This is a genomic window from Halorubrum sp. SD683 (assembly GCF_002135045.1).
Lineage (GTDB): Archaea > Halobacteriota > Halobacteria > Halobacteriales > Haloferacaceae > Halorubrum > Halorubrum ezzemoulense.
The window spans coordinates 108733-164491 of the sequence record NZ_NEWJ01000001.1 but is presented as its reverse complement, the minus strand read 5'-3'; the positions used below and the strand labels follow the sequence as shown (position 1 = coordinate 164491).

Genomic DNA, 55759 nt, shown 5'->3' with positions numbered 1-55759 from the left:
GACCCTCCTCGACGGCGCGGCGGTAGAGCACCGCCGCCGTCTCACGGGGTGGATCGGCGAGTCCGAGCGCCGAGGACATCCGCTCGATCTCGCCCAGCGCCTGCTTGAGGTTGCGTTCCTGTGAGGATTTCGTGCGGAACCGTTCGTCCCACGTCCGGAGTCGGTGGATACGCTCGCGCTTCTTCGAGGAGAGCGTATTCCCGTAGGCGTCCTTGTCCCGCCACCCGATGGTCGTGCTCAACCCCTTGTCGTGAAGCAGTTCCGTCACGGGTGCGCCGATGCGACGCCGGTCGGTCTCATCGTCGGAAAACGATCGCCAGTCGGGGCCGTAGTCGATCGATTCTTCCTTGAGGACGAGTCCGCAGTCTTCACAGAGGCGTTCACCGCGGTCCTCTTGCGTGGTGATCCGGCCGTTGCACTCCGGGCAGTCAGTGGCTTCCTCACTCGGGGCCGCGGTGTGCTCGCGGTCGCGCTCCTGCTCGTCAGCCGTGACGGTGAGTGGTGGGGTCATTGATGCGGTGGGGCGCTGTAGTGTCAGTTGCGCCCTTTCACCAAGGTAGGCCGTGTCACATCTATGAGTTCGTGGCGGATTCCCACATATCGGGAATCCGCTTCATCCGTCGATTATCTAGAGTCGTCGACGGCGTCGGTGAGCAGTTCCAGACGCGGCACGTCGACGACCGACTGGGCCGGCACGAGACCACCGTCCCTCGACGAACTGTTCGCGACGAGCGCATCACCCAGCTCACGCAGTCGTCCTCGACGTCGGCGGAGCGGTCAGGTGAAGAAGCAGCCAGCGAGCCAGACACCTTCGTCGTGAAGCTAGTTCGAGAGCTCCAGACGCCGTAGCGACTAGACTTAACCAACATCCCCGACCGATACCGACACAGTGTTGGTTAACGCTGCGGCTAGATCCACTTCCTCGCCCCCACCCACCGCCCGACTCCTCGAGTGAGTGAATCCTGGCGGCCGAGCGATCCGAGGAGATACTGAATCCGTACGTCACGGGCTTGTTTATCGGCGCCGGGAGCCGTGCAGCGCGCGACCATGAGTGCTGCGTGACCCAATATGGTTGGTCCCGATCCGCACGACGACACGAGTCGCGACTACGAACAGTTCGAGAAAGAACTGCTCGCCCAGGACCGCGACGCCACCAGCGTCGACACGGCGGATGTCGACGACACGACGGCCCAACGCCTGGTCAACGACCTCGTCGACGCGGACGTCATCACTCCGGTTCCTGAAGACCAAGTTCTGGTTCACGAGCCGAGCGGCACCACGTTCGACTCATCGACGCAGCTGGCCGTCTTCCATCGCGGCTGGACGGCCGGCCGTGACGCCGACGCGGAGGGCGAGTGATGCAGCAGACCCTCGTTGGCTGTGCGTTCTGTGATGCCCCGCCCGGTACCGAGACTGGCGAGGCCCACACCTGGGGACAGGACGAGCGGGTCACCCACCCGATCTGTGTCGACTGCGCGATTCAGACGGAGCCGGATCCCGAGGCGCGCGATCACGTCGCCTGTGACGGCTGTGGGCTGGTCGTCGACACGCTCGCGGCGCTCACGCGATTCCGGGTCGAACTGGGGCATCTGGAAGGCCCGTTGCAGCTGTGCGCCCGTTGTAGTCCGGGCGGACTCGCGACGTACTGGACGCGCGACCTCAAGGAGCATCTGGTCGCGACGCCGGCAAAGTGACCCCGCCCCAATCCCTCGCTTGCGGCGTTCTTACCCCCTACCTATTCGCTCCCGAGTGCGTACACGTCGCCGGCGTTTGTCGCGACGAGGACGGCGCCGTTCGCGACCGTCGGCGCGGCGTCGATCCCGCCCAGAACGACGTCAGTGTAGTTCCGGTCGCGCGTTTCGAAGGACCACTGCTCCGTTCCGTCGATCGCTGCCACCGCTCGAACGGTCCGCCCGTCACCGAGGAGGACTGTCCCGTCGACGAGAGCCGGTTCGGTCGCACCCCCGATCTCGTCTGCGACCCACTGCTTCGTCCCAGTCGCGTCGACGGCGACGAGGCCTCGCTCCGCCGGGACGAACACGCGACCGTCCGCAACGGCAGCGGACTGGCGTACTTCCCCGGGGAGGTCGACGGTCCACTGTTCGGTGCCCTCCACGAGGTCGACTGCGTATAGAGTGTGCTTCCGAGTCCCGATGTACACGTTGCCGCCGGAAATAGTCGGGGGCGCGGTCGTTTCACCATCGGTGTCGGCCGTCCACAGCTGGTCACCGGTGTCGGCATCGTAGGCGACGATGCTGTCGGCGCCGCTCCCGTACACGGCAATCCCCTCGGCGACGGCCGGCGTCGACGCGTAGGTGCTCAGTTCGTGTTGCCAGCGTTCGGTCCCGTCGTGATCGTACGCTGCAACAGTGGCTGTCTCGAAGCCACCGCCGACGAACACGCCGTCAGCTGTTGCAGTCGGCGAGGTCGTGATGTCCGCCTGGATCTGTCCGCGCCACGTGATGTCGCCACTGGCCGTATCAACAGCGGCAAGCCCTCGAAGGACGTCCTCACCACCGTTCCAGACGGTCACGTAGGCCGTGCCATCGTACACGGCTGGCGTCGACGCGCCGGCGTGGCCGACATCCGTTTGCCACTGTTCCTCCCCCGTCGAGAGCGCCAGCCGAACGAGGCGGCCGGCGAAGGAGACATACACGCCGTCGTCGACGACGACCGGCTGGGAGTGTTCGTAGCGGTAGGGCGTCCGTCGCCAGTACGTGGTCACGCCATCGGTGGGGACCGTTTCGTCGAGTCGGCCCGTGTGTGCCGGCCCGCCTTGGAGCTGCGGTATCGACGGGCCAATGGCGCCATCAACGGGAACCTCCTCGTTCACGGTTGGTTCCGGTTCTGTGTTCGGACCACTATCGCCGAGACAACCTGCGACGCCGAGGAGGGCACTGCTTGCGAGGGTACCGAGTACAGTTCGGCGCTTCACACTGTATACCGTCTCGGTCTTTGTAAGTGTCTTCTGGGGGAGGGAATTACTACACCTCTACGCACGCCGTTCTCACTGTGCTAGCCAATTCCGGGGCGTGTGGTAGTCGTAACGCCAGCAGAGTAACCCAAACACTCTTTACTGTTTCGCTGTAATCTGTAATCAAGAACACCCGTGTCACGTACCTCAAACCGCACCGACGGCGACATCGTCCAGGACTTCCTCTCGGTCGCGGACCTCCTCGAAGAGCCACAGCTGGCTCAGCTGTACGCGTATCTCGCTCGGGAGGGGGAAGCGACCGTCCAGGACGTGATGGAGGACCTCGAGCTTGCTCAGGGAACCGCCTACAGCTACGTCAACCGGCTCGTCGACGCCGGCGTCGTCGACGTCACCGACGACGAACAACCACGCCGGTACGCTGCCCGGGAGATCGACCTGACCGTGACGACCGCTGCCGGCGACCGCGAGTACACGATCACGCCGGCGCTGATCGACGCCGTCGGCCGCCGCGAGACGGACGCCGACATCGACACCTACATCGACCGCCACGGCGTCGCTGGCCTCGCAACGGCGCTCACCTACGCCGTCGCTCGGGAGCGTGGGGAAGTAACCCACCGGCTGATGGCAGAAGACCTCGACATCTCGCCGCTGGCCGCGGAGATGATCCTCCAGGCGCTCCGGCCCGTCGTCCACGAGCACTACGACATCGAGGAGTCAGGGGCGGGACTCGACGAGTTGGCCATCGACGGTGACGGCACTGACGACGCGTGAGTCGGCTCCACATCGCCGACACCGGCCTGTTCGTCGCGATGGGACAGCCGTCGAACAGCCGGTACAAGGCTGTTCGGCGATTCGCTCGCCGGAACGACGTCACCTTCGTCCTCCCGGAACGGGTGTACGAGGAGCTGACTGTCGACGATCCGGATGTTGAGGAAGTGCCGATTGACACCGCGATCGACGAGGGGTGGGCGACGGTTGCGGCACCGCTGGAGTTCTCCGAGCCGGTTGTCTCGCGGATGATGGACGGCGTCCAGCGGTACATCGCGAACGCCGACGACCGGCCTGCCGACGAGGTCGAGCGGGCCGACGCCGCTCTCGCCGCCCAGCATCTCAGTGCGGGGTCGGCGGCCGAGGTGTACATCTACACGACGGATATCGCCGCCGGCGAAGGGGCCGAAACCGTCCTCGCGAGCGAGGGCTACGGTGACTCGGTGACGTACGTGAACGGGTTCCGGTTCATCGAGGACCTGGTCACCGGTGACAGCTGACTGATTGCTAGTCTGATTCGGGTGGAGAGGACCATCGAAAGCCCTCGGCCGCTCGACGTCCCGCGACCGCCGCTGCGCGCCTCGTGCCTGCGGTGCTTGCGGGGTCGGGGGACGATCGAGACGGCCTCGCCCTTTCTGAGTCCACCAGGACGGTGAATGACTCACCGAGCGATGTGGCCGGCTGGACAGGTGTGTACGTATCGGCCCGCCCCGCTCGCCGCTGCCGCCCTCCGCGTCGCTCGCGACCGACCATTCCGGGCGGGCTTCCGCTCCAGTAGGTGCGGGTCCTGCCGGGCTAAAGTGAATGTGCCCTCGACGCCAGCGCTTCACCCGTTCGGGTCCTGCGGACCTCGGCAGAGCCGACCGCGACGGACGTGGTTGCGTCGCGGCGAACGGGGAATGCGCTGGCCGCTCGCTCCGGGCGGGTCGGCGCGCGGTGCTGGTTGGGGCCACCTCATGCAGGCGCGCTCTCGCTCGCGCCCGGTAGGGCGCTCGCGAAGGCGCGAGCGAGAGCGCGCAGATGGTTCTGTCGGTCGTTGTCGTCGGAAAACCGCGATGTAGGAGCATCGCGGTGTCGGCGCGTGAGCGCCTTCAGTGGTACCTTGGAGAGATACCAATGTCTAGTAACAACGCTAGCGGAAAGGTCGTTTCGGTCGATGAACAGGCATTCGAGAAAGCGGGCGGTCAGGCGGTCGATGAAGACGGCTTCCCGGTCGTCGACGAGACGCCGGAGTTCGAGGCCGCGGTCGAGCAGGAGACGCAGGCGAAGGTCGATGCGAACCACCCGGACGGGATCGCGGACACGAGCGAGGACCGGATTCACGGTGTCACCCTCGAACAGGAAGAGCGCATTCGGGCGCGGGAAGCCGAACTGGAGCGCATCAGTGCCCAGGCCGAGCTGGGAACGCAGGAGGGTCGCGAGCAGCGCACGCGAGCGGTCGCCGCTGAAGGGAGCAAGCAGCGCCGGCGGGAGTTCCAGAAGCGTGCCGCGAGCGTGGACCCGATGGCCGATCCCGAACGAGATGATCCTCGCACGGAACTTTCCCAGGATGAACTGGCGACGGTGAACACCGAGGCAGACCGACTCGCGACGCGGTTGGATGGCTGGTCGCGTGCGGCGATCAGTCGACGCCTGGCCGAAGCGGTCGTCGACGGCACGGACATGACGAGTGCGGTCGTACGGGTGTTCGAGGAGTTGCAGACGGCCCCGGGGGGCACCGTGCCCATCGACGCTCTCGAGGATGTCGATCGCGGCACCGTCACGATCGAAGGCCGTGTGAAGACCCTCTGGGACAGTGATTCACCGGCCATCCAGCAAGTCGGGCTGATCGCGGACGAGAGCGGGCAAACGAAGGTGACGATCTGGAAGGCATCGGACGCGCCGTGGATCGAGGAAGGCGAGACGGTGCGCATCCACGAAGCGGCCACGAACTGGTACGAGGGCCGGATCTCGGTGGCCGTGACGGGGTGGAGCATCATCCACTTCCCGGAGCGCGGCCAGTGGTGGGAAGCATAGCCAGTCGGAGCAGCCTTCTTTTTTGCTGTGTGCCGGACCGACCCTGACCCCGCCGCCCCACCCTCCGCTCCGTGCTCGCTCCTACCGTCGCTGCGCGCGCAGCCACGACCTTACGCACCGGTCCAACATTTATCCGGGAAACCGCGGGAAGGGATGCGCGACCCGAGCGGGTTTATCGAGCCCCAGAAGGGTGCGGGCGCGACAACATCGCGCTCTTGAATCAACCATGTCCAATGATCCGCATGAGTACGTCTGTGAATTCTGTGGGGAAGACTTCGAAACAGGCAGCAAGAAAGCAGGTCACATCTCGTGGTATCACCGCGATGATCGCCAAGAAGAGGACTTGATAACCGAACTCCAACGGCTTGCCACCGAGAAAGGGCACCCGCCAGAGATGAGCGAAATGGACACCGAGGGCGAGTACTCGCGAAGTACGTATCTGAGCCACTTTGGAACGTGGAATGACGCGCTACGGGCAGCAGATCTCGAAGTCAAACGCCCCACAAACGTCCCGAAAGACCGGATCATCGAAGCCATTCAGGCGCTTGCTAATCAACTCGGCCATCCACCAACGGTCGACGAGATGAACAACCACGGAAAGTACTCACGGAAAACCGCAAGCAAGCGGTTTGGCAGCTGGAACGACGCCCTACGGAGTGCCGGGTTTGAACCGCATAATGAGGAAATCCCACGAGAAGACCTTCTTGCAGAGATTCATCGACTCACTGAGGAACTCGGTCACGTCCCAGCCATTGCTGATTTAGACGAACACGGCCAATACTCGATCAAGGGCTATCTTCGGGAGTTCGGTGGGTGGGATGCAGCAATCACGACGGCAGGCTACGAGCCACATACCCCGTTTCGTGGCTCTGACCATCCGCGGTGGGTCGGTGGCAAAGAACGAGACCGTCTGTGGTATGGGCCGAAATGGAGTCAGCAGCGTGAACGAGCGGTACAACGAGATGGGTTCGAGTGCCAACGACCGAACTGCGACCACACACGGACGAGCCATCGAAACCAGTACGGACGCGACCTCCACGTACACCACATTGTCCCGCTGCGGTCATTCAGAAACGAAACCGGTGAGATTGACTACGAGCAAGCGAATGCACTCGATAATCTCGTCACGCTCTGCATCGAGCACCACGCTCGGTGGGAGCAGATTTCACCACTACAACCCGATGTTCGCCATTCATAGCCGGCTAATCACGTCAGCACTTTCCTTACCCACGAACCCACCGCCAACGGTTGATTAGGACGAATTCGTAGTCCGTGGTGTTTGTCCTGCCCTCAGAGGGGTGGAGGGCGATGCAATTCGTTCTCTCGGACCCAGCTATGAGTGATCAGCAGACAACGACAAGTCGTGAGCGACTGCGAATGCATCTCGTGCAAGCACTGACTCGTACAGACTCAAACGACGTCCAGCAGCATCTGAAGGCTGCGCTGGAGGAATGGGAAAACTTGCCGGCGACACCGCTGCAAGAGTGTCCTCTCTGTGGAAAGGTCGGACTGCCAGAACGAATTCAACAGCATGAATGCGCGCCAAGGTAGGAACTCGAATCGACAACTCACAAGGTTTGCCAGACCTCCATAAGAAGTATTAGAGCTGTTCGAACGGTGAATATCACCATCTTCGTTTCTGAGTCACCCTTATGATACAGAGGTGACGATATACGATATGGACCGCAATTGGCTCCGGCAGAGTGTCCTCCCGTTCTTACTGCTCGCGTATCCACTCACGTTCCTGTTCTTCCAGGGCGGCCAATACTGCCAGCCGTTGTGCTTCGAGCCGACCGCAGTGGGCGTAGCCACGTTGCTCGGTGGCCTTCTCACGGTAATGCTGGTCGCGGGTGGCCTTGGAACGTACTTTAAAGTCGATGAGCGAGGCGAAACGCACCGAATCGCCCGCTGGCTCGGATCTCCCTCACTTCTCGCTGGCGGGATACTCATGGGAGTGTTCGTCGGGTTTGTTGGCTTCGTAGCGCTCGATACGCTCTCGCTCTACGAAGCGGTCTGGAAGCCAATCATCCTGCCCCTCAGTTTCCTGCTGTTTCTCCCGGTGTGGGTACTATATATGGCGTCGTTCCCACTAGCGGTCCTGTTCTCGGTAGCTGGCATCGAATCGTCGCCCCTCGTGACAACAGTATTCCGCGGCATCGTAGTAGTCATCGGGTTCCCGCTCTCCGCCGTGGTTCAGACGCTGGTAGTCTCAGCAATGGTCGAGAGGCTTCAATCTGAAGCGATCGACTAGCACGTCTGAGTCCACCAAAGCAGACCACTATATCGCTCCCGTTCCGCGACGTGTTTATTTACCCCTGAATGGGTGAGGGGCGCGCCGAACTGGCGGGTTCCCTGAACACGGTGAGAACGATGGCAACCAGAGACATCTACGAGAGCGGATTCGACGAAGACGTCCAGACGGACTCGAACACCAACCAGTGTCCCGAGTGCGACGGCCGAGTCACGACGAACGCGGTCGAAACGGTCTGCGAGGACTGTGGGCTGGTCATCGACGAACAGCGTATCGATCACGGGCCGGAGTGGCGGGTGTACGACGACGAGGAGTGTGAACGAACGGGCGCTCCACTCACTGCCGCTCGCCACGATCGCGGCCTGTCGACGGAAATCGGTCGCGGCACCGACGCGAAGGGGAACCAGATCTCTGGGCAGAAGCGACGGCGACTCGCGCGGATGCGCCGTGAGCAGACTCGGGGTCGCTGGCGGTCGAAAGCGGAACGGAATCTCGCACACGGGCTGGGTGAAGTGCGCCGTCTGGCCAGCGCGCTCGACCTCTCCGATTCGGTCCGTGACCAGGCGTGTCAGCTCTTCCGGAGCGCCCAGAACGAGGATCTACTTCGTGGCAGATCCATCGAGGCCATCGCCGCGGCCAGCGTCTACGGAGCCTGCCGGTGCAACGGCCTCTCGCGGTTAGTGGACGACGTCAGCGAGATGGCCCGCGTCGCGGAGTCACGAGTCACGAACGCGTACAAAACGCTGAACGAAGAGCTGGGCCTCCCCGCTGAGCCCGTCTCCCCCAGTATGTTCGTGCCGCGCCTCGCGTCGGACCTCGAGTGTCCGGACGAAATCCGACAGCGGGCCCGAGCCCTCGCGGAACAGGCCGAGGAGCACGGCCTCACGACGGGCGTCCATCCTGCCGGGTTCGCAGCGGCCTGTCTCTACAAGGCCGGTCGCGAAGAGGGCCGATGGCTGACGCAATCCGAGGCCGCGGACGTGGCGAACGCCTCGAAGGCGACTGTCCGGGCACACCGGGATACGTTGGAGGAACAGGTCGCCTGACGCAGCCTACTGTTTCTCCGTCTGTATTGCATATCGTTCGATCCACGCTACGATTTAAACACGAAGACGAGCCATATTCTCTGTAGACTACTCTATGAACGGTCGTTACTCCGACTTTGAGGAACTGCGGCCGACCGGCGAGGCGTCCCACATTCCGGACACGAGGCTGGACGACGGCTGTGAGGGTGCCCCCCGGCGGCAACGCGTCGCGACGAGCGCTGGTGGCTACCCTGATGCGCCGACGGCCGCCGACGGCGAGTGCCGGTCCTGTGGGGCGTCAGTCCCAGACGGCCAGACGAAATGCCGGTTCTGTCTCTCTAACCATCTCGGGAGTGACGCCACTAGCACGAACGAGGCAGCGTCGACGACGTTCCTCGGCATCGTCCACCTGGTCGTCGAGTCGACCACGTTCTACGGCGCCGTCGCGAAGGGCGGCGCCGCGGCGAACCTCCTCTCCGCTAACGAGGCGGAGCCGGCCGTCGACGACTACACGCTCATCTACGATCTCGACGAGGCGCCGGCGCGCCAGCTGGCCGAGCAATGGCCCTCACTCCCCGACGCGGTACAGGTGTCGTCAGAGGAGGGAGAGCGGCTTCTCAGTGCCGCCCGTGACCGGACTGGGTGGCACGGGCAGGGAGCGTCGGAACGTCCGGAGCAGGCCCCGACGCGCCTCTACGACCAGCGTGGGGACGGCATCCGCGACGCGTCGCGTCTCGACGCGGTCCTCGACGACGCCGACGATGCGGTGTGGCTGGTTCCAGCGATGACACTGACCGAATCTACTGGTGAAGATGCGGCTGATCGCCAGGTGTCGTCGGTGCCGACGACGCAGGAACTTGAGTGTCAAACCTGTGGACGGGCGACCGACCATCAATTCAAGACCCACGAGTCGGTCCCGGATGAGGCGTGGACGGGACAACCGATCTGGGAGTGCCGGGTGTGTGGCTCGGCGCGCTACGGCCCCAGCAAAGCGGGTCAGGACTCGTCTTAACCAACATAGCGACACAGAAACACACCAATGTTGGTTAACGAGCAGGCCCAGTCCGACAGCTACCCGCAGCCGGAGAGGTTTCTCTGCGCCGTGAATCGGCGAGGCGCTTCACATGGACCCACGCAACACACCCGGATACCGACTGCATCGCTCACTCACCAATCTCAAACGCATCGAGACGGCCGGACTCGACGACGCAGATCAGGAGCGGATCGAGGCAGCGAGAGATCTCCTGCAAGACGTGAGTCTGCTCTCCCAGCCGGAACACAGCGGGGACGCCGGAACACAGGTCGAGTCCTGAGCGGCGTGGCAACGGGGAATTTGGCTGGATCGCGTCGGAGAGTGTTTATCGCCCCCAAGAAGGGTGCCGGGCAGACCAGTCACCGTTGGTCTCCGTGGGACAAACCACATGCAGGCGAGTTCGACAGCGCGCTGGTGGGCCCTCCAAGACGACCAGTCAGTACCAAAAGGTGATGAGTCGTGACTGAACTCACAAAAACGCTGGAACTGAAGCTGGTAGACCCGAACGCACACAAGCGGGAGAAGCTCCGAGAGACGCGGGCAGCCTACCAGCAGGCGCTCAAAGAGGCCTTCGACGCCAGGTGCACCACTCTGGGGGAAGCGAACGACATCGTGGGTGACTATCAGCTGAGCGGTTACGCAAAGAACGCCCTGAAGCGGTATGTCCCGCAGCTAACGACGACCTATGGTGCAAATGAACTCAGTGACGATCACCCTGTCCGCTTCACAAACGAGGGGGTGAAGATCGACCACAAGCCCGAAAACACGATCGAGTGGTACGTCAAAATCCCTCACCACGAGGATTACCACCTCTGGGTGCCAGCAAAGCCGAACCCTGAGCAACGGGACTGGCTTGAAGCAGTGATCGCTGGTGACGCAGACGTTGGAGAGGGTCGTTTGCTCAAGCGGGATGGAACGTGGTATTTCCATCTCATCGCGACCCGTGACATCCCGCTCAACTCCGAGGTTCCTCCCGAACAATGTACACCCATCGGCGTCGATATCGGGGAGGCAAGTCTCGTCACGGTGTGTCACCGAGACGAGAATGGGTCCCCGACAAACCCTGAGCTCTGGACGGATGAAGGGAAGACCGTTCGTCGACTCCGCAAGCGCTACTTCACCACGATGCGGCGACTCCAAAGTCGCGAGAGCGAACGGATCGCCGACGACTTTGGGGACGAGCTGTGGGCGCAAATCGACGATATCCTCCACACCGTCACTAGGGAAGTGGTGGAGTACGCCGAGTCAGTCGAGACGCCGGTTCTCGTGCTCGAGGATCTCACCTACATTCAAGAGTCGATGGACTACGGAGACTACATGAATCGCCGGCTTCACGGCTGGGGATTCGCCAAACTCCACGCACAGATCACGTACAAAGCCGCTGAAAGAGGGATCCCCGTTGCAACAGTCGATCCCCGGAATACCTCCCAAGAGTGCCATGCGTGCGGTGAGGGAGGAACCCGACCCCAACAGGCGACGTTCAAGTGCTCCAACGACGCCTGTTGGATCGAAGAATATCAGGCAGACATCAACGCCGCACTCAACATCGCAGATCGCTACCTCAGCGGAGAGAGTCGTTCCAGAGAACACGAGAACGACGATGACTCGGCTGAGGATGGGGCCTCGTTGACCGGGCCACAAGACAGCCAAGCCGATGCTGAAACCCAGCAGTCGACGCTTGGAACGTATGCGTCTTGAAACTGGAGAGCTGAGCAACCGCTCAGCTTGAAATCCCGTGGCGGGATTTCCACACCAAACTGATGTGGGCGGAGGTCAAGGGACATCGCGCACTCTTTTCGAGATATATACTGTGAGGTACTGTCCAGTGGATGCCGAGGTTTCGTGAGATACTAGAAGCGGTGAAACATTAGCTCGATACACATGCGAGCTGATTGCTGGAGAAGCTATCAGTTCCAGTGGGTATTTTGAAGCCCGTGCTGTATACACAGCGCGTCTGTGTCAAGACCAGTATGCGTCTCTTACATGTCTCAATATTCGTCTGGCTTCCTGCGTTAACATATCTGTCACCAGCACACGACTGCACTGGTGGGAAGATATCGGCGGAGAATGACTGAGCAGTTCACAGGGTGGTCGGCCGTGAGAGTTGCAGGACCGTGGGACCGACCGCGCGAGAGTATCAGTAGGAATACATATTGCCGTGATACTACGTCGTACACTCCGCATCTACTCCAGCAGGTCACCCGCCCGACTGCTTGCCCCTGAATTCTTTCTTCAGGTGCATCCACGCGAGCGCCGGCGCGTACTTGAGGAAATCCCAGACAGCCCGCGGCCCCGCATCTCTGAGCACTCGGATGACGCCCTTCTTACGAGTGAAAAACAGCGGCTTCCCCCGGTAGATGTCGCGCTCGTAGATCCTGTCCGGGTCCCTGGTCTCCAGGACCTCCTCGACTTTCGCGAGGTTATTCCAGTCGCCCCGCATCACGACGACGCCGTCAGGGTTGATGACGTGGACGGAGTTGGGCATCCCGCCGTACTGTCTGTGGGCCGACCCCTCGACGTCGTCGACAAGGACGGTCCGCTCAACGTCGTATTCGTCTGCGAACTCTCTGGCCCGGTCGAGTTTCTCTTGGAATGAGGTGTGGGCGTCGTAGTGTTCCCCGGGGTGGGCCTCCCTGGTGTACAACAGCACGAACGCCACGTCGTCGAACTTCCGCTGGAGTTTGTCCATCGCGTGGACCTTCGAGTCCGTGATTGGACAGGTCATGCTGCCGGTTTCGAGGACGACCCACTGGTCGATGAAATCCGAGAGCTGGACCGGCTCCCCATCCAGCGTCGTCGCCTCGAAGTTGGGTGCCGTCTCGCCGGGCCGGGGGCCGTCGAATTCCTTGAAGTCGTAGTACTTCGGCCCGAAGTGACGGTAGTTGTAAGTCGTGTCCGCGTCCGCCGTCTCAGTCCGGTCGCTCGCTGCAATCGTCATGGTTCTACCTGTGCATACGACGCGGAGCGGGGTACAGTAGATGCCTAGTAATATCGGCAATTTATATGTGGCGGGCGGCAGAGTACGAACCGATGGACCCAGCGAGAATCGGCCGGGAGGTACCTCACAGATGAGAGCGGTCACGTTCACCCTCGACAGGCTGGACAGCCCCCATATCGCCTATCGATTGTTCGAGACCGACCCCGTGGTCGAACGGGAGGAAATCTACCACCTGAACGTCCTCGCGGACGAGTCGGTCGTCTTGCTCGCCAGAGTCAGCGGTGACGTAGAGAGCGCGACACGGTTGCTGGGGGAGCGGCCGGAGATACTCGGCTACAGTCTCTCCAGCGGCGAGGACCACGGCGGACTGCTGTACGTGCACGCGCGACCACCACCCGAGATCAAGCAGTTCCTGACGCTGCCACGGACACACGAGGTGTTCTTCGATTTCCCGCTGGAGAGTACCAACGACGGGCGGCTCAGGGTGGTGATGCTCGGCGAGACCAACGAGATACTGCAGGACGCGCTTGCGGAAATCCCGGCGGAACTCGACGCGACCGTCGAGCGCATCGGCCCGTACCTGGACGCGGACGAGACCATCACGAGCGTGCTTACAGAGCGCCAGCAGGAGGTACTCGAGGTGGCGCTCGAACTCGGATACTACGACGTGCCACGGCAGGCGACCCACCACGACATCGCCGAGCGGCTGGACCTCTCGGTCGGGACCGTGGGGGAACACCTCCAGAAAATCGAGGCGCGGGTGTTCAATACCCTCCGCTGACGAACCGCTAGGCACGCACCTGGCCAGGACCTCCCGCTGTAGACCGGTCGCGGTCCGCTGTAACGATCACAGTATATGAACAACCGACAATTCTCGGCAGGTAGCCGATGTTCGTTCCGTTCCATCCTCCACATATGTACTCGAGTGTCTTGCGACCCCGGGGCAATGCGCGCGCCGGCTACGTCCACAGCGGCCGTTCACAGACGAACAACGTGACCCACCACAGCCATGTTTGAAAACGTCAAGCGAACCCTCCGGCGTAGTATCGCACGTGAGAGTCTTGACTTCGGTGATCCGGAGTTTCTGGTCCAGGCAGAACTGGAAGCATTGCGAGACGACGAGCGGACCATTGGACCTGCTGGGGACGCCCGCACGAAGGGTGAATTCAGGGGCAACGTCTTCGCCGGACTCTCACTCAGAGAACAACTGTCGTTGCTCCCACTCATCGTTGGAAACTTCCGGGAGATGAAACGGAGTTACCGGGGGCTCGACCACACACCGACACGAGACACCATCGAGGAGGACGAACTCGAGACGCTCGAAGCGCGAGCAGACGAACTCGGCGTTGACTCCATCGGGTACACCGTCGTCGATCGCGAGGACATTCTTGAAGACGACGTGACGGACCGGTCTGTCTTGTACCAGCATGCGATCGTCTTCTCGTGTCCGATGGATCCGGAGGCCGTCGGCGAGGCACCGGGATACGACACGCTAGAGACGGTCAACGAGACGTATCTCGACACTGGCGTCGTGGCAAACAAACTCGCCGACTTCCTGAAGGAACGAGGGTTCGGTGCTCAGGCAGACCCGGGCCTCGGCGGGAAGACGAACTTCCCGACGCTTGCGGACCGTGCCGGTATCGGTGAGTACGGCCGCCACGGGATGATCATGACGTCAGAGAACGGCATCACGCAGCGGCTCGGGGCCGTCTACACTAACATCGAGAACCTCCCGACCGACTCGGGGGAGCGCGACGACTGGGTCTGGGAGTTCTGCCAACAGTGTGGAAAATGTATCCGGGACTGTCCGGCAGATGCAATTCGCGTCGAACCGGAACGAACCGAGGGCGACAACCTCTCCTTCTACGACAGGGATGCCTGTTCGGAGTACTTCGGGGCCAACAACGGCTGTGCGGTCTGTATGTCAGCCTGTCCGTTCAACCGCGTGGGCTACGAGGCCCTTGAACGGAACATCTCTTCGCGATCGTCCGACGCGAGGGAGACCGTGTCACAGACCCCCAGAGATGACTCCGGCGACGCGAGTATGCGACAGGTAGCAGACCTTTCCAGCGACCTCCGAACGACGACCGACCGAGAAGAGATAGCGGCAATTCTCGAGGACCTCGGCAGGAAGCCCGACAACTGGGCGGAGTTCGGGACTGCCTTCGTGGCCTCCGACGTGTGGGGGTACTCGGAGGTACACATCGCGAGAGGTGACGACCCCGAACCGCACGCACCGGTGGTCACCCTCGTCAGATAGCGGCCGAACTGTCGGAGTTTCCGCCTGAAGAAGATGCGCTTTACAACTGGTAACCCGACTCGGTAATTGGCTTGGTTGGCGGTGCCAAACAAAACCAGTCTGCTACACGTAGCCTCTATATTCAGCAGGCAGTTCTTGGCACATTTCAGATGGAAGAATAGTCGCTTCGCTAACCGCTTCCCCTGTACTTACCGATCGAGGGGGAATCCAGCGTAGCAAGAGGAGTTTAGTAGACCCGAGGAACAGTACACGCTCCACTACTCTCATTGGGGTCCAGCGAATCTCAAGCTCAAGCACCGAATCGCGGCAGAGTCGCCGTTCGGTGGCGATGACACCGACTCCAAGTGGGCGAAACAGCTCCTTGCAGAGCTTGCCGATGGCCTCGAGGCAGATGCGGTCGACGGCTACCTCGCTGGCGAGGATCGACCGTCGACGGTCGTCGAGCCGAAACCCCGCGCCACCGGGCTCACCCTCGACGAGATCGTCGCTGACCATCTCGACTACCTCCACCACGAGGCGTTGTTCGTGGTGTCGACGACGTTCGAGGTGACCGCCTATCGAACGCTGTGGTTCGGGCTACAGTACGATTCGGAGACAGTCGAGCAGGGAGAGACGGTCGGGAACGGGGCGCTTGCGACGGTGCGTTGGTACGACGGCGAGCCGGTCGGCGACGGCCACCTCCAGGGACAGTTCGCGGCCCTCAAAGACGTCGTCGGCGATATGCTCGACAAGGGCGTCTTCACGCCGTCGACGGCGAGACAGTACCTGAAACGGAAGCTGGCCGAGCGAGTCGGAGACCGACAGGAGCTGCTCATTCCAACCGGAGAGTCACCCTTCGAGAAGGCGAGTCTCAGCAAGCCGTAACACCAATCCCTTAGTGGATATCGGGGGACGCCTAAGTATGGCAAATCAGTCTGAAGATGACGTTCGTGTTTGGCTTGTCGAACGGACGTACTCCGATGACGAGCAGAACCTGATCATCCTCACCTACGCAACACCCGATGGGAAACAGTACTATCGGAAGGAACGAGCACTAACCTCATTTACTGACGTCCGAGACACGACAGCAGCAGTCGATGCTGAACCCGGCAATCTTGGCATAGTCGATGACCCCGACCTCCAAGAGCAATACGCGGCCGAAGCACAGCGAATGCAGGAAGTCCACGACCCTGACGACGTAATCTGAGGTCCACTAGTCGACAACGCTGCAGGCCATGGGTTATGTCGTAGCAGGCCTTAGTCGGGGTATGCGCGAACTCGTCTTCGCTCTCGAATACGAGCCCGGCTGCAACCGGGTGGCGGACGCCCTCGCAGACCACTCCGACGCTCGCGTTCGTTCACTCTCGCTGCACGCCACTGCCGACCAGCTCTGGCGAGTCGACCATGCCACCGGCACTCCGGACGCACTCGACGCCATCGAGGACGCGTTTCGCAACAGCGACTACTACGCCGACTGTCTCGCCACCGAGGACTGCGGCGCAACCCAGACTACCCGTGTCCTCGACCGCACGGACGACACGCTCATCCTTTACTCCGACTGGGAGCGCACTCCGACCTGCGCCTCAGTTCCCCACATCGCTCGCGATCACCTCGGCGACGGCGTCTTATTCGAGACCCGTCACGAGGGGCGCCACTACACGTGGCGGCTCATTCACGCCGGCGAGGGCGATGTGGCGGCGTTCTTCGATTCCCTCGGGGTTGCCGTCGGGGAATGCGCCCAGATGGAGATGCTCCGCACAGCGGACACGACGACAGGAGCTGGGGGACGCGACGGGAAACCGAGCGGCCTCCCGCCAGCCCAGGAGGCCGCACTCCAGGCCGCGGTCGAACACGGCTACTACGAGTCACCCCGCGAGGTCGACGTCGGCGAGCTCGCCGAGCATCTCGACGTGCCACGGTCAACACTCACCTACCGACTCCGTCGGGCGGAAGAACATTTGGCGAAGCAACATGTTGCCGGCGAACAGGTAGCGGAAGAACGGCTGGCATCGCACTGACGCCCTCGATTGGAATATTCCAACAAAGGCATATCGAACTCCCGCTCCTACCGTGACGTGATGACAGAGAATCCGGACGCAGCCGGGGGAACGAGCGGCGGCGGACAGCGACGTGAGCTGACCGCCCGCCTCGCCGTCCCCGAAATGGACTGTCCCTCTTGCGCCCAAAAGGTGGACAAGAGCCTCCAGCGTGTCGACGGCATTACTGACGCCACGCTCCAGCCGACCACCGGCACGGCCAACGTCACGTACGACCCTGATCGGACCAGCGAAGCCGACGTAGTCAAGGCGATTGAAGGCGCCGGCTACGAGGTCGTCGGGGGCTCGGACGCCGAGAGCGATGATGAGGACAACCAGGCGACCGATGGCGTCGACATCGCGCCCCCATCGGAGGTCTGGACGAGTCCTCGCGCGAAGAAGACGTGGCTCGGTGCGGCGTTCGTCACGCTCGGCCTCCTCTTCGAGTTCCTCCTCACCGGGCAGAACATCACGGTGGCAAGCGTCCTCGAGTACCCGCTCCACATCGCGGATGTCCTGTTCCTCGGCGCCGTCGCGGCCAGTGGCATCCCGGTCGTCCGTAGCGGATACTACTCCGCGAAGAACCGAAGCCTGGACATCGACCTCCTGATGGGGACGGCGATCATCGCGGCGACCGGTATCGGCTACTTCGTCGAGGCCGCCACGCTGGCCGTCCTGTTCAGCATCGCCGAACTGCTCGAGGACTACGCGATGGACAGGGCACGGGACTCCCTGCGCGAGCTGATGGAACTCTCGCCCGACGAGGCGACCGTCCTTCGGGATGGTGAGGAAGTGACCGTTCCCGCCGAGGAGGTCGACGTTGGCGAGACCTTCGTCGTCCGCCCCGGCGACAAGATTCCGCTCGACGGGACGGTCATCGACGGCGAGAGTGCAGTCGACCAGTCGCCGATCACGGGCGAGAGCGTCCCCGTCGACAAGACCGCCGGCGACGAGGTCTACGCCGGCGCGATCAACGAAGAGGGGTACCTCGAGGTAGAGGTCACCTCGACCGCTGGCGATTCGACGCTCTCGCGCATCATCGAGATGGTACAGGGCGCACAGGCGAAGAAGACCGAGTCTGAACAGTTCGTCGACCGCTTCTCCGGCTACTACACACCCCTCGTCGTCGTGCTGGCGATCCTGACCGCCGCTATCCCGCCGCTGGTTATCGCTGATCCGGTGTCGGTGGACCTAGCCGGATACGGGTTCACCTTCGCGAGCGACTGGCAGACGTGGTTCATCCGGGGGCTCACCCTGCTGGTGATCGCCTGCCCGTGTGCATTCGTCATCTCCACACCCGTCTCGGTGGTGTCGGGCATCACCAGCGCCGCGAAGAACGGCGTCCTGATCAAGGGCGGCAACTATCTGGAAGCGATGGGTGGGGTCGACGCAGTCGCCGTCGACAAGACCGGGACGCTCACCAAGGGCGAACTCGCCGTCACCGACGTCGTTCCGGTCGGTAACACCACGGCGGACGATCTGCTCCGTCGCGCCGCCGGACTGGAGCGTCGGAGCGAACACCCCATCGCAGCAGCTATTCTCGCCCGCGCTGAGGAGGCGGGCGTGGATGACTTGCCCGACCCGACGGGTTTCGAGAGCCTCACCGGGAAGGGTATCCGCGGCGAGATCGACGGCGAGACGTACTATGCGGGCAAGCCCGCGCTCTTCGAGGAACTGGGCTTCGATCTCTCACGGGCACGCCGCGAGACGGACGGCGGCGTCATGGCGGAAGAGGCAGCCGAGTCCGACGACGGGGCGTTCGCCGAGAATGCACTCACCGCGCTGGAGCAGGAGGGCAAGACGGTCGTTATCGTCGGGACGGAGTCGGAACTGCTGGGTGCGATCGCCATCGCCGACGAGGTGCGCCCGGCCTCGAAGCGGGCCGTCGAACGCCTCCACGAGTTGGGCGTCGAGCGCGTGGTGATGCTGACCGGCGACAACGAGGGCACCGCCCGCGCTATCGCCGAGCAGGTCGGTGTCGATGAGTATCGCGCCGAACTTTTGCCTGACGAGAAGGTCGACGCAGTCGAGGAGTTACAGGCAGAGTACGGGGAGGTCGCGATGGTCGGCGACGGCATCAACGACGCGCCCGCGCTCGCCACCGCGGAGGTCGGCATCGCGATGGGTGCGGCCGGCACCGACACCGCACTCGAGACGGCCGATATTGCGTTGATGGGCGACGACGTCGGCAAACTCCCGTACCTGTACGATCTGTCGCACACGGCCAACGGCGTGATCCGGCAGAACATCTGGGCGAGTCTCGGCGTGAAGTTCCTGCTCGCGCTGGGCGTGCCACTGGGGCTGGTCAGCGTTGCGTTGGCGGTCGTTGTCGGTGATATGGGGATGAGCCTCGGCGTCACCGGAAACGCGATGCGGTTGTCACGAATCGAGCCCGACCGGTTCTCCGACACCTAACTCTGCGGCGGGAAGTGCGGGCAGGACGCTCCTCTTTCGCGACTTTCCTTCGCTATATCGAGACAATTTGCAGTTTGTCTGGGGCAGTAGAGACTGAGCCCCACCGTAGGCTCGTGATTGGATGCCCGAGAATCTAGACGACGACCCGTTTCACGACTGCGAGTTGGATCCCGAGGCGATCCTCGGGACACACACCTTCGAAGACGTCCTGTTCACCGACGAGACGGAAACCCCGGTGAACGTGCTCACCGGCGAGACACCGGCACATTCGCAAGCAACCGTCGAGGAAGCGAAGGAGTTCGCTGCGAGTATCGACACGGAGACGCCCCAGATCGCGCTCCCCGCATCCGTCGAGTCGCAGGTCGCAACGCAGAGCAAGCCCTACACGGCGGCCGCATTCTTCCACTTCAAGGCGACTGGCTCGCTCGAACACCACCGCGCCTACCACGCCGCCTACGAGGCGGATGCGTTCGCGGTCGACTTCGAGGCCGATTACGAATCGGGCGACCTGACCATCACTGTCGAACGAGTGGACGAACCCTGAGAATCCGCGGTCACGAGCAGGTTTTTCGAGCGCCGGCGATGGGTGCCGGCGCAGCTGGAGCGAGCAACGATTCCCGGTGCGTCGGCGTTTCGAGGTGTTCGAGATGCATATGGTGATTTACGCACTGGTAGAGGTATCGACGCACGACGACGCGCTGGCCACCGGAAAGACGGTGTTCGACCGACTGGTCGGCGCGGACCCACACGCCGGCGCCGTCTTCGATTACTACGTCACGTTCGATGAGGAGGAAACGTCCGTTGCGGGGAAGGCACGATGGGGGGAGTTGCCGACTGCCGCCCCCGTCGACTCCGATGACGGCGAAGACCTGCTCGAGCGTGGCTGGGAGGCGACGAAGGAGGAATTCGAGCGTAATCTCGACCGGGTGAAGGAGGCCATCGACGAGCTCTCCGACGAGGAGATCATGCGCGACGAGGACCTCGCCCGGCACGCCTTCCACCAGGTCGGTGCGTACGACGGCCCGACGATCTTCCTGTACACCGAACACGGAACCGGCATTCGCCACCGTGGACAGTTGGACCGACTCCTCGAGGAGAGTGAAGAGCTCTGGATCGTACCCGCTGACGTCCACTTCTAACCAATGCCTCGCATCACCAACTGGCGACGCGAGAGCCGCTCGCCGACACTCGCGTATCGGAACACCGAGACCGGTGCGCGAGCCGTCCTGCACCGAGCCCCGGACTCCTACCGGTACAAGTGGCGTGGAGCAATCATCGCCGACGGCTACCCGGTCTGGTCGCGGGGGTACGAGACGAAGGACGCGAAGTCATTCCGTGACGAGCTCCGGGAGCGGCCCGCTCCGGTCCTCAGCTGTCCGGAGTGTCCGAACGATGACGTTCGCGTCGGCGAGAAGGCAGCAGACGGGGCGAAAATCCAGCGATGGTACGACTGCCCCGACTGTGGGTACGAAGCCCCCTCACGCATCGTCTACGGCGCCGAACGGTGAGTGAGTGAGCGGTGGGCGCTCTTTTTCGGCCGGGCACGAGGTGGTGACCCGGTACGACCGGGTGAGTCAACCAATGAGTCTCGAAGTACTTGACCGACACAGCAAGGCACTGTTCGAGTTCCTCTGGTGTCCCGTCTGCGGGCAGGAGGTCTTCACCCACATCCCGTTCGAGGGGGTGTTCTGCAAGAACTGCAACACCCAGGTCGAACTCCAGGAATCCCGAGAGACGCGCGGCTACGAGGAGGCCGTGCTCGCCTGCTTCGATTCAACCACGACCTGGAACCTCCACGTCGACGAGAAACTGCGGCGCGACCTGCCTGATGGGTCGGCCCGCGTGAAAATCTTCGGCGCACCGGGCGCCTACAAGGTCGACTGGTGGAGTCCAGAGCCGGGGGAGGACTGGGAACCTGTCGAGCGCGGCGAGTTCGACGACGTCGAGGAACCATCAGAGGTGTCGCATCTGGCGTAGAGCACACGTTAGGGCGGTGAATTTACGCCCGACACACGTCGCAGTCTCCGCACCCACGAGGGGTTCGCTCGTCGAAGTAGAGACGGCGCCATCGAGCAAACTGATCCGCATACGTGTCCTTGCTGTACGGGAATTGGTACAGATTGACCCCGTCCGGCAGGTCTGTGATTTCGGGCGCGTCTACGCCGGGGAATCCGTTACGAAACACGAGATCTTCTGTTTTGGACACCAGCTCAGGAGCAACTGTGGATGGGTCCGAGGCCTTCAAGAAGTAGAGTGATGGGATGAACTCTTTCGGGTCGAAGAATCCGTTGGCGTGCAGAATCCACCCACAGAGCCACAGATACGCCTTCTCACTGGAGAAGAAGACTCCGTAGTGGTTGTCCGATTGCCGGCGTTTATACACGAATACGGGGAGGCCATAGCTGAAGCCGACCCGCGTTGGTTCTGCGTGGATATAGCAGTCCTCACGGTCGATGTAGTGGACCAGCGGAGCTTGACACAGCTTGCCTGGGTGCTCACCAGTACCGATCTGCTCCCACAGCTCCGAGACGGAGGCCACGTCAGCGCTCTCGTCCTCGAGAGTCGTATCATCGATTGCACGATGGACGGGCGCAGCAGACTGAATCTCCTCAGGGAGATCGTTGCTGGACAGCTTCGCCGTCTCTCGGTCAGGGAGTGTCCGATAGAAGTGTTTATAGAAGCCCTCACGACGCCGCTTATCGGCGAGCGCTTCGCACCGGGCGCAGTCCTCGATGAACATCGCTGGGACCACCCGGTCTGGATTCTCGGCGGCCTCTTCGTACAGACTACGCTGCCGTTCGGCCCGCCTGGCAATTTCATCTGGATCGGGGAGTGGTGAGCCCCTCTCAGACTCCGATGACATACGCATACCTTTGGGCTGGAACAGCATCAGTTTCCGAGCAAGGACCCCGCCCGACTGCCCTCTTGCGAATTTCGGAATCCATTTTTAACCGGGTTTAAGTTGTCCAGTGACAGCCATTCGGCGAGATTCCAGCGACTCCACTCGATTCAGGAGAAGTTGTTTCTGCGCCGACGATGGGTGCCGGCGCACACGCGCCGGCGGTGATCGATGTCGACACGAAGTCAACTCCGATTCATTCAACGGAGCGAGACTGCAGACGAACAGTCCGAAACCGACCGCATCGCACAAATCTACCGACACTCGGACGGCTATCCCGACAGCGTCCTCCGTGACCTTGTCCAGCTGAAGGAGTTGCTCGACGAGACACGAACAGAGCGCGGGCCTGCGTACGCCGCTGCCCAGTTCCTGTTCCTCGACACGCTCTCGACGATGACCCTCTACGTGGACGAAGGGCGTGATCGGAGCATCCACGCTGACCAACCCTCGGATCTCCTTGAGCCGGACAATATGGAGCACCTCGACCAGCCGATGTTCCTGCTCGGACACGGCGTCGAGAACCCAGCCGACGGCATTCACGGCGACGAGGAGTACCTCTACGTCGTCGAACTCCCGACCCGGAACCCGTTCGAGGAGCCGTCCGAGTGGACAGTCAAAGTGAGCGGTCACTCCGCCTTCCCGCGCTGGGATGGTCCGACCGAGGAAGCCTTCGATCGGGCTAGCTGGCAGTTTGAAGGACCGCTCTCGGCCGCCGTCGACGAACTACTAGCTCAACCAAGCTAATCGTTAATTGGACACTCCCAAGGTTCGAGTGCTGAAGAGAAGGAGCACCCAGTATAGGATTCTTCGGAACGAATGATTTGCAGATTGCTACTGAGAGTTGCGAATCCGCCGTCGGGCTCGAGAATCCAATACCTGCTGTGCATAGAGTGAATCCTCTCGGTCGCTTTCCGCGACCCATTCAAACGCTTGACGAGAAATTTGTTTCATCAGGAGCTCACCGTTTTCGACTTTCCAGCCAAACGGTTCTTTAGGGTCTAATCCCCGCTCTCGAAGTATTTCGTCGTCCACACGCAGAGCCATTACGAGGTCGTCCCCGTATTCAGCTGCTTGTTCCGGGTTCAGCACCAAGTTATCGAGGAATTCATCGCTGTTCGGCTTGGGCGTCAACCACTCGACGCTCCACTCATCTCCGACCTGATTGGAAGGCATACCTGTAGAATAGTCGTTGCTCGATAAAATTGACAGGGGGAACGAAGGGTCGTATCAGAACGAGGTGTTTGCGCTCAGAACAGACCAAGGCCAGGACATCAGAGAACGATACCCGTTTTAATCGATAAGTCCGATTGGTCCAGTATGGATTACGTGGATGAGCCGCCGGAAACGGAGAATCCTGTGATGGTGATTCGGGTAACAGCGAAATGCACCCTCTGCGAAACCGCTGAACGGTGTGACTCATCCGGCGAAGCAAAAGAGTGGGCGAGAGATCATCAACATCCTCGAGACTTTATTGAATACCGTCGGACCTGGGCCGAGCGGTAACCAATTCGACAACTCGATACTCAGATTACACCTCCAAGTGCGAGGATGCCAAGCAGTAGTAGAACTGCCGTAACTACTACCCCACCAGCAGTGAGGAGCTTATTCTCCATCACCTTCTCGTGGATCGGCATCATGGCGTACTCCTCGCGGAAGGCCTCGAGATTCTCCTCGTCGTAGAAGTACTTCGTCTTCAATGCGAACCGTTCCGTCACCGCGCAGACCGTACAGACCGGTTCGCCTTCCAGCCGCTCCGTTTTGGTGTGGCTGGAGCAGGCGATGGCCCCGCAGTTCGGACAGTAGGTGTACGTCTCGGTTACGCCACTCGTGTCACAGTGGACGCACTGATGGATGCCGTCCTCGGCGGTCACTCTCGACGGGCCTGCCGCGTAGTACTCGTAGGGGTAGGTGTACTCCTGGATGTCGGTGGTGTGCCGAACCTCGGGGAGGTACACCGGCTCAATCGACTGGACAGAGATGTCCGAGCGGTTCGGCTCGCAGGTCTTGTTGTACGTGACGTTGTTGTCGCCGGTGTAGGTCACCGTCGTCGTGTGGTGCTGCTGGAGTCGCTCGACGGCCCACTCCTTGTACTCCGTCTGAGTCTGGCCAAACCGCCGCTCCTCGACGTCGTCGAACACCTCTCCGAACTGCTCGGCGTCGAGATCGACCGTCGCGTGGAGGTTCTCGGTAACCAGCGTCCCGACGTCCTCATCGACGACCTGCGGCTGCCCGCGTTCAGCGTGTGCGACGAATCGGGTCCGGTCGTTGATCCGGTGGATGACGCCCACCGATGTCTCGAAGACCGCGTTCGTGTCCGCGGTGACCGCGACCACCGGGCGGAACGTCACCGCCGAATGCGGTTCTGGGAGATCGGCAGCCTCGATGTTCTCGATGTCACGGAACGCCTCCGCGACGGGCACGTCGACTTCGGCGGCCGGGTCGTACGGGCGTAGCGTTTCGTCGCAGAGTATCTCGATGCGACCGTTGTAGAGGTCGAGGCCGATCTCGTCGGCAATCTCCCGGAGGTCCTCGCCGTCGAGTAACTCGATTGGATGGGGGTCGTCGTTCTGCTGGAGGCGGTCGGCGTACTCCTGAGCCGGGTTCGTGAACCGGCCGGTCGTGACGACCATTCCGCGTGTGGGGCCATCGAAGTCGAACGTCGCGATGGCGGAGTGGAGCTTCTGGACGACCGGCCGCCCGACCGTCCCCGTGTGCTTGCACTCGACGATAATCGCACGCCGCGTGCCGTCGACGACCTCCTCCATGATGACGTCGCGACCCTCGTCAGCCGTGCGGTCGGCCTGGCGGACGTTCTCGTAGCCGAGGTTCCGGAACACGTCCTCCATCACGTCCTCGAACTCGAACCCCGAGAGATCGTCCAGTACAGCCATCCTCAATTATGTGGACAGTACGTTGCAACTGCCAAATACGTTGCCGAACGCGGCGCCGTCCTGTTTGTTGAACCCCTGAGAGGGGTGCGGCCGCAACACTGGCAAGACTGAGCTTACATCTGAATTCTCTGCAACCAGTCAGTCACTTCGGCCCTGACCTCCGCTCTCCGATCATCCTTGATCGCCAGGTACACACCGTCTCTCTCCAACCCACCCCTCGTAGAGAAGCCCTCCCGTACGTCGGCATCAGGACAGCGGTCGTCTATCGTTTGAAAGCTACTCCCGACGCCATACCCACCATTCGTATTGAACGGGACCACAGTCTTCCCGCCTAAATCGTGTTCACTCAGAAAGGTCTTCATCGGCGGTGGCAACTGCATATCCCACGTCGGGGCACCGAAAAATACGGTGTCATACGCCTCGATATTCTCCACGTTACATTGGAGAGGTGGGGTGTAGCCCTCTTCGTTTTCTTGGTCTACCTGTGAGACGAGCGTGTCGTAATCGACGGGGTACGGGTCTGCCGGCAACACTTCGAACAGCTCTCCACCCACTTCTTGCTGAATGATTTCAGCGACAGCTTGGGTGTTTTCCGTACGAGAGAAAAACACGATCAGTACGCTGTCCTCATCCGCAGTTTGGGAGGGGGTATTCTGCTCTTCCGTCTCGGACCCGCTCTGGTGTATACATCCCGCAAGGAAGCCCCCTCCTGCCACTGCAGCTGCCCCTAGCAGTTTACGCCGACTCGTTCTATCGATCTCTGAATCGTTCGAAGTGCTTAGGGTATTCTCTCTCATTGTGGAGTGACTGAGTCCTCAGATTACTGAGGCGCTAGTTGGCTTCCGACCCAGGGACAGGAGCGCCAGCAATCGGCAGGGGCTCGTACGGTTCTTCCAAGTACTCTAGCTCTGAATCCGTCAGGTCGATATCGAGTGCTTCGACGGCTTGTTCGAGATGTTCGACGCTGGTGGTGCCGACGATCGGCGCATCAACGACGTCCTGGTGGAGTAACCACGCCAGCGAGAGCTGTGCCATCGTCACCCCCTTCTCCGCAGCGAGTTCCTCAACTCGCTCGTTGACGGCCGGTCCGCCGCCCATCCGGTATTCCTCGTGCGTCTCGGTGAGCTCTTCGCCGCGGGTCGTCGCCGTCATCTCTTCGTGGGGGCGGGTGAGGTATCCTTGTGCGAGCGGACTCCACGGGATGACGCCGATGTCTTCTTTCTCGCAGAAGGGGAACATCTCCCGCTCGCCTTCGCGGTAGACGAGGTTGTAGTGGTCCTGCATCGACACGAACTGTTCAAGATCTAGGTGCTCGCTGGTGTACAGTGCCTCGGCGAACTGGTGAGTCCACATCGACGACGCGCCGATGTATCGAACCTTCCCGCGTCGAACTGCGTCATCAAGGGCACGCAACGTTTGCTCGATGGGTGTCTCGTAGTCCCACCGGTGGATCTGGTAGAGGTCAACGGTATCCATCCCCAGTCGGTCTAGCGAATTCTCCAGTTCCTGTTCGACAGTCTTCCGGGAGAGTCCCGACGCGTTCGGGTGCGGTTCGTCCGCATCGGAGAAGAGGTTCGTGGGGAAGTAGCATTTCGTGGCGACGACGTGTTCGTCGCGGTCGTACTCTCCGAGAACGTCCCCGATGATCTCCTCGGACTCCCCGTTCGAGTACGCGTTCGCCGTGTCGAAGAAGTTGATACCGAGATCAATCGCGCGTTCGATGATCTCGCGCGAGCCCTCCTCGTCGAGCGTCCAGTCGTGCAAGTCGCTCACGCCGAAACTCATCCCGCCGAGACAGATGCGGCTGACCTCCATTCCGGTCGAACCGAGAGTCGTGTATTCCATGGTTATGGTTCTTCGAGGGCAGTTACTTCAGATCCGTCCGGTTCAGCCATGAAGGCGAGGTGGCTGAACGGCGAATCGGCATTCCGTGTGTTCCCGTGCCAGTGCTCTTCATCAGGCTCGAAGACGATCAGGTCGCCCTCCGAGACCTCACGTTCTCCGTTGCGGGTCGCGACGATCCCTTCGCCTTCAGTGACGTACAACACCTGTACGCCAGCATGCGTGTGGAATTTGGTTCGTTCTCCTGGTCGGAACGTAACTTCCACCGAGCGGACGGTGTTCCCGTCGAACTCGCTCGAAACACCATCCGAAACGAGCGCCGTCGTCACTTGGGCCGGGTGATCGGATTCTTCTCTATCAGCGGACGGAACGTTTGTCACATCCATGTTTTGTACGTATGCGAATTGCGGGTTTGATATCCAAGACTTCGATGCTATCTGGAAACCGTATTTAACTCCCGTCGTCTCTGAAGTGGCGAAGGGGATACCGGAGATCGCGTCTGAGAGACGGATAGGTCACGTAGAGAGAGCGCTCAGATCAGCTCACGTGTCCCGTTCAGCCTCCCCCAACCACTTCACCATCTCCGGGTCTCGGTGGTCGAAGAACTGGCTTTCTCCTTCGTCTAGTTCCGAAATCGTCTCCATTTCCTCCGTGGTGAGTTCGAAGTCGAAGACATCGAAATTCTCGGCGATCCGGTCGGCGTGAACCGACTTCGGAATAGCGACGATTTCGCGCTGGATGAGCCATCGAAGCACTACCTGTGCAGCGGATTTGCCGTGGCGGTCTCCGATCGTGGTCAACACGTCGTGTTCGAAGATGTCGTTCTGCCCTTCGGCGAACGGCCCCCACGACTCGTGTTGGATGTCCTGTTCCTCGAGGAATGCTGCATCCTCGATTCGCTGGTAGAAGGGATGTGTCTCGATCTGATTGACGGCTGGGACGACATCGTTGTGGACCATAAGGTCCATCACGCGGTCGGGATGGAAGTTGCTGACCCCGATCGCCCTGATCTTACCGTCCTCGTAGAGGTCTTCCATAGCCTGCCACGAACAGTGGACGTCGCCGTAGGGCTGATGAATCAGAAACAGGTCGAGGTAGTCGAGGCCCAGTCGGTCCAGCGACCGCTCGAACGCGTCCAACGTAGCCTCGTAGCCGGTGTCCTGCACCCAGAGTTTTGACGTAACGAACACCTCGTCTCGTGGCACGTCGCTCTTCTCGATTGCCCGCCCGACCGCCTCCTCGTTCTCATACGACGCCGCAGTATCGATGAGTCGATACCCTGCTTCGAGGGCTTCCGAAACACTGCGTTCGCACTCGTGGAGGTCCTCGATTTGATACGTGCCGAATCCGAGAATCGGCATCTCCACACCGTTGTTGAGTTCGACTGTCTTCATAGTAGGTCTCTGTCTACCAAATCAGAGGGCCTACGACCGGATAGCGACGGTGCTAATTGGAAACTGTGTTTAAGTGCTCCTGTGTTTGGAGTGCCGAAGAGAGTAGCTGACGCTCACCCCGCCTGAGGAGTCTCGAGAGCGAGGGTTGTGAGATGCCGAGTTCCGTAGCGAGCTCCTCAGTCGAGGTCTGGCGTGGGCTCTCGTAGTAGCCACGAGAGAGCGCGAGTGTCAGCGCCTCGTATTGCCGTTCAGTCAACCCAAACGGGATAGCATCGTCCGATGCAGCGGAAGTGGAGGTCATCGAGATGAGGTCGAGCGAGATCCCGTAGTTCTCACAGCGGGTCCGGGACTCCATGAACGCATCACGGTCCTTGTACACTTTCCTCTCGTACCATCCGTCCGGTGTGACGACGGTCGGCTCGAGTTTGGCCGCTACGGAACTGCCCCCACTGAATACTTCCGAGATCGCGTCGTCGAGGTCTATCGTAAGATTGTGGACGGTTTGTTCGCCCGCGTAGCCGATCGTTGTCGCCTCTTGGACTTCGTCCAGCGATTCCAGGTCGGCTTCTGAAACGTTGACTTCGGAATCGATTTTGACGATGAACATCCGGGCGTCCTGTTCGAAACAGAGCCCATGGACGCACTCAATTTGGTCCGGTGGGAGTCTCTCAGTGATACTGACCAGCGGGAGAGACGGTGAACTGAGGGAAAACTCAGTCGTAATTGTCATACATAGACGTATGCTTCCCCGGTAGTTAACGTTCGGGACTCCCGTGTTTACAGGGATTACTCCAACAGGAGATGGTCTGAGCAGCTCCACCCTCGTACAGCAAATCAGCGGATCCGTTGTAACTCAAGGACAATTCTGGGCTGGTGGTGTTTATTGCCCCCGAGAGGGGTGCGGGGGTCACCGAACCGCCCGCGAGCAACGAATGAACGGGAATGTACCTGTAGCAAGTTCAGAATCGGTTCCAGTAGCATCGCCCGGTCAGTCCCACCGAGACGCAGTCGAATACGTCGGCTTCCGCGTCGACGGCCAAGCCGTCGTCCTGAACCTCTCGGAGCATCGGCGACTCTCCCTCGAGCGCAGTCTGGACCTCGTCAACCACAGTCCGAGCGGGTTCGAGTGGGGGTATAGTGGTAGCGGGCCCGCTCAGCTCGCGTGCGCGCTCCTCCTCGTCTACTACGACGATGAGCAGTTCGCCCGTGAGCACTACATCGCGTTCCGGAATCAGGTAGTCTCACAACTGGAGTGCGACGGTGCAGCGGCGTGCTGGCACCTCACTGGTGAGGAGATCGACGCCGCGATGGCGACCCTTACCGACGACGTCGTCGCCCTCGCCGACGGCGGACGGCCGTCACCGACGCTCCCCGAGAACTGGCGAGCCGTCTCTCGCCCTGATCGAAGAGTGTTCCAGCGCGCTGATCGCGACCACTACATCGTACTCGGGGATGGAACCGACGAGTGGCTGGTCGTGCTCTGCAGCCAGGGTGACCGGGCATATCCTGCCCCGCTCGCACATCGGACGGTTGCCGAGGAGGCTGACGTGGAACGGGTAATCCGGGAACTCGCTGAAGAGAGCAACGACCTCATCGAACCCCCGGAGGGGGAGCACTGATGGAGACGCTTCGACTGGCCCGAGCCACCCATCAGCTCCTCGAACGTGGTGTCGAGGCGCTCGAGAAAATCGGGCGCGAGATGGGGGCAGCAGTATTATTGAGAAGGGATCAATAATATAGACCTAATTCGGTGGCCTCGGCGCCGTTAATCAGAGCGGTAGTTCTGATTCGTACGGGACGGGATATCTGCAATCTGCGCTCTTAGCAGAATTGTTCTACCAGTGTTCTGGTTTTGGCGGAAGACAATTCGACAATATTCAACGGCCAACCCCCACTCAGAAGTCCTCAGTGAAGACTCTCACCTCGCCTTGATTGGTAATTCCGACATCGGTGGTCGTCTTCAGTTCATTCTGGTTCGTACACTCTTCGAGGACCCCATAGAGGTGTGTATAGAGTTCCGGACGACAGTATGCAATTTTGACACCAGCTTCGTCTGCGTGTGAATAGACGCTGGCAACTAAATCATCAAAACTCGTTCCTGGAGAGACGGAAAACTGGATCGGTGACCGGATCGTCCGGGCGAGTTCCAATGTTCGCCGGGCCTTCTCGATGTTCTGTTCTGCTGCTCGTTCGATAGCACTGATATTCGAATCGGTCGTCCCCAATTGGTCCGCCACTTCTTGTTGCGTATGACCCTGCTCCCGGAGCTCAAGTACCTCCACCTGCCGGTCGGTCAATGTCGTTGATGCAGTAGAGCTCATACAGAGTCAAACAGATGTGTTTGAGATAGGCTTTTCTCTCAAACTATTCTCAATCTCGTATGGATGAATGATGGATCTCTGACTACGCGACGGCAGTTTCTCTTGACTGCCGGGACGGCGGCTGTCGCTGGTTTTTCAGGCTGTACAGGTGTGGGTAGCCGAGATCGGGGCCAATCGACGACGGTCGCCATCCTTGCAGCTGGAAGTCTCCAGAATGCGATAGCTAACGGGCTCAAGCCTGCTGTGGACATCCCAATAGAAGTCGAGGCCCATGGCTCTGCGACGGTGGCTCGAATGATCGACGAAGGACAACGTGATCCGGATATCGTCTCCGTCGCCGACGTGGCGCTCTTTGCAGAACCACTCTCACCGTCGTGGCATTCCGTGTTTACCAGCAACTCAGTCGTCATCGCGTATAATCCAGATACAGATGGTGGGGCACGCCTGGCCGAGGCCGGAACCGAAAGCTGGTACGAACCGATGGTCAACGGGAACGTGAATATCGGCCGTACCGACCCTGATCAAGATCCACTTGGTTATCGGACCCTCTTCATGCTCGACCTCGCCTCACGGTACTATAACGAGGCAACGGATCTCAGAGAGAGAATCCTCCAGCAAGATCAGATCTATCCCGAAACGTCGTTAATCAGCCAGTTCGAGACTGGCTCTATCGACGCCGCCTTCGCCTACCGCAATATGGCCGTCGAACGCGAGTACGAATACATCGAATTACCGGATCAGATCAATCTGAGTAATCCACAGTACGCCGAGGATTGGTACTCAACGACCTCGTACACACTGCCGAGCGGCCAGGAAATCCAGGGTGGGCTCATTAGTTATGGCTCAACCATTCGGCACATGAGCGACGCCGCAGTTTCCGTGTTCGACGCACTCACGACAGGGAACTATCTCGAAGAACATGGATTTCTCCTGCGCGAACAGTTCCCTGCCTATTCGGGCGACGTTCCCCAACGCATCAGGCAGGCTACTGACCAAACTAACGAGAATCAATCCCAGCTCAGCGGACCCGACAAAGAACTATCGTGGGCGGTCTCAGACATTACTGCCCTGATTTGAATGACAACAGGCACACACTCAAATCGATCGGCAACGGATACGTTTGGGCTCGATTGGCTCAGCGTTGCGCTCGTTCTCGGGGGAGTGCTACTCCTGTACTACATCGTTCCATTGGTGTCGCTGTTTCTCTCGGTATCACCCGGAGAGATCCTTGGTCGGATGAACAATCCGACCGTCGTAGATTCGGCGACAACGTCGCTTCTGTCGGCATCGATTAGCACAGCCGTCGCCACGCTGTTCGGTTTGCCACTCGCATACTGGATCGCACGCACCGACGGGGCTGTGACAAAGGTCGTCCTCGGAGTCGTGGTCCTCCCGTTGGTACTTCCCCCCACAGTCGGCGGCATCGTTTTGCTTACCGTCTTCGGACCTGGATCACCACTCGGTGAAGCTGCGATCACTGCTGGGTTTCCACTTACACGGTCGCTCGCTGGAGTCGTACTCGCCCAGACGTTCGTCGCGTCGCCGTTCGTTGTCGTGACAGCAAAAGCAGCATTCGAAAGCGTCGATCAAACACTCGAATACGCCTCTCGCTCGTTGGGAAAAAGCCGACTGACGACCGCTCGCCACGTGACGCTACCCTTGGCCGGACCGGGGATTCTTGCCGGTGTAACGCTCGCCTTTGCACGCGCAATCGGCGAGTTCGGTGCGACGATGATGATGGCGTACTACCCCCGGACGATGCCGGTCCAAATCTGGGTGGCGTTTATCGAACTCGGTCTGGATAACGCCTACCCGGTAGCAATACTGTTGGTATTGATCGCTGCCACGGCGCTATTGATTCTCAATACCGTCGCCACGAATCCATGGGAATGACACTCGAACTTTCTGGGTTGCGCAAAGCTTACGGCCAGTTCGACTTCGGTCCCGTTGACTTGACGGTTGATGACGAAGTCCTCGCCGTTCTAGGACCATCCGGTAGCGGGAAAACAACCTTGCTCTCGCTGATCGCTGGTATTGCTACTCCGGAGTCGGGATTAATTCGACTGGGTGGGCGAAATCTGGTCGGCCTACCGCTCGAAGATCGGCGTGTGGGGATGGTGTTTCAAGAGGGAGCGCTCTTCCCCCACATGACCGCCCGGGAAAACATCGAATACGCAGCTACAGCCAGCGATCGTGCTGACGAACTCGCGATCCTTCTCGAACTAGAGGGAGTCCTTGATCGAAAGCCCCCGAAGCTCTCGGGTGGGGAACGACAACGGGTCGCCCTCGCACGAACGCTAGCGACCGACCCAGACGTCCTTCTCCTCGACGAACCGCTGTCGAGCCTCGACGCACCGATCCGGAAGCGGCTCCGGGACGAGTTACACAGCCTGTTCAAGTCAATCGATATTCCAGTTCTTTATGTCACGCACGACCAGCGGACGGCGACGGCACTCGGTGACCGAATCGCCATCGTTCGAGACGGTACCCTCGAACAGGTTGGCTCGCCGTCGACAGTACTCACGCAGCCTACAAATCGTTTCGTCGCTCGCTTTACTGGGAACGAGAATCTCTTTGAGGGGACACTGACGGACCGAAGCGGAGACGGAGTGATAGTTCAGGTCGGGGATATTCAGTTCCAGACGACTGCGCCAGATATCTCCGCATCGGCCGTCACGGTTTGTATTCATCCATCACGGGTAGAGGTCGAAATGCCCACTCTTGCCGACGGTGACGGAGCGACAAACACAGTCACGGGCACGATTGCTCGGTGGTTGAACGAGGGAAGTGAGTACCGGGTTGAAATCGAGGTTGAAGCGGGGGCGCTCACACTCACAGCAAACGTTCGACCGCCGACGTTCGAGCAGCTGGCGCTCGAAAACGGCTCAGAGATCCAAGTACTGATCCCGCAAGAGTCACTCCACCTGATTCCGGAACGCAAGTAGTTCCGTCATCTCCAATATCTCAGACCTGACTCTTATTTAACCAACATTCTCTCTCAAAGCCAGATGTTGGTTAATGTGGTGTTGTTTTTGCGCTCGGGAGAGGGGCGCAGGGCGCGAGACGATGCAGCCGCACGTCGACGAGGATTCCTCAAGTGAGGTGACCGAGATGAAAGATCCAGAGTCCAGAACCATCTTCGCTGGCGTCGATGGGCGTACCGACACCGAACTACCCGAGTGGTATCGAGAGCGCCATCGAGATGCAGACCCCGTGACCTTCGCCGAGGCGATTCGTGATCTTCCGCAGTCGCTCAGCGGGTCTAGAGTTTATAACGCATTACGGGGGAACCGCGGAGGGAGGTGACGGAGCTTTGACCGACCATATCTGTGAGTACTGTGGCGAGTCGTTTGCGACCTCCCATGAGTTGGGTGGCCACGTAACCGCTGTCCATCGTCGCGACCAGATCGTAACGGACGCGGACATAATTCTCGACGACATTCAGCGTGTCGCAGACAAATTAGGAAAACCGCCGACAGCAAAGGAGATGAGCGAGCACGGAGAGTATTCTCAGCGCGTCTGCCAGAACAAATTCGGGAGTTGGAACGAGGCGCTTCGTGAGGCTGGCTACGCTCCAAACCGGAAATTCCGACTCACCGATCAGGACCTGGTGGATGAGATAGACCGCCTTGCGGAGCAGCTCGGTCGCCCCCCATCGAGCGGGGAGATGGATCGGATTGGGGAGTATCATAGATGGACGTATGACCACCGATTTGGGGGGTGGGAAAAGGCACTCACCGAAGCTGGCTTCTCACAACCACGGTCCTATCAAGAACGTTCAGAGATTCCGTACGGGCCAAATTGGCCGGAGAAACGGCGGCAAGCACTGGAACGTGATGACTTCCAGTGCCAAACGCCGTGGTGTGAGATGACTCAAGCGGATCATCAAGAGCAGGTTGGGAAGGACATCTCTGTCCACCATTTGGTTCCGCGGAAGTTCTTCGTCGACCCCGACGGGGAGTTTGACCACGAACAGGCGAATCAAGTCTCGAATCTCGTGACGGTCTGCTCGAAGCATCATCTCATCTGGGAAGCCGTCGCCCCGCAGCGGTTGGATACAATTGTCGACGCCCCACGGCCACCAGAGCGAGGTGAACCGGACGGTGTTGCTCTCCCCCTACGAGGGAATGAGGGGTAACCCCCTCGTGATTCAAATGCGACAGACAGACGAGTCCATCCCGACGCCAAACGCAGACGACCTCACGAAGAGAGAACGACTTCACTGGCACCTGACCAGTGCCCTCGCAAGCGCCGAGTCGCCGGAAACGAAATCCCATCTTCGAGGAGCACTTGTGGAGTATCGGAAGCTCCCGCCGACACCACTCGTGGAATGTCCGTTCTGCGGGAAGGTCGGGCTTCCAGAGCGGATCCAAGCTCACGAGTGTCAACGACTGTAGGGTCGTTTTTTGCGCCTCGATGGGTGGAGGCGCAGATCAGAAACTTCGCGCCTTCAGAGGATGCTATGAAAGACCCAGAGGAAGCTACGGTCTTCGCAGGTCTTGATGGGCGAACCGACACCGAACTACCCGAGTGGTACGCCGAGCAACACGGAGCTCCCGAACCAATCAGCTTCAGTGAGGCGATTCGAAACCTCCCTCAGGCAGTCGATACAGCAGTCGCATATCGCAACCCGTACACCGACGAGTGGGTTGAGACCGAGCGGTTCAACGCACTCGTGGAGCCGTCGCGATTGCAAGCAGAAGCAGACGGTGACGCCGATACCGAGTCGTTATTTCACATTCCCACTGACAGTTACGCGATCATCAACCCGGTCGACGTCTACGGGCCGCTGGAGGAGGTCCTCCGCGAGGAGACCACGACGGGACGCCGCTGGGTGAGGTGGTGTTCGGCGAGATTCGGCGCTACCGGGGCGGCGGCGAGGTCCACATGGACATTATGTTCGATGGCCTCGAGGTGCGCCTTCCTGGCCGGTCGGACCCGATCACGATGGGCGTCACGTCGGGCTACGACTTCTTCGGCGAGCATGCCGTCTACGTGGAGGGGTTCGCTCAGGACGGCTACTGCTCGAACACGATGCGCTCGCTCACCGACAAAGAGGTCATCAAACACGTCGGCGACGTGCGGAACTTCCGCACCTGGTGGGAGGAACTCCTCGCACAGGTCGAACTCGTCGCCGACGACCTCTTCGAGTTCATCCGGGATGCGCAGGATATCGACCTCGACTTCTCGGAGCTCCCGTTCACCGTCACGGAGTTCTACACCCTGCTGGGGTTCCCGGACTACCTGGCCGAGCGTGCCGCCGGCGATGCAGAAGCCAATGCGGCGTCCCCCTTCGAGATCGATATGTGGACGCTGCATTCCGGCGCGACGTACGCCCTCACCCACTTCTTCCAGGGCAAGGAAGGTGCGTCGCTGGACGGCTACGTTCGCACGGCCAACGACATCCTGTTCAACCCGGAGGGTATCATCGAGCGCGTCGAACGAGCCTACGAGGAGGAGCTGGAGGCGGACGGCGACGACGGGTCGCAGGCATCGCTCGCCGGTGAGCGGGCACTCGCGAGCATCGAGCGCGTCAGCGACGATCTACAGGAGAAGGTCGACCAGTTCGAGGAGCGTGAGGACGCGCTCCGTGAGCGGTTCCAGGACGCGATGAGGTGAACCGCGAATTGTCTTAGCTCAGCTGTTTTCAGTTGCCCACTCGAGCAACGGCTCCAGTCGCGTTCGAACCTCGTCGCCATCCTCGGTCAACGCATATTCGACACGCGGCGGGATTTCATTATACTGCGTCCGTGAGACGATCCCTGCCTCCTCAAATTCGTCGAGGCGTTTCGAGATTGTCGAGGTACTCGCCGTTGGGAGGTGCTCCTCGATCTCCGCGAACCGCAGTGAGTCGTGTGCGCCGATGATGCTGACGAGTTGCATCGCATATTTTCGGCTCAACGTGTCGACAACGCCTGTGAGCGGACAGTAGCACGTCCCCTCGACATCGCACGCGGGCGCCGGTGAAGTAGTATCTGCCATAGCTTCGTAGCCTCCAACCTACTCTATAGCTTCGGACTCTGGAGCATAAGAACTTCCCGTCGTAAAGTATAGGCACTGATGACCCACACCTCCGACTATAATCTCGTGATTCTCGGCGGTGGCGCCGCAGCGTTCGCCGCGATCACTGAGGCGAGCCGGCGGGACCTCTCGACTGCGATGGTGAACACCGGCCTTCCCATCGGCGGGACGTGCGTGAACGTCGGCTGTGTCCCGAGCAAGCATCTGCTCGCCGTCGCTGAGAGCGGTGCCACAGCGACGGAGAACCCCTTCGACGCCGTTCGATACCCTGAGGAACCGACTGTCGACTGGGCCGACGCACTCGACGGCACCGACGAACTCGTCGAACGGTTCCGGCAGGAGAACTACGTCGACGTCGCAGAGCACTTCGAGACCGACATCTACGAGGGCTACGGCCAGCTGGTCGGCGACACAACCATCGAGGTCGTCGACGGCGACGACGAGGGCGTATGCATCACTGGGGAGAAGGCGCTCGTCGCGACCGGAAGTTCACCGTGGGCGCCATCCATCGACGGCCTCGGCGGCGTTGACTACTACACGAGCGAGACCATCCTCGAGGAGCGTGACCTCCCCGAGAGCATCGTGATGCTTGGTGGCGGATACATCGCGCTGGAGTGGGGCCAGATCCTCCACCGTGTCGGCGTCGATGTGACGGTTCTCCAGCGCTCCGGTCACGTGCTCTCAGATATGGAAGGTCAACTCGGCCGGGAGATGCAACGAGCCTTCCGCGAGGAGGGAATCGACGTCGTGACCAGTAACGACTTCCAGCAGGTTCAGGATGTGGCTACCGACAGTGGTGCTGACCCTGGTCAGAAGGGCGTCGCTGTGGAGACTGTCATCGAGGGCGAGGAGCGAGCGTTCACCGCAGAGGCGTTATTCGTTGCGACCGGCGTCCAGCCCAACAGCGAGGACATCGGCTTGGAAGCAGTCGGCGTCGAGACCGAATCCGACGGCGCGATTCGTGTCGACGAACATTTCCAGACGACCAATCCCGACATCTACGCGGCGGGCGACGTGATCGGCGAACCCGAACTGGAGACGGTCGCCGCCAAGGAGGGCAATCACGCCGTCAAGAACGCCTTCGGGGACGAGGGCGTCAGCATCGATTACGACGCGGTGCCAGCAGTCGTGTTCACCAGCCCGGAAGTCGCCGCGGTCGGGACGACCGAACTGGAGTACATGGACGAGCACGGAACCTGTTCGTGCCGAACCGTCCAGATGGCGGATGTCCCGCGAGCGAAAGCCGTCGAGAACACGGATGGCCTCGTCCAGGTCGTCAAACACCACGAGACCGACGAAATCGTCGGCGTCCACATGGTTGGCCCCCGTGCCGCTGACATGATCATGGAAGCGACGCTGGCGGTGAAGTTCGGCCTCACCGTCGACGACATCATCGATACAGTCCATCCGTTCCCCACATTCAGTGAGGCGTTCAAACACGCCTGTCAGGCGTTTCGGCGGGACACGTCGACGATGAGCTGCTGTATCGAATGAATGTCACTCCGGGTCGGCCGGCGCAGTACTGCGGAGGAGCATCGTCTTCACACGACCGACCCCATCGAAATCACGGAGCCGATACACGAGTTCCCGAACCCGCGCCGCATCGCCGTGACAGAATACGGTCTCCAAACACCACTCCCCCTGGTGAGTGTGGCTCATCGTCTCGATGACGTCCTGAAACTGGTGCTGGGCAGCATGGAGATCGTGAATCACCTCGTGGTGCTGGTAATCGAACGCCAGTACAGCGACGACCTCACCGGAAACCTCTTCGAGCTGTGAATGTCCCTCGATATATTCCTGCATCGCTTCACGAATTGCCCGCGAGCGGGAGTCCAATCCCTCAGCCTGCCACGTCTCATCGAACTCATCGAGAATGTCCTCAGACACGTTCAAGCTCGTGCGCATACTCCCCAATTGGTCCCCTACTGTCTTGACCCCTCGATTATTACGGAATTCCTTATTTAGTCTTAACAACCGCTATACGGCGAAGAGCTAGAGAGATAGATGAATGCTCCACGGCGAGGCGTTTCCACTGTTGGTCGGCGCGATTGCGCTCGGATTCGTGCATGGCATCGAGCCCGGACACGGATGGCCGGTCGCCGCGAGTTATGCACTCGATCAATCCAATAAGTGGCTTTACGGACTCGCCGCCAGCTCGCTAATCGGCATCGGCCACCTCATCAGCAGTCTGGCAATGGTTGGCGTGTTCTTCTACGCGAAATCCTACTTTCAGCTGACCCAAGTGAACGAGCCGATCTCGATTCTTGCCGGCATTACCATCGGCGGGCCAGTGAGCATTGTTGCAGGCGTTTTACTCATCGGACTCGGGGTTCGAGAGTACACACACGGTCATTCCCACCAGCACGAGGACGAACATGGGCACAGCCACGGACACGACCACGATACACAGACCGAGGGAAGGTCAGGCCATCACGACCACGCCACATCATCCACACAAGAACACTCCTCGGATGGGTTACTGAAACGGGTAAAAACTCGGCTTCGAGGAATCGGCGGGCACTCCCACAAGCACGGAGCCGATCCAGCTACTGACGCCGACCGCGGACTCCTCGGAATCGCCTGGTTCGCATTCGTCCTCGGGTTCGCTCACGAGGAGGAGTTCGAGATTATCGGGCTCTGTGCCGGTTCAACGTACTGTCTGGAACTGATGACCGCATATGCGCTGACAGTCATCGTCGGGATCGTCGGGTTGACGATGCTCCTCATCGCTGGGTATCAGGAGTACGAAGAAACGGTGGAGAAGTACACACCGTACCTGCCGCTGTTCTCAGCGACCGTTCTCGTCGTCATGGGACTCGGCTTCATCGCCGGCGTCTTCTGAATTGGGAGGTGCAATCCCTAGCCCCTCACCTTCCTGTGTTCTGTGAGGTCTTTCGCGCCGTCAAAGGGTGGAGGCATCCAGAATGGGAGACTCGTCACATGAATCCGAATCAGCTGCAGAATTTCCACCGGAGAAGCGGCTTGAAGCGCCGAATACACGGCTGATTGACGCGGGTATCGCAACGATACCCGACATGGAAACGCTCCGGGAGTGTGTCGCGTACGAGAACACTCACCAGAATCGGACCCAGATTCTGCGTCGGCTCGAATGGAGAGCTGAAGAGCTGCGTGAGGACGAAGAGTAAGCCCCGTTCTTAACCAACAGGTTCCGCGTGAGTTTTCCTATTGTTGGTTAATCCGCTGTACCAGTACTGTTGGAGCCTTATGAGTTGGACGCCAACTCTGGGAATCGACCGAGAGAAGGAATGCCTAGTGGCCGGAAGAAGCCCGATATCCCCTGAAAGAGGGCTGTTCCAAACCGTTATTTAATACCCCGAAAACAACCCTTTATCTGGATAATGAATCCCCTCCTTCTAGGTCACGTCATAATTTTCGCACTATCTGCGATTGCCTGCGTGGCGACTATTCCACAAGCACGGAAGATACAGCATCCGGAGACACGTGAAGGACTGATCGTCTTCCTCGGTTCCGTTGCTCTGTGGTCTGGAGGGTACATTGGCTATCTTCTCGCACCGACGCGTGCCGGGAAACTCGCTTTCTATATATTTGGCTTCATCTTTGCGTTCGTCGCCGTTGGGGCCTGGCTCTACTTTTGTGCTGCATATACCGGTCGGCCACCTCGACACGCCCCATTCCGAAACCTCATACTCGGGACGTTCCTCTTTTTCACCGCTCTCAAAGTCACGAATCCACTCCACAATCTCTACTTTACGACGGAATGGGTCACAGAACCATTCCCGCACCTCGTGATCCATCACGAACTGCTCTACTGGATCGTCTTGGGGCTATCATATGCCGCCATCGCTGTCGGGTTCTTCGTACTGATGGAGCGGTTCCATCATACTGGGAGTGACAGCCGTCCGCTCGTCGTGCTCGTTGGACTCTCAGCCCTCCCAGCTGTTGCAACGATTATTGGCGGTCAGGTCGACTGGCTGCTCCCATTAATGTATGAGCCACCCGGCGTCGCCCTCTTTGCCGTTGGAACGCTCTTCTTCTACAGACAGCGGTTTGAGGCAATCCGATTAACCGGGGAGTCAGATAAACCCGCAATCTTCCTCGACCAAGAAACCCGGATCCAGGATTATAATCAAGCGGCTCGCAAACTTTTCCCAGCCCTTGAGGATTCCTTTGGCGAACCGCTTGAGGCTGTGAATACCGCACTCGCAGATCATCTCACCAAACAAGATATCCTGGCAGTTACGCAGGATGGTGAAACACGGCATTATGACGTGTCGAGCACGCCATTCTTAGCAGGTGAGGTAACGACCGGCCAATTAGTGACGGTTACCGACGTAACTGAACGCGAGTCATATCGACAGCGACTCGAAGAGAAAACCGAACAACTCGAGGCCCTAAATCGCGTGGTTCGGCACGACATCCGGAACGATATGACCGTGATTCTCGGATGGGCCGAGATCCTCAAAGACCATATCGATGAAGATGGGGAAGACGCTCTGGACCGAGTGTTACAGAAGTCCCAGCACGTAATTCAGTTCACAGAAGTCGCACGTGAGTTCGTTGAATCACTCTTGGAAGAAGGAACAGCTGAATTAGAAGAAATCCAGCTTCAGCCACTTCTTGACGCTGAGCTCGCTGCAGTACGTGATTCGTTCCCGAACGCGCAGTTTCACGTATCGGGTGAACTCTGTGACGTGTCGGTACAGGCAAACGAGATGCTTTCTTCGGTTTTCCGGAACATCCTCGAGAATGCGGTCCGACACAACGACAAAGAGACCCCTGAGATCACCGTCTCCTGTGAAGAGAATTCAGAGACTGTCCGGTACCAGATTGCAGATAATGGGCCTGGCATCCCTGACCAACAGAAAGAACAAATCTTCGGGAAAGGGGAGAAAGGATTGGACAGTCCAGGATCGGGGATTGGTCTATATCTCGTCCATCTCCTGACTGACCAATTCGGTGGTGAGGTGTGGGTCGAAGACAACGAACCAACCGGTTCAGTCTTCGTCGTCGAACTGCCAATTCATACTCCATCGAATAAGCCATCATAGGTTTGACGTATAGGGTAAAACGAAACCCTGGCAATAGAATTTCTACCTCCCGTCGGCGTGACTTCGCAACCTGTTTTTCGTGCCCTCGGAGAGGGCGAGGGTCCTTCGAAAGCCCTCAGAGGTGACTTCCAGTGAGTCAACAACAGCCTCCTGACAACGTCTCGATCGACGAGATCCCGGTCGACATCGACAACACGCAATCAGCGGAGGTCGATTCCGCCGACGTCCCTGACGAAATCGAGTCTATCACCCGTGGGCTCGCCGGTGAGCAGCCGCCGACGAATCCCATAGTGGTTCTCAAAGCGGCTCGCTGGTGGTATCTACACGGCAAGGGCGGCACGGATCCCGCCTTCCAGTGGGCCATCGAGTGGGCGCGTCACCTTGCGACCGACACGCCCAGTGACGTCGAGCGGTTCGACGAGTTCCTCGAGTACCTCGTTACGGTTGGCTTTGCGGACGAACGCCACGAGCTCCGCTGACCGACAGAGCGGTTTTTTGAACGCCCCTGAGGGGTGCGGCGCGGTCTGAACTGATGCAGTCGCCGTGAACTCGATTCCGTGCACACAATGGCTACGACCAGAGACTCGTCGGTCTCCTTCGACCAGACCGACACACGATCCGACGAGATGAACAGCACTATCGAACAGTGGATCGACGACCTCGTCGCCGGCGTCGATGATGCGCAGGCCAGCTCAGAGTTCCAGGAGTGGCTTGACGTCCAGAGTCGGTTCCACGACTACTCGTATCGGAACACGCTCCTCATCAAGCGGCAGTGTCCCGAGGCGAGCCGGGTGGCGGGCTACCGGACGTGGCAGGAGGAGTTCGACCGCCACGTCACGGAGGGTGAGTCGGCGATCTGGATCTGGGCGCCGATCATCACCAAGCAGTGCCCGGAGTGCGAGAATTCGCCGAGCTACCACGAGGACAGTGACTGTGAGTACGACGAGACGCCGCCCGAGGAGTGGTCTGAGGGCCTGGTGGGGTTCAAGCCTGCGCCGGTGTTCGATGTCTCCCAGACCGAGGGCGAGCCGCTTCCCGACCTAGACACGGAAGCGACCGGCGACGCCGGTGACCTCGTCGAACAGCTAACTGCCGCCGCTGATGAGCTCGGCGTGACAGTGCGAATCGTTCCCGAAGAGGAGTGGACCCACGGCGAGGCGAAGGGCATCTGCGAGCAGCTAAGCCTCGTCGACGTCCAACCGCTCGTCGAGGTGCGTGATCGGGAGAACGAGGCCGACCTTGCGCGGACGCTGATTCACGAGTACGCCCACGCCCTGCTCCACTTCGACGTCGACGACGACACCGAACGGTCGAAACGCGAAGTCGAGGCCGAGGCAGTCGCCTACGTCGTCGGGCGCTACTGCGGGCTCGACACTACCGGGTCAGTGTTCTACCTGGCTCCGTGGGAGACGGACGACCCCGAGATCGTTCGCGAACGGCTTGGGCGGATCAGTCAAACGGCAGAAGAACTCATCGACGTTCTCGAGGACTGACCCTCTCGCCAATTTGGTTAACCAATAGAGGGTTTGGATTCGGTGAGTGCCTACTGCGAAGTTATCAGGCCCAATAGGGACTAAGTGTTCGACAGGAACTCTCTGTGTCTATTTGACAGAATTCAATTGCGGTATTCCCAGTCTGCTACTGCTATTCTGTGATTGTTAATCCCCGTGCGAGCGTAGCAATCAGTGCATCCTGTATCTGTTCATAGTATCCATGCTCGACTCCCTCTAATTGTCCCTCGTACTGCTCGTACTCGTCCCGATGGAGTACCAACAGACCTACTGAGGAGCCCATGAGTCCCATCACTGTGAGTGGCGCCATCTCTGCGATCGGGCCGTCACTCCGGCTTTGAATATCTTCGATAATAGGGATGAATTCCGCCATTTCCGCTCGAACAAGTTCCTCAAGTCGCTCTTCAGAACCACTTCCAATGATTTCTTGGTAGTTACCCTGAATAACTGTTTGCTGAATGAACGGGTTTCCTTCAGCGAACTCAGCATAGCACCGAAACAATCGCTCTAGCGCATTCTGGGGATCGTCTACACCCTCGAGTTCCGAACGTACGTTCTCCATATACTCCTCAAGTTCTCGTTGGAGAATTTCGATGTAGAGGTCTGATTTCGCGTCGAAGAACTGGTAAAACGTTGGTTTTGCAATCCCAACGGGGTCTGTGACGTCCTTCACTGTCGTTTTCTTCGGCCCATATGTGAGCAAGAGCTCCCGGCCGCTTTCGATGAGTTGTTCGCGAATCCGCCCCCGTTCCTCGTCGCTGAAACCAGGCATACCAGTACTTTTTCCTGGGACCTCATAACCAGATTGGTTATTAGTCATGAACCTATGACCAAAAAACGTATTTAGTTATAGAGTAAACGAGTTACTATGGGTACGATAGACGTGACCGACTTGACGAAGGACTACGGGGGCGTCCTCGGCGTCGATTCGCTGTCGTTTTCCGTTGAAGATGGCGAAATATTCGGATTCCTCGGCCCAAACGGTGCCGGGAAAACGACGACAATCAGGACGCTGCTCGGCTTGCTCTCTCCAACGTCGGGCACTGCAACGGTCCTCGGCGCAGATGTACGGAATGAAGATGCACTGATCGACGCGAAACAACGGATCGGGTATCTACCAGCGCATCTCGGGTTCAACGAGGAGGTTACCGGCGAACGAGTCCTCAACTACCACGCGTCGGTCAAAGGCGACCGGCGACGGGACGAACTCCTCGACGTGTTCACGCCACCGGTTGACCGCCCGATCCGCGAGTACTCGACCGGGAACAAGCGAATGCTCGGCATCGTCCAGGCGTTCATGCACGACCCCGACCTCGTCATCATGGACGAACCGACATCGGGGTTGGACCCACTCAAACAGGAAGAGTTCAACGAGTTCATTCGTGGCGAGCGAGAGCGCGGCACGACCATCTTCTTCTCTTCACATGTATTGAGTGAGGTTCGGCGTGTCTGCGACCGCGTCGGCATTCTCCGTGACGGACAGCTCGTCGGACTCGAGGACATCGACACGCTCCTCGATCAGGGCGGGAAACGCGTCCACGTCCGTACCGCTGACGGCGAACAGGTGGACTTCAGCGATCTCGACGGCGCGTTCGACATGACGACTGTCGGTGAGGAGATTCAGTTCATCTACGCTGGCAACTACAATCCACTACTTCAGGCACTCGCACGCCACGATGTCCACGAGGTCGAAATCCGCGAACCACCGCTCGAAGACATCTTCATGCACTTCTATGGAACCGACAGTTCCGAAGCGAATCCGCAGATGGAGGGTGCCAATGTTTGAAACCGCGCGCTACGAGGCGAACCGCCGACTCCGCGGGACAGCCGCCTTAGCAGGTGGAATCGCCGTCCTCGTCGCGTTCTTCATCTGGTACTTCTCGGTGCTCGACGTCGAGGGCCTGACACAGGCGATGGAGTCGCTGCCACCAGCGATGCTCGAAGCGTTCGGCATCGAGACGATTGCAACGATTGAGGGCTTTCTCGCGGCGGAAGTCTACAACTTCGTCTGGGTACTCGGACTCGGGCTGTACTTCGCATATGCGGCAGGCGGCCTGATTACTGGTGACATCGAACGGGACCGGATGGACTTGTTGTTGTCGTTCCCGGTCTCCCGGTCGCGGTTACTGCTCGAGAAGTTCAGCGCTTTGTTGCTCCCGATCATCACGGTCAACATCGTCATCGCCGTCGTCGTCTACGGGGGCGCAGCTGCTATCGGCGAATCCATCGATGTGGGTCATCTGATGCTCGTGCACGTACTCTCTATTCCGTATCTGTTGACCTGTGCAGCAATTGGCACCGTCTTCTCGGTGGTCTTCGACCGGGCAGACACCGCGAAACGCGGCGCGATTGGGCTTGTCTTTGCATTATTCCTCATCAAATCAGTGACAGAGAGCGCCGAGGGGTACGAATGGATTCAGAACGTGAGCCCGATGCACTACTACGAGCCGACGCCAATACTCATCGATGGGGCCTACCAGTTAGTAGATGCCGGGGTACTCCTCCTGGTCGCCGTTGCCCTGCTGGTCGTCAGCCAACTGGTGTTCCAGCGACGAGATATCTAAGAGAACTGATTTTTTCAACACGGTTTCGAGGTGGCTGCCGGCGGGACGTTCCGCATTCTCTCTGCCCATCGGATAGACGGTTATCGAAATGGGATCGTAAAGTCGCTACTCTACAACCGTCACGTCGAACTTCCCGCGCCAGCGGTATCGCCGGCCACCCCAGACGAACGTCCGGCGGACGAGCGCGTAGAAGATGAGAGGGACGAACACGAACAGTGATGGGTAGGCCAGCACGGCCGTCCATCGACGGACGCCCAGGACCTCGTTGACGCCGAAGTGCAACACCGTCAGGACTACCGCCGCGTAGAGCGGGGCCAATATCGCCCCAGCGAGGATGAGCAAGGAGACAAGGCAGATTCCGGCGACGGTTTCGGGGAAATGCCACCGAAGAATCTGCGTCCAGCGGACCGGGCGCTCGACTGCCTCGCGGATGGTCCCCCCGATGGGAACAATGTGCGTCCGGCCGACCGTCGTCACCTGGAGATACTCCATGAGGAGGCCGTCGTCGCTGACGGTCCGCCGCAGTTCGTCGAGAAACACGGCCTCTTCGATATCGTTTCGCTCGAACATGACTGCACCGCCCCAGATCTGGTTACCGAGGTAGAGGCCCAGCGAGCCGGCCGAGGCGTATAGCGGTTCGAGCAGTACCGATAGGGGATCCTGTCCGACGAAGTACGGCACCTCCGATACTGGCCCACGGGCTTCGTAGTCCGCGTTCATCGTGGCTAGCCAGTCCGGGGGATGGTGGAAATCGTCGTCTGTCCAGACGAGGCGGTCGTGGCGCGCAGCCTCCATTCCAGCGGCGATGGCGTTGGCCTTCCCCGAACAGCCCTCTGGTTCACCGGCGGCGACGAGATGGACGCCCTCGGGTAGGATCTCCCGCTCGGTGACGGGATCGTCTGCACCATCGTGGACGACCAGCAGTTCGTCACCGTCTCCGAGTTGGACAGCCAGCTCCTCGCACGCGTCGGTCCACCTCGTTGTCGGCAGGAGGACGCTCGTCGGCGGGCAATCAGACATTGGTAGTTGCCTCTTTTCGCCCGGGGGCGATGAGTGCACTGCCGGCGATCCATGGACGCTTATAGGTACGGCTTATACGGTAGCGACCTATCGCTGGCCCATGCGTTACGTTATCGCCGTGGCCTACCCCAAGGAGGCGGGGATCAACCAGCTCGACCGACGGATCAACGAGCTCGGCCTCGAGTACCGGGCCATTCACCGAATGGAACTTCTTGCCGACAACACTGTCGCCATGTTCGCGGAGGGGCGTGGCGACGTCGAAGAGCTCCGGCGGATCCTGTCAGAGTCACCGGCGGTCTCTGAGTTTTCGATCACCGGCGACGATACCGGGTTTTTCTCCTACACGTGCTATACGGCGGACGATCTGACCCGGATGCTCATGGAGAACCGACGCGAGTCGTCGTACCTGATCGATATGCCGATCGAGTACACCGACGACGGTGGCCTCCGAGTGACATACATTGGAGCGGAAGCAGTCTTCACCGATGCGCTCGCTGACCAGCCAGAGGGCGTCAGGATCGAGATTGAGCGGACCGGCCCGTACACGCCCAGCCCCCGCCACGTCATCTCTCGACTGACCGAGCGCCAGCGCGAGGTGCTCGAGGCGGCGGTCTACCTTGGCTACTATCAGGAGCCCCGCGAGGCAACCCACAACGAGGTCGCTGCGGCGACTGGGCTCTCAGAATCGACCGTCGGCGAGCATCTTCGGAAGATCGAAGCAACCGTATTCTCGTCGCTCCACATCGACGCCATCGACCACTGAAGCGACGATCATCTCGGAAACCTGACTTCGAGCAGATATTCTTCGTACGAAAACCCCACCGCCGTCGAACAGTTCAACGAAGAATATCTCCTCTTCCGTCCTGAATGAAAAAGTGGGCTATCAGCTACTGGAAGTTTTTCTGCGCCCGCCGAGGGGCGGAGGCGCATTCTGACCCCCGTCGAATGATGACTGAGCCCTATCTCACGACGGTCCTCAAGGAAGCCGAGCACGTTGCCAAGCAACACGACCAGGTCGCTCGAACGACAGACAACCAAGCCCACGAGTACCTCCGATACGCCGTCCTCCGGGTGCTCGAAGGCGAGGCGGACCACCTCCCACCAGACTGGACGCCGATCGACGGCGTGACCGTCGGCTACGGGAGCGACGACGCGATGTACGACAGCTGGGGCTCCAGCGAAGACTGGTGGGAGACCGTCCCGCCGCAGGAGGCGTGTACCCGCTTCCGAGTGTTCTTCCCGGACGACCACCAGACGGTCCCCCACGACATCGTCGACGTGATGGCCGCGCTCGGTGCCTGGCGCGTCTGGACCGGGAGCGCAGCGGCGTGCGGCTCCTACGACCATCGCGAGCGCCGCGAAGTCCACTACCTGTGGCCGGAGGGCCATCCGGTGGAGGAAGTGCTCCACGAGCGGCTCAGCGGCCCTGCGGAAGCCGTCGCTCCGGACGGGGGTCGAACGGGCGACGTTCGCGACCGGCTAGTCGTCGAGGAGAACACAGAGTCACAGGACGATCTCGAGCCCCGCACGAAGCGTGCCGTCGCCGAAGCGATGGACGTTTCGCTCCTCTCGAAAGGTGGCCGCTACGAGGTGCAGTCCGCGTCCGGGTACCGGTACGAAGTCGACGTCATCGACGAGTCGTGTTCCTGTCCCGACTGGCAGCAGCGCTCACCCGAGGGCGGCTGCAAACACCTGCGTCGCGTCGATCACGAGATCAAACGGGGCCGCGTTCCCCGCCCAGACGGCCGGCTCCCAACAACCCCAGGGTAGATCACCATCCTCTTCGTCGGAATGGCTCTTCTGGTACTGGGTAGTGTGGCGGCACACTAGGCTTTTCACGGTCGGCCACATACCGGGAGGTATGAGCAGCGACAGAATTGACGCCGAAAGCAAGGTGTCTGGAAACCAAGCGAATATCCCCGCCCGGATTCGGCGGGAACTCGATATCGACGATGGTGATCAGCTCCGGTGGCATCTCGAAGACGACGGGAGCATTCGGGTCCAAGTGATCCAACAGCAAACGGGCACGTTCGCCGACTTCGACGGCTACGCTGGTGAGGAGCCGACCGATGTCACGAGCGATCACGACGCCTGGGGCGTCGACGTCGAGTAGATGCCTCGTGCTCTCGTCGATACGACGGTCCTCTTTGCCGCCGCATACCGGCGGGATGGATCCCACGATGCCGCGCTTCCCGTACTCCAGGGCATCGACGATGGAACGCTACCAGAAGCAATCGTCCTCGACTACGTCCTCGCGGAAACGCTCAACGGTCTCACGACCCACGCCGACCACGACGCAGCCGTCGATCTCCTCGATCGAATCGAAGAAAACGCCCGCTTCCACATCGACTCACTCACCACCGACGCTCTCGCGACGGGGAAGGCCCTCTTTCGCCAACACGAACCCCTCTCCTTCGTCGATGCCTGCCTTGTCGCGTATATGCAAACCGAAGGACTTGGCTACCTGTATGCGTTTGACGACGGTTTTGACGCAGTCGAGGATGTCTATCGGCTCGATACGGCAACGGATCCCTACGACCTAAATTGACGCTCGCCGACGCTACGGTTGGCGACGACGGTCGGTCTCAAGATAGTCGCACCTCGTAGTCAGCCGCCAGCTCCTGGAACTCGTCCCACTCCGGGAGCTGCTCGTCATCAACCTCGCCGTGCGTCTCGAGGTAGCGCAGCAAGGCGTCGATTTCGTCTTCGAGGCCATACTTCGCCGCCTGCGCTCGGAGGTCCGCCTCGTCGACGTCGACGTGGCTGAGCAGGAGGAGACAGTACGAGCGGTGGCGGCTGCCGTCGTCGATTAACAGTGTGTGACAGCAGAGCTCCGCCGGCGAGACTGCGTCGAGGTCCTCGGAATAGACGTAGTAGCGGTGGCCGGTGAGCAGAAACTGGAGGTCGAAGGCCGCGAATCGAGCGAGGCCTGTTTCGTGGAACGGCTCCGCGTCGATCTCCGTCTCGGTCTGGGTGAGGAATTCGTCGTAGTCCTCCCAGAGAATCGTCCCCTTCGGGGCGACGGCTTCGAGGCGTTGACGATGCAGATGGTGTGCGAGTTCACGGGCGAACTCGTGGAGGCGGTCGAAGTCAGCGTTGAAGTCATAATGGCCGTCGGCCGTCCCAACGAGCCCACGGTCGCGAAACCGCTTGAGGACGCGGTTGACCGTGTTGCGGTAGTTGTCGCTCCGGTCGGCGATCTCGGAGACGGTTCGCGGCTGGTCGAGGTAGTACAGCACCTCGAGTGCTTTCCCGGTCAGCAGTTCAGGGAACTCGATGTGGGAGTGCTGGCGGACGAGGTCCCGATAGAGTTCGACGGCGCGAGCATCCGACGGGACGACTCGTTTTCGCCGGCCATCGCGTTCCGTGTAGACGAGCCCCTTCTCGACGAGGTCGGCGACGGCACGCGAGAGGTAACTCTCGCTGTGGTCGAGCTTCGTCGCGAGCTCGGAGATCGTGTCGCCGCGGTCGACCGTGGCGAGGACCTCGAGTTCGATACGCCGGAGCACGGTGTAACATAGCACGAAACTTTCATATAAAGAAGTTTCGAGTAGTGTTACAGACAGCAATCGCGAGAACCGTCTCCACCGTCTTAACCAACAAAACTATGGATTCGTGGGCCGTGTTGGTTAACACGAGAGTAGCCGATGTCCTACGAACCCCCGACCCCACCGGCGAACCTCCCGATGGAGATCGTCAACACGCTCAACGAGTCGGACCCGGAGCAGCTCCGAGACGTTGCGACGTACGCTGAAGCGCTCGCCGAGCACAAGGAACGGGAGGCCCGTCTCGAGGAGTCGGCTGGCCAGGAAGAAATGGAGGACCGGCCAGACGGCCTCCCGGACGACGTCCCTGCCAAAGCGACGACCACGATCAAGGAGATCAACGACAATCGCTACTACTACTGGCAGTGGAGAGATGGTGAAAATATCCGTTCTCAATATAAAGGGCCGGTCACGGACGGGTAGTGTTCAGATAAGCTGGTTCGCACTCGAGACGTTCCCGGACGCCGCTCTCACCACGATTTTCGTCATTAACCCGATTGACTCGGTGATCGACGTGGAGGCTGGCGGCTTGCCAGTCGCAGAGGACTGGTACGATACCGCACAGGAGCGAGCGAGATTCACACGACAGCGACGGATCTCGCGGCAGAATACGATGTTGCCCTCAATAACGTTACAGCGGTGGGTAAACCGGCGCGTGAGATCTTCGAATACGCTGACAGCCACGACATCGACCAGATCGTTATGGGGAGCCACGGGCGGTCAGGCATTGACCGGGCGCTTCTCGGAAGTGTTGCCGAAACGGTCACCCGCCGAGCACGGATCCCGGTGACAATCATCGGATGATCTCCTTGACCAAAGTACCAACACCAAGGAACACTCCGCGACCCCGGTCTCTGTATATTGTTGGACGAATACTCACGAGTGGACCTAAAACGTGAAATCAAACCAACCCGTAGGTGTCGAGAACGTGGCTGTTACTGAATCACCATCTCTCTCGACGTGTTCGGTCAAAATCGAACGACGGGGTGGTCGCGGCGAGGCGGGAGCACGGGCACTCGAACGCCATCTCGAGCGTCTCTCCGGCGTCCACGATGTCGACGTCTCGTTTCGAACAGGAGACGCCCGGATCACCTACGACGGGAGCGTCACCTCGGAAGAAACGATTCGAGACGCTGTCCGCGACCGGAACGTGACGATTCAGGAAGAATCTGAGAGGACAACGGACGATGTGAGCACCCGCTCGGAGCTCAGGCAGGAGGCCGCGTTCGTCGGCCTGACGCTCCTTGGGATGGTGACCGGCCTCGTGACGGGATGGCTCGAGGGGCCACAGATTCTCATGTGGGTCGGGTACGGCGTCGCATACGTGTTTGGCGGGTGGTACGGGCTCAAAGGCGCAATCGAGACGCTCCGACACCGTGCGGTCGACATCGACCTCCTGATGATCGTCGCCGCGCTCGGCGCCCTCTCGATTGGTGCCCCGTTCGAAGGCGCGATGCTCCTCTTCCTGTTCTCGCTGTCGAACACGCTCCAGCACTACGCCATCGGCCGCTCACGCCGAGCCATCAAGTCGCTCGTCGAGATGCGACCGGACGAGGCGCAGGTCCTCCGCGACGGCGAGGAAGTCACCGTGCCAATCGACGAGGTCGCCGTCGGCGACGTGTTCGTCGTCCGGCCCGGGGACAGGATTCCGCTCGACGGCGTCGTCGCGTCTGGCGAGGGAACGGTCGATCAGGCGTCGCTCACCGGCGAATCAGTGCCCGTGCCGAAAGAGCCCGGGGACGAGGTGTTCGGCGGGACGATCAACGAGAGCGGCAGCCTCGAGATCAAGGTCACGCGGCAGGCCCACGAGTCGGCGATCAGCCGCCTCATCACCATGGTCGAAGAGGCCCAGAGCGAGAAGGCGCCAACACAGCGGCTCATCGACCGCCTCGAACAGCCGTACGTCCTCGGCGTGTTCGGGCTCACGATCGCGGCGATCGCAATTCCGCTCGTGCTCGGGAGCGCGTTCACCAGCACGTTCTACCGCGCGATGACGCTCATGGTCGCGGCCTCGCCGTGTGCGGTCATTATCTCCACGCCGGCGGCGGTGCTGTCGGCGATCGCCTCCGGCGGGAGGCAGGGTGTCCTGTTCAAGGGCGGCGAACACGTCGAGACGGCCGCGAACATCGACGCGGTCGCGTTCGACAAGACGGGCACACTCACGCGGGGTGAGACGCAGTTGGCGGACGTCTTCGTCCGGGACGGTCTCGCGGACGAGTCGCTGACTGCCGACGAACTGCTCTCCCTCGCGGCCGCCGTCCAGGCCCGCTCGGAGCACCACCTCGCTCGGGCGACCGTCTCGGAAGCCGAAAACCGCGCGCTCGACGTCCCCGACGCGCGGCGGTTTCAGTCGGAGGCCGGGAAAGGCGTGCGCGCCGACGTCGACGACGGGACCATCCACATCGGGAATCGGAGTTACGTCGAGACGGTTCTCGAAGACGCTGCGATCGAGGGACTCGAACCAGGTCTCGACAGGCTTCGGACCCTGGAGGCGGAGGGGAAGACGAGTGTCGTCGTCGTCCGTGAACACGGCGACAACGCGACCGTGGTAGGGTGGCTGGCGTTCACCGACACGGTCCGCCCCGGGGCTGCAGAGATGATCGAGGAGCTCCGCACGCTCGGCGTGGAGCACATCGTCATGCTGACCGGCGACAACGAACGCGTCGCCCAGCAGATCGCCGACGAAGTCGGTATCGACGAGGTGCAGGCGGAACTACTGCCGGAAGAGAAGGTGGCGACCATCGAAGAGCTGGTCGAGCGATACGAGAACGTGGCGATGGTGGGTGACGGCGTGAACGACGCACCGGCACTGGCGACGGCGACGCTCGGCATCGCGATGGGTGGCGCCGGGACTGACGTCGCCCTCGAGACGGCCGACGTCGTGTTGATGGGCGACGACATCGGGAAGATTCCCTACGTACTCGGACTCGGTCGTCGGACGCGCCGGACGCTGACAGTCAACCTCACGATCGCCTTCGGTGCGATCGCGCTGATGGTCGGGACGATCCTGTTGCGAGGGATCCCCTTGCCGTTGGCCGTGATCGGCCACGAGGGTTCGACGGTCCTCGTGTCCCTGAACGGTCTCCGGTTACTCGGTTTTCGGGAGTAACGGTGGAGACTTTCCCTGATAGCACAAAGTTCCGAGCCCGTGTCGCATTTCAGACACGGGTGGCGCCGGCTGACGAACGACAAGCGTGTGCGCTGGGGCAGCGGCGCCGACAGTGCCTGGGTCTGGACAATGGACGGTGTCGTCCATTTCTGGGAGACCGGCTTCGTGGCCGCTGTCGACCTTGCGCTCGCTGGAGCTTCGAGATGTCTGTTCCGAATACGAACGGGCGGGCCCAGCGACGTTCGTCCAGCGGGCCCGCTCACGTATCTGGGTGACTCTCCCACCCGCCGTCGTCGATAACTCGAAAGAGTTTGCGCCAGTTTTCGTCGTCCTCGCTCTCCGGAAGTTGATCGCGGAGCTGTTGCAGGTCTGAGGCTGGAACGAGTGTTGCGACGAGGTCTATGATCACCTGCGAGTGGTAGGCCGCATCTGGTCTATCGGTTCCTTCGATCTCGCTCACGCGGTTGACGAACTCCTGCCAGTCAAATCGCTGACCGTGTTCGTGAACAGCCCCAGTCAGGTACCACTTGATCTCCATCGGCAGTGAGGCGGCCAGGTCCTCGGCGTTCCCCTCGGGAATCCGCTGGCCGAGGGTCATCAGTGTCGCCCGGATGGCGCGAACTGTTTCACCAGTCCCTGGGAGTCCGAGACGGTGTTGTACTTCTCCTGTGAATTCGTCGAAATTCATTGACCTACAATGTACTACGAGTCAAACTCCCATAACGTCTCGCCCGGCGAAATCACGCTGGTAAAGATGAAGGGAGTAGCTTCGAGACCTCACACAATGTACGACCGGATCGTGACCGCCATCACATAGCGGCTTCGTCCTCCGATGAAGGCAGGCAAGTAGATTTTTCTCGATATCGACTCACCGAATACACACGTATGTCCGAGGAGGATATCTGTGAGCGCCATGCCTGGACGTCTGTCGGCGTCGTGACACGGGACGGCGGCGTCTGCAGGATCTGGGAGTGCGAGAACTGTCCGGTCTGGACCGCACAGCCGTTCGACGCCGAGCACGAACGATCCTGGGACGAGACCTGGTTGGCCGAGCGCTAACATGGCGGTCTCGGGCGAATTGCTGACGCTGGTCTCTATCGGCGCAGTGGCACTGTACACGCTCGTGACTGCTGCGAGTCGTGCGATCGACCGGTTGGTAGCGGTTGCGGAGTACTACGATATCTCCGAAGTACTCATCGGGATGACCATCCTCTCCGTGGGGACCAGTTTGCCGGAGATCGGGTCACACTTCATCGCATCACTGGGTATTCTCTCCGGTGTCCTGGACTACGAGGCGACGTCCGCTGTCGTAATCGGCGGGAACACCGGCTCTTCGGCCGTCCAGCAACTCCTCCTCGTCGGAGTTCTCCTCATCGGGTACGGCAGCCTCGACCTCACTGAACGGTTCGTCCGCGAGAGCTACCTGCCGATGCTGGGCGTGTTCGTCGTCACGATGGGTCTCGCCTGGGACGGAACGATCAGCCGGGTGGACGGGGTCGTTCTGTTAGCCCTCTACTTCGTGTACGTCGGGGTGAGCGTCATCCGTCGAGAGCGAACCCAAACGCTACGAGAGCCACCAAGTGTCGATCCTCGCCGAGACGCCGCCGTTGCGGCCGGGCTACTCGTGTTAGTTCTGCTCTCTGCCTCGCTTCTGCTTTCGGTCATCGAGGTGGTCGTCGACATGTTGGCCCTCGGTGGTTCGATGGTCGGCGTGGTCACCATCGGCGTGGCTGCGGCGCTGCCGGAGTTGACGACCGTCATGGACGCGATCCGTCGACGAACACCCAACGTCGCGCTCGGAACCCTCGTCGGGAGCAACATCGTCAACCCGCTCGTCGGTATCGGACTCGGGGGGACAATCTCCACCTACTACGTTCCCCCTGCTGTCGTGCTCTGGGATTTCCCGTTCAAACTCGTCGTCGGCGTCGCAGTGCTCGGCTGGGCGTGGTACGTGAA

60 protein-coding genes and 5 pseudogenes (2 of these 65 running past the window's edge) are annotated in these 55759 nt (G+C 60.5%); 47 read left to right on the top strand and 18 right to left on the bottom strand.

Features of this window, described 5'->3' with window-relative positions; translation table 11 throughout:
* On the bottom strand, positions 1-511 hold the 5' portion of the coding sequence (locus B9G49_RS00930) for a transcription initiation factor IIB family protein (protein WP_086215043.1). 458 nt of this gene lie to the left of the window's left edge; the window shows 511 of its 969 coding nt (coding positions 1-511); it begins with the start codon at positions 509-511; its stop codon lies off the left edge, out of view.
* Between the two features lie 128 nt (positions 512-639).
* Here B9G49_RS00930 and B9G49_RS00925 point away from each other — a divergent pair.
* The 3 genes and pseudogenes from B9G49_RS00925 to B9G49_RS00915 form a co-directional block, all read left to right on the top strand.
* Positions 640-849 (top strand): annotated as a pseudogene (locus tag B9G49_RS00925) (hypothetical protein); the annotation flags it as partial.
* Between the two features lie 219 nt (positions 850-1068).
* Positions 1069-1359, top strand: a complete 291-nt coding sequence (locus B9G49_RS00920) for a hypothetical protein (RefSeq protein WP_086215042.1) — start codon at positions 1069-1071, stop codon at positions 1357-1359.
* The gene (locus tag B9G49_RS00915) at positions 1359-1694 is read left to right on the top strand and encodes a hypothetical protein (RefSeq protein ID WP_086215041.1); all 336 of its coding nucleotides are present in this window, start codon (positions 1359-1361) and stop codon (positions 1692-1694) included. Before B9G49_RS00920 ends, B9G49_RS00915 begins: the two co-directional genes overlap by 1 nt.
* A gap of 41 nt (positions 1695-1735) precedes the next feature.
* Here the strand turns inward: B9G49_RS00915 and B9G49_RS00910 are convergent, their stop codons facing one another.
* Positions 1736-2725 carry a PQQ-binding-like beta-propeller repeat protein gene (locus B9G49_RS00910; RefSeq protein WP_233125136.1) on the bottom strand — a complete coding sequence of 330 codons (990 nt, stop codon included), beginning with the start codon at positions 2723-2725 and terminating at the stop codon, positions 1736-1738.
* A gap of 384 nt (positions 2726-3109) precedes the next feature.
* Between B9G49_RS00910 and B9G49_RS00905 the strand changes: the two genes are divergently transcribed.
* The 9 genes from B9G49_RS00905 to B9G49_RS00850 all read left to right on the top strand — a co-directional run bounded on the left by B9G49_RS00905 (position 3110) and on the right by B9G49_RS00850 (position 11726).
* A complete protein-coding gene (locus B9G49_RS00905) occupies positions 3110-3706 on the top strand; it encodes a helix-turn-helix domain-containing protein (protein ID WP_086215039.1) in 597 nt (198 codons plus the stop codon).
* Positions 3703-4203, top strand: coding sequence for a hypothetical protein (locus B9G49_RS00900; RefSeq protein WP_086215038.1), 501 nt, complete (start codon positions 3703-3705; stop codon positions 4201-4203). Before B9G49_RS00905 ends, B9G49_RS00900 begins: the two co-directional genes overlap by 4 nt.
* A gap of 616 nt (positions 4204-4819) precedes the next feature.
* Positions 4820-5719 (top strand): DNA-binding protein, encoded by a 900-nt coding sequence (locus B9G49_RS00885; protein WP_086215037.1) that lies wholly within the window; start codon positions 4820-4822, stop codon positions 5717-5719.
* 226 nt (positions 5720-5945) lie between these two features.
* Positions 5946-6917 (top strand): homing endonuclease associated repeat-containing protein, encoded by a 972-nt coding sequence (locus tag B9G49_RS00880; RefSeq protein ID WP_086215036.1) that lies wholly within the window; start codon positions 5946-5948, stop codon positions 6915-6917.
* 480 nt (positions 6918-7397) lie between these two features.
* A complete protein-coding gene (locus tag B9G49_RS00870) occupies positions 7398-7970 on the top strand; it encodes a hypothetical protein (RefSeq protein WP_086215035.1) in 573 nt (190 codons plus the stop codon).
* Between the two features lie 119 nt (positions 7971-8089).
* On the top strand, positions 8090-9016 hold the full coding sequence (locus tag B9G49_RS00865; protein WP_086215200.1) for a transcription initiation factor IIB family protein: 927 nt from the start codon (positions 8090-8092) through the stop codon (positions 9014-9016).
* Positions 9017-9110: 94 nt separating this feature from the next.
* On the top strand, positions 9111-10007 hold the full coding sequence (locus tag B9G49_RS00860) for a hypothetical protein (protein ID WP_086215034.1): 897 nt from the start codon (positions 9111-9113) through the stop codon (positions 10005-10007).
* A gap of 112 nt (positions 10008-10119) precedes the next feature.
* Positions 10120-10308, top strand: a complete 189-nt coding sequence (locus B9G49_RS00855; RefSeq protein WP_086215033.1) for a hypothetical protein — start codon at positions 10120-10122, stop codon at positions 10306-10308.
* A gap of 179 nt (positions 10309-10487) precedes the next feature.
* The gene (locus B9G49_RS00850) at positions 10488-11726 is read left to right on the top strand and encodes an RNA-guided endonuclease TnpB family protein (protein WP_086215032.1); all 1239 of its coding nucleotides are present in this window, start codon (positions 10488-10490) and stop codon (positions 11724-11726) included.
* 499 nt (positions 11727-12225) lie between these two features.
* Here B9G49_RS00850 and B9G49_RS00845 read toward each other — a convergent pair whose 3' ends face one another.
* Complete coding sequence (locus B9G49_RS00845; RefSeq protein ID WP_086215031.1) at positions 12226-12966, bottom strand: peroxiredoxin; 741 nt, start codon at positions 12964-12966, stop codon at positions 12226-12228.
* 130 nt (positions 12967-13096) lie between these two features.
* On the opposite strand from B9G49_RS00845, the gene B9G49_RS00840 reads away from it, so the two are divergent.
* The 10 genes and pseudogenes from B9G49_RS00840 (at position 13097) to B9G49_RS00795 (ending at position 21633) form a co-directional block, all read left to right on the top strand.
* Entirely contained in the window at positions 13097-13747 is a 651-nt protein-coding gene (locus B9G49_RS00840) for a helix-turn-helix domain-containing protein (RefSeq protein ID WP_086215030.1), read from the top strand.
* Between the two features lie 228 nt (positions 13748-13975).
* A complete protein-coding gene (locus tag B9G49_RS00835) occupies positions 13976-15226 on the top strand; it encodes a 4Fe-4S dicluster domain-containing protein (protein WP_143414654.1) in 1251 nt (416 codons plus the stop codon).
* Positions 15227-15463: 237 nt separating this feature from the next.
* Positions 15464-16090, top strand: a pseudogene (locus B9G49_RS00830) (DUF6735 family protein); the annotation flags it as partial.
* Positions 16091-16127: 37 nt separating this feature from the next.
* Positions 16128-16412 carry a hypothetical protein gene (locus tag B9G49_RS00825; RefSeq protein WP_086215028.1) on the top strand — a complete coding sequence of 95 codons (285 nt, stop codon included), beginning with the start codon at positions 16128-16130 and terminating at the stop codon, positions 16410-16412.
* Positions 16413-16473: 61 nt separating this feature from the next.
* Positions 16474-17223 carry a helix-turn-helix domain-containing protein gene (locus B9G49_RS00820; RefSeq protein WP_008364314.1) on the top strand — a complete coding sequence of 250 codons (750 nt, stop codon included), beginning with the start codon at positions 16474-16476 and terminating at the stop codon, positions 17221-17223.
* A gap of 60 nt (positions 17224-17283) precedes the next feature.
* A complete protein-coding gene (locus B9G49_RS00815) occupies positions 17284-19656 on the top strand; it encodes a cation-translocating P-type ATPase (RefSeq protein ID WP_198943782.1) in 2373 nt (790 codons plus the stop codon).
* Positions 19657-19777: 121 nt separating this feature from the next.
* Entirely contained in the window at positions 19778-20200 is a 423-nt protein-coding gene (locus tag B9G49_RS00810; RefSeq protein WP_086215027.1) for a hypothetical protein, read from the top strand.
* A 103-nt stretch (positions 20201-20303) separates the two neighbouring features.
* Positions 20304-20795: a hypothetical protein gene (locus B9G49_RS00805; RefSeq protein ID WP_086215198.1), complete on the top strand. Its 492-nt coding sequence runs from the start codon at positions 20304-20306 to the stop codon at positions 20793-20795.
* A gap of 3 nt (positions 20796-20798) precedes the next feature.
* Positions 20799-21164 (top strand): hypothetical protein, encoded by a 366-nt coding sequence (locus B9G49_RS00800; RefSeq protein ID WP_086215026.1) that lies wholly within the window; start codon positions 20799-20801, stop codon positions 21162-21164.
* Positions 21165-21237: 73 nt separating this feature from the next.
* Complete coding sequence (locus tag B9G49_RS00795; RefSeq protein WP_086215025.1) at positions 21238-21633, top strand: hypothetical protein; 396 nt, start codon at positions 21238-21240, stop codon at positions 21631-21633.
* 22 nt (positions 21634-21655) lie between these two features.
* On the opposite strand, the gene B9G49_RS00790 is transcribed toward B9G49_RS00795, so the two are convergent.
* Positions 21656-22519: a hypothetical protein gene (locus tag B9G49_RS00790; protein ID WP_233125135.1), complete on the bottom strand. Its 864-nt coding sequence runs from the start codon at positions 22517-22519 to the stop codon at positions 21656-21658.
* A gap of 207 nt (positions 22520-22726) precedes the next feature.
* On the opposite strand from B9G49_RS00790, the gene B9G49_RS00785 reads away from it, so the two are divergent.
* On the top strand, positions 22727-23299 hold the full coding sequence (locus tag B9G49_RS00785; RefSeq protein WP_086215023.1) for a hypothetical protein: 573 nt from the start codon (positions 22727-22729) through the stop codon (positions 23297-23299).
* Between the two features lie 87 nt (positions 23300-23386).
* Here B9G49_RS00785 and B9G49_RS00780 read toward each other — a convergent pair whose 3' ends face one another.
* The 7 genes from B9G49_RS00780 to B9G49_RS00750 form a co-directional block, all read right to left on the bottom strand.
* A complete protein-coding gene (locus tag B9G49_RS00780) occupies positions 23387-23728 on the bottom strand; it encodes a hypothetical protein (protein WP_086215022.1) in 342 nt (113 codons plus the stop codon).
* A 350-nt stretch (positions 23729-24078) separates the two neighbouring features.
* Positions 24079-25446, bottom strand: a complete 1368-nt coding sequence (locus tag B9G49_RS00775) for a restriction endonuclease (RefSeq protein WP_086215021.1) — start codon at positions 25444-25446, stop codon at positions 24079-24081.
* 113 nt (positions 25447-25559) lie between these two features.
* A complete protein-coding gene (locus tag B9G49_RS00770) occupies positions 25560-26243 on the bottom strand; it encodes a flavodoxin (protein ID WP_198943781.1) in 684 nt (227 codons plus the stop codon).
* A 34-nt stretch (positions 26244-26277) separates the two neighbouring features.
* Positions 26278-27291, bottom strand: a complete 1014-nt coding sequence (locus tag B9G49_RS00765; protein WP_086215019.1) for an aldo/keto reductase — start codon at positions 27289-27291, stop codon at positions 26278-26280.
* Positions 27292-27293: 2 nt separating this feature from the next.
* Positions 27294-27674 carry a cupin domain-containing protein gene (locus B9G49_RS00760; RefSeq protein ID WP_086215018.1) on the bottom strand — a complete coding sequence of 127 codons (381 nt, stop codon included), beginning with the start codon at positions 27672-27674 and terminating at the stop codon, positions 27294-27296.
* A gap of 156 nt (positions 27675-27830) precedes the next feature.
* Complete coding sequence (locus B9G49_RS00755) at positions 27831-28682, bottom strand: aldo/keto reductase (RefSeq protein WP_086215017.1); 852 nt, start codon at positions 28680-28682, stop codon at positions 27831-27833.
* A gap of 52 nt (positions 28683-28734) precedes the next feature.
* The gene (locus B9G49_RS00750) at positions 28735-29412 is read right to left on the bottom strand and encodes a helix-turn-helix domain-containing protein (RefSeq protein WP_198943780.1); all 678 of its coding nucleotides are present in this window, start codon (positions 29410-29412) and stop codon (positions 28735-28737) included.
* Between the two features lie 202 nt (positions 29413-29614).
* On the opposite strand from B9G49_RS00750, the gene B9G49_RS00745 reads away from it, so the two are divergent.
* A complete protein-coding gene (locus tag B9G49_RS00745; protein WP_086215016.1) occupies positions 29615-30301 on the top strand; it encodes a DUF6166 domain-containing protein in 687 nt (228 codons plus the stop codon).
* Between the two features lie 276 nt (positions 30302-30577).
* Here B9G49_RS00745 and B9G49_RS00740 read toward each other — a convergent pair whose 3' ends face one another.
* Positions 30578-31003, bottom strand: coding sequence for a Tfx family DNA-binding protein (locus B9G49_RS00740; RefSeq protein WP_086215015.1), 426 nt, complete (start codon positions 31001-31003; stop codon positions 30578-30580).
* 63 nt (positions 31004-31066) lie between these two features.
* Between B9G49_RS00740 and B9G49_RS00735 the strand changes: the two genes are divergently transcribed.
* The 6 genes and pseudogenes from B9G49_RS00735 to B9G49_RS00705 all read left to right on the top strand — a co-directional run bounded on the left by B9G49_RS00735 (position 31067) and on the right by B9G49_RS00705 (position 36622).
* On the top strand, positions 31067-32080 hold the full coding sequence (locus tag B9G49_RS00735) for an extracellular solute-binding protein (RefSeq protein WP_086215014.1): 1014 nt from the start codon (positions 31067-31069) through the stop codon (positions 32078-32080).
* On the top strand, positions 32081-32896 hold the full coding sequence (locus tag B9G49_RS00730) for an ABC transporter permease (RefSeq protein WP_086215013.1): 816 nt from the start codon (positions 32081-32083) through the stop codon (positions 32894-32896).
* Positions 32887-33948: an ABC transporter ATP-binding protein gene (locus B9G49_RS00725; protein WP_233125133.1), complete on the top strand. Its 1062-nt coding sequence runs from the start codon at positions 32887-32889 to the stop codon at positions 33946-33948. Before B9G49_RS00730 ends, B9G49_RS00725 begins: the two co-directional genes overlap by 10 nt.
* A gap of 121 nt (positions 33949-34069) precedes the next feature.
* A pseudogene (locus B9G49_RS00720) lies at positions 34070-34276 on the top strand (hypothetical protein); the annotation flags it as partial.
* Positions 34277-34316: 40 nt separating this feature from the next.
* The gene (locus tag B9G49_RS16435) at positions 34317-35141 is read left to right on the top strand and encodes a homing endonuclease associated repeat-containing protein (protein ID WP_158093586.1); all 825 of its coding nucleotides are present in this window, start codon (positions 34317-34319) and stop codon (positions 35139-35141) included.
* A 324-nt stretch (positions 35142-35465) separates the two neighbouring features.
* Positions 35466-36622: pseudogene (locus B9G49_RS00705) on the top strand (hypothetical protein).
* An 18-nt stretch (positions 36623-36640) separates the two neighbouring features.
* On the opposite strand, the gene B9G49_RS00700 reads toward B9G49_RS00705, so the two are convergent.
* Positions 36641-36985: a helix-turn-helix domain-containing protein gene (locus B9G49_RS00700; RefSeq protein WP_086215009.1), complete on the bottom strand. Its 345-nt coding sequence runs from the start codon at positions 36983-36985 to the stop codon at positions 36641-36643.
* A 78-nt stretch (positions 36986-37063) separates the two neighbouring features.
* Here B9G49_RS00700 and merA point away from each other — a divergent pair, with 78 nt between their 5' ends.
* Positions 37064-38518 (top strand): mercury(II) reductase, encoded by a 1455-nt coding sequence (gene merA, locus B9G49_RS00695; RefSeq protein ID WP_086215008.1) that lies wholly within the window; start codon positions 37064-37066, stop codon positions 38516-38518.
* Between the two features lie 3 nt (positions 38519-38521).
* Here the strand turns inward: merA and B9G49_RS00690 are convergent, their stop codons facing one another.
* Complete coding sequence (locus B9G49_RS00690) at positions 38522-38929, bottom strand: CopG family ribbon-helix-helix protein (RefSeq protein WP_086215007.1); 408 nt, start codon at positions 38927-38929, stop codon at positions 38522-38524.
* Positions 38930-39032: 103 nt separating this feature from the next.
* Between B9G49_RS00690 and B9G49_RS00685 the strand changes: the two genes are divergently transcribed.
* The 5 genes from B9G49_RS00685 to B9G49_RS00665 all read left to right on the top strand — a co-directional run bounded on the left by B9G49_RS00685 (position 39033) and on the right by B9G49_RS00665 (position 43547).
* Positions 39033-39866, top strand: coding sequence for a hypothetical protein (locus B9G49_RS00685; protein ID WP_086215006.1), 834 nt, complete (start codon positions 39033-39035; stop codon positions 39864-39866).
* Positions 39867-39948: 82 nt separating this feature from the next.
* Positions 39949-40170, top strand: a complete 222-nt coding sequence (locus B9G49_RS16900) for a hypothetical protein (RefSeq protein WP_086215005.1) — start codon at positions 39949-39951, stop codon at positions 40168-40170.
* 213 nt (positions 40171-40383) lie between these two features.
* Positions 40384-42054, top strand: a complete 1671-nt coding sequence (locus B9G49_RS00675) for an ATP-binding protein (RefSeq protein WP_198943779.1) — start codon at positions 40384-40386, stop codon at positions 42052-42054.
* Positions 42055-42185: 131 nt separating this feature from the next.
* On the top strand, positions 42186-42533 hold the full coding sequence (locus tag B9G49_RS00670) for a hypothetical protein (protein WP_086215003.1): 348 nt from the start codon (positions 42186-42188) through the stop codon (positions 42531-42533).
* Positions 42534-42620: 87 nt separating this feature from the next.
* Positions 42621-43547 carry an ArdC-like ssDNA-binding domain-containing protein gene (locus B9G49_RS00665; RefSeq protein ID WP_086215002.1) on the top strand — a complete coding sequence of 309 codons (927 nt, stop codon included), beginning with the start codon at positions 42621-42623 and terminating at the stop codon, positions 43545-43547.
* Between the two features lie 151 nt (positions 43548-43698).
* Here the strand turns inward: B9G49_RS00665 and B9G49_RS00660 are convergent, their stop codons facing one another.
* The gene (locus B9G49_RS00660) at positions 43699-44337 is read right to left on the bottom strand and encodes a TetR/AcrR family transcriptional regulator (RefSeq protein WP_086215001.1); all 639 of its coding nucleotides are present in this window, start codon (positions 44335-44337) and stop codon (positions 43699-43701) included.
* Positions 44338-44433: 96 nt separating this feature from the next.
* On the opposite strand from B9G49_RS00660, the gene B9G49_RS00655 reads away from it, so the two are divergent.
* Together B9G49_RS00655 and B9G49_RS00650 are read left to right on the top strand one after the other, a co-directional pair.
* Positions 44434-45351, top strand: a complete 918-nt coding sequence (locus B9G49_RS00655; RefSeq protein WP_086215000.1) for an ABC transporter ATP-binding protein — start codon at positions 44434-44436, stop codon at positions 45349-45351.
* Positions 45344-46129 carry an ABC transporter permease gene (locus B9G49_RS00650; protein WP_086214999.1) on the top strand — a complete coding sequence of 262 codons (786 nt, stop codon included), beginning with the start codon at positions 45344-45346 and terminating at the stop codon, positions 46127-46129. The genes B9G49_RS00655 and B9G49_RS00650 overlap by 8 nt, the downstream gene beginning before the upstream one ends.
* Positions 46130-46234: 105 nt before the next feature.
* Here the strand turns inward: B9G49_RS00650 and B9G49_RS00645 are convergent, their stop codons facing one another.
* Complete coding sequence (locus tag B9G49_RS00645; RefSeq protein WP_086214998.1) at positions 46235-47149, bottom strand: glycosyltransferase family 2 protein; 915 nt, start codon at positions 47147-47149, stop codon at positions 46235-46237.
* A gap of 100 nt (positions 47150-47249) precedes the next feature.
* On the opposite strand from B9G49_RS00645, the gene B9G49_RS00640 reads away from it, so the two are divergent.
* The 4 genes from B9G49_RS00640 (at position 47250) to B9G49_RS00625 (ending at position 49697) form a co-directional block, all read left to right on the top strand.
* Entirely contained in the window at positions 47250-47912 is a 663-nt protein-coding gene (locus tag B9G49_RS00640) for a helix-turn-helix domain-containing protein (RefSeq protein WP_086214997.1), read from the top strand.
* 185 nt (positions 47913-48097) lie between these two features.
* Complete coding sequence (locus B9G49_RS00635; protein WP_086215195.1) at positions 48098-48919, top strand: hypothetical protein; 822 nt, start codon at positions 48098-48100, stop codon at positions 48917-48919.
* Positions 48920-49010: 91 nt separating this feature from the next.
* Positions 49011-49262 (top strand): AbrB/MazE/SpoVT family DNA-binding domain-containing protein, encoded by a 252-nt coding sequence (locus B9G49_RS00630; RefSeq protein ID WP_086214996.1) that lies wholly within the window; start codon positions 49011-49013, stop codon positions 49260-49262.
* On the top strand, positions 49263-49697 hold the full coding sequence (locus tag B9G49_RS00625; protein ID WP_086214995.1) for a PIN domain-containing protein: 435 nt from the start codon (positions 49263-49265) through the stop codon (positions 49695-49697). It abuts the gene before it with no gap.
* Between the two features lie 37 nt (positions 49698-49734).
* On the opposite strand, the gene B9G49_RS00620 is transcribed toward B9G49_RS00625, so the two are convergent.
* Positions 49735-50658 carry a MarR family transcriptional regulator gene (locus tag B9G49_RS00620; protein ID WP_086214994.1) on the bottom strand — a complete coding sequence of 308 codons (924 nt, stop codon included), beginning with the start codon at positions 50656-50658 and terminating at the stop codon, positions 49735-49737.
* A 138-nt stretch (positions 50659-50796) separates the two neighbouring features.
* Here B9G49_RS00620 and B9G49_RS00615 point away from each other — a divergent pair, with 138 nt between their 5' ends.
* The 3 genes and pseudogenes from B9G49_RS00615 (at position 50797) to B9G49_RS00605 (ending at position 53803) form a co-directional block, all read left to right on the top strand.
* The gene (locus B9G49_RS00615) at positions 50797-51117 is read left to right on the top strand and encodes a hypothetical protein (protein ID WP_086214993.1); all 321 of its coding nucleotides are present in this window, start codon (positions 50797-50799) and stop codon (positions 51115-51117) included.
* A gap of 7 nt (positions 51118-51124) precedes the next feature.
* Positions 51125-51498, top strand: a pseudogene (locus B9G49_RS17280) (universal stress protein).
* A gap of 124 nt (positions 51499-51622) precedes the next feature.
* A complete protein-coding gene (locus tag B9G49_RS00605) occupies positions 51623-53803 on the top strand; it encodes a cation-translocating P-type ATPase (RefSeq protein ID WP_086214992.1) in 2181 nt (726 codons plus the stop codon).
* Between the two features lie 259 nt (positions 53804-54062).
* On the opposite strand, the gene B9G49_RS00600 is transcribed toward B9G49_RS00605, so the two are convergent.
* Entirely contained in the window at positions 54063-54491 is a 429-nt protein-coding gene (locus B9G49_RS00600; RefSeq protein WP_086214991.1) for a DUF2267 domain-containing protein, read from the bottom strand.
* Between the two features lie 197 nt (positions 54492-54688).
* On the opposite strand from B9G49_RS00600, the gene B9G49_RS16430 reads away from it, so the two are divergent.
* Together B9G49_RS16430 and B9G49_RS00595 are read left to right on the top strand one after the other, a co-directional pair.
* A complete protein-coding gene (locus B9G49_RS16430; protein WP_158093585.1) occupies positions 54689-54862 on the top strand; it encodes a hypothetical protein in 174 nt (57 codons plus the stop codon).
* Between the two features lies 1 nt (position 54863).
* A protein-coding gene (locus B9G49_RS00595; protein WP_086214990.1) for a sodium:calcium antiporter crosses the window boundary here: on the top strand, positions 54864-55759 show its 5' portion. 94 nt of this gene lie beyond the right edge of the window; the window shows 896 of its 990 coding nt (coding positions 1-896); it begins with the start codon at positions 54864-54866; the stop codon falls past the right edge of the window.

Excerpts from the sequence above, each read along its gene's own strand:
- B9G49_RS00690 (WP_086215007.1), bottom strand. The coding sequence starts at position 38,929 with ATGCGCACGAGCTTGAACGTGTCTGAGGACATTCTCGATGAGTTCGAT.
- B9G49_RS00800 (WP_086215026.1), top strand. The coding sequence starts at position 20,799 with ATGCCTCGCATCACCAACTGGCGACGCGAGAGCCGCTCGCCGACACTC.
- B9G49_RS00880 (WP_086215036.1), top strand. The coding sequence starts at position 5,946 with ATGTCCAATGATCCGCATGAGTACGTCTGTGAATTCTGTGGGGAAGAC.
- B9G49_RS00865 (WP_086215200.1), top strand. The coding sequence starts at position 8,090 with ATGGCAACCAGAGACATCTACGAGAGCGGATTCGACGAAGACGTCCAG.
- B9G49_RS00815 (WP_198943782.1), top strand. The coding sequence starts at position 17,284 with ATGACAGAGAATCCGGACGCAGCCGGGGGAACGAGCGGCGGCGGACAG.
- B9G49_RS00630 (WP_086214996.1), top strand. The coding sequence starts at position 49,011 with ATGAGCAGCGACAGAATTGACGCCGAAAGCAAGGTGTCTGGAAACCAA.
- B9G49_RS00625 (WP_086214995.1), top strand. The coding sequence starts at position 49,263 with ATGCCTCGTGCTCTCGTCGATACGACGGTCCTCTTTGCCGCCGCATAC.
- B9G49_RS00665 (WP_086215002.1), top strand. The coding sequence starts at position 42,621 with ATGGCTACGACCAGAGACTCGTCGGTCTCCTTCGACCAGACCGACACA.
- B9G49_RS00745 (WP_086215016.1), top strand. The coding sequence starts at position 29,615 with ATGAACGGGAATGTACCTGTAGCAAGTTCAGAATCGGTTCCAGTAGCA.
- B9G49_RS00635 (WP_086215195.1), top strand. The coding sequence starts at position 48,098 with ATGACTGAGCCCTATCTCACGACGGTCCTCAAGGAAGCCGAGCACGTT.
- B9G49_RS00835 (WP_143414654.1), top strand. The coding sequence starts at position 13,976 with ATGTTTGAAAACGTCAAGCGAACCCTCCGGCGTAGTATCGCACGTGAG.
- B9G49_RS00820 (WP_008364314.1), top strand. The coding sequence starts at position 16,474 with ATGCGCGAACTCGTCTTCGCTCTCGAATACGAGCCCGGCTGCAACCGG.
- B9G49_RS00840 (WP_086215030.1), top strand. The coding sequence starts at position 13,097 with ATGAGAGCGGTCACGTTCACCCTCGACAGGCTGGACAGCCCCCATATC.
- B9G49_RS00885 (WP_086215037.1), top strand. The coding sequence starts at position 4,820 with ATGTCTAGTAACAACGCTAGCGGAAAGGTCGTTTCGGTCGATGAACAG.
- B9G49_RS00845 (WP_086215031.1), bottom strand. The coding sequence starts at position 12,966 with ATGACGATTGCAGCGAGCGACCGGACTGAGACGGCGGACGCGGACACG.
- B9G49_RS00810 (WP_086215027.1), top strand. The coding sequence starts at position 19,778 with ATGCCCGAGAATCTAGACGACGACCCGTTTCACGACTGCGAGTTGGAT.
- B9G49_RS00790 (WP_233125135.1), bottom strand. The coding sequence starts at position 22,519 with ATGTCATCGGAGTCTGAGAGGGGCTCACCACTCCCCGATCCAGATGAA.
- B9G49_RS00650 (WP_086214999.1), top strand. The coding sequence starts at position 45,344 with ATGTTTGAAACCGCGCGCTACGAGGCGAACCGCCGACTCCGCGGGACA.
- B9G49_RS00785 (WP_086215023.1), top strand. The coding sequence starts at position 22,727 with ATGTCGACACGAAGTCAACTCCGATTCATTCAACGGAGCGAGACTGCA.
- B9G49_RS00855 (WP_086215033.1), top strand. The coding sequence starts at position 10,120 with ATGGACCCACGCAACACACCCGGATACCGACTGCATCGCTCACTCACC.
- B9G49_RS00795 (WP_086215025.1), top strand. The coding sequence starts at position 21,238 with ATGAGTCTCGAAGTACTTGACCGACACAGCAAGGCACTGTTCGAGTTC.
- B9G49_RS00805 (WP_086215198.1), top strand. The coding sequence starts at position 20,304 with ATGCATATGGTGATTTACGCACTGGTAGAGGTATCGACGCACGACGAC.
- B9G49_RS00685 (WP_086215006.1), top strand. The coding sequence starts at position 39,033 with ATGCTCCACGGCGAGGCGTTTCCACTGTTGGTCGGCGCGATTGCGCTC.
- B9G49_RS00615 (WP_086214993.1), top strand. The coding sequence starts at position 50,797 with ATGTCCTACGAACCCCCGACCCCACCGGCGAACCTCCCGATGGAGATC.
- B9G49_RS00780 (WP_086215022.1), bottom strand. The coding sequence starts at position 23,728 with ATGCCTTCCAATCAGGTCGGAGATGAGTGGAGCGTCGAGTGGTTGACG.
- merA (WP_086215008.1), top strand. The coding sequence starts at position 37,064 with ATGACCCACACCTCCGACTATAATCTCGTGATTCTCGGCGGTGGCGCC.
- B9G49_RS00750 (WP_198943780.1), bottom strand. The coding sequence starts at position 29,412 with ATGACAATTACGACTGAGTTTTCCCTCAGTTCACCGTCTCTCCCGCTG.
- B9G49_RS00915 (WP_086215041.1), top strand. The coding sequence starts at position 1,359 with ATGCAGCAGACCCTCGTTGGCTGTGCGTTCTGTGATGCCCCGCCCGGT.
- B9G49_RS00645 (WP_086214998.1), bottom strand. The coding sequence starts at position 47,149 with ATGTCTGATTGCCCGCCGACGAGCGTCCTCCTGCCGACAACGAGGTGG.
- B9G49_RS00760 (WP_086215018.1), bottom strand. The coding sequence starts at position 27,674 with ATGGATGTGACAAACGTTCCGTCCGCTGATAGAGAAGAATCCGATCAC.
- B9G49_RS00640 (WP_086214997.1), top strand. The coding sequence starts at position 47,250 with ATGCGTTACGTTATCGCCGTGGCCTACCCCAAGGAGGCGGGGATCAAC.
- B9G49_RS00920 (WP_086215042.1), top strand. The coding sequence starts at position 1,069 with ATGGTTGGTCCCGATCCGCACGACGACACGAGTCGCGACTACGAACAG.
- B9G49_RS00655 (WP_086215000.1), top strand. The coding sequence starts at position 44,434 with ATGGGTACGATAGACGTGACCGACTTGACGAAGGACTACGGGGGCGTC.
- B9G49_RS16430 (WP_158093585.1), top strand. The coding sequence starts at position 54,689 with ATGTCCGAGGAGGATATCTGTGAGCGCCATGCCTGGACGTCTGTCGGC.
- B9G49_RS00755 (WP_086215017.1), bottom strand. The coding sequence starts at position 28,682 with ATGAAGACAGTCGAACTCAACAACGGTGTGGAGATGCCGATTCTCGGA.
- B9G49_RS00870 (WP_086215035.1), top strand. The coding sequence starts at position 7,398 with ATGGACCGCAATTGGCTCCGGCAGAGTGTCCTCCCGTTCTTACTGCTC.
- B9G49_RS00600 (WP_086214991.1), bottom strand. The coding sequence starts at position 54,491 with ATGAATTTCGACGAATTCACAGGAGAAGTACAACACCGTCTCGGACTC.
- B9G49_RS00730 (WP_086215013.1), top strand. The coding sequence starts at position 32,081 with ATGACAACAGGCACACACTCAAATCGATCGGCAACGGATACGTTTGGG.
- B9G49_RS00775 (WP_086215021.1), bottom strand. The coding sequence starts at position 25,446 with ATGGCTGTACTGGACGATCTCTCGGGGTTCGAGTTCGAGGACGTGATG.
- B9G49_RS00735 (WP_086215014.1), top strand. The coding sequence starts at position 31,067 with ATGAATGATGGATCTCTGACTACGCGACGGCAGTTTCTCTTGACTGCC.
- B9G49_RS00700 (WP_086215009.1), bottom strand. The coding sequence starts at position 36,985 with ATGGCAGATACTACTTCACCGGCGCCCGCGTGCGATGTCGAGGGGACG.
- B9G49_RS00770 (WP_198943781.1), bottom strand. The coding sequence starts at position 26,243 with ATGAGAGAGAATACCCTAAGCACTTCGAACGATTCAGAGATCGATAGA.
- B9G49_RS00825 (WP_086215028.1), top strand. The coding sequence starts at position 16,128 with ATGGCAAATCAGTCTGAAGATGACGTTCGTGTTTGGCTTGTCGAACGG.
- B9G49_RS00765 (WP_086215019.1), bottom strand. The coding sequence starts at position 27,291 with ATGGAATACACGACTCTCGGTTCGACCGGAATGGAGGTCAGCCGCATC.
- B9G49_RS00725 (WP_233125133.1), top strand. The coding sequence starts at position 32,887 with ATGGGAATGACACTCGAACTTTCTGGGTTGCGCAAAGCTTACGGCCAG.
- B9G49_RS00675 (WP_198943779.1), top strand. The coding sequence starts at position 40,384 with ATGAATCCCCTCCTTCTAGGTCACGTCATAATTTTCGCACTATCTGCG.
- B9G49_RS00860 (WP_086215034.1), top strand. The coding sequence starts at position 9,111 with ATGAACGGTCGTTACTCCGACTTTGAGGAACTGCGGCCGACCGGCGAG.
- B9G49_RS00740 (WP_086215015.1), bottom strand. The coding sequence starts at position 31,003 with ATGAGCTCTACTGCATCAACGACATTGACCGACCGGCAGGTGGAGGTA.
- B9G49_RS00660 (WP_086215001.1), bottom strand. The coding sequence starts at position 44,337 with ATGCCTGGTTTCAGCGACGAGGAACGGGGGCGGATTCGCGAACAACTC.
- B9G49_RS16900 (WP_086215005.1), top strand. The coding sequence starts at position 39,949 with ATGGGAGACTCGTCACATGAATCCGAATCAGCTGCAGAATTTCCACCG.